General features: G+C 71.5%; 54 protein-coding genes (2 of these 54 running past the window's edge). 13 read left to right on the top strand and 41 right to left on the bottom strand.

Annotated elements, in window-relative coordinates; all coding sequences use genetic code 11:
• The 10 genes from NYE39_RS13575 to NYE39_RS13530 form a co-directional block, all read right to left on the bottom strand.
• Positions 1–622 carry the beginning of a complex I subunit 4 family protein gene (locus NYE39_RS13575; protein WP_341012981.1) on the bottom strand. The gene continues 863 nt to the left of window position 1, outside the view, so the window shows 622 of its 1,485 coding nt (coding positions 1–622); it begins with the start codon at positions 620–622; the stop codon falls past the left edge of the window.
• Positions 619–2,463, bottom strand: coding sequence for an NADH-quinone oxidoreductase subunit 5 family protein (locus NYE39_RS13570; RefSeq protein ID WP_341012980.1), 1,845 nt, complete (start codon positions 2,461–2,463; stop codon positions 619–621). Before NYE39_RS13570 ends, NYE39_RS13575 begins: the two co-directional genes overlap by 4 nt.
• Positions 2,463–2,762: an NADH-quinone oxidoreductase subunit NuoK gene (gene nuoK / locus NYE39_RS13565; RefSeq protein WP_192911454.1), complete on the bottom strand. Its 300-nt coding sequence runs from the start codon at positions 2,760–2,762 to the stop codon at positions 2,463–2,465. Before nuoK (NYE39_RS13565) ends, NYE39_RS13570 begins: the two co-directional genes overlap by 1 nt.
• Positions 2,759–3,265 (bottom strand): NADH-quinone oxidoreductase subunit J family protein, encoded by a 507-nt coding sequence (locus tag NYE39_RS13560; protein ID WP_192911453.1) that lies wholly within the window; start codon positions 3,263–3,265, stop codon positions 2,759–2,761. Before NYE39_RS13560 ends, nuoK (NYE39_RS13565) begins: the two co-directional genes overlap by 4 nt.
• On the bottom strand, positions 3,262–3,795 hold the full coding sequence (locus NYE39_RS13555; protein WP_084449965.1) for a NuoI/complex I 23 kDa subunit family protein: 534 nt from the start codon (positions 3,793–3,795) through the stop codon (positions 3,262–3,264). Before NYE39_RS13555 ends, NYE39_RS13560 begins: the two co-directional genes overlap by 4 nt.
• Positions 3,792–4,748 carry an NADH-quinone oxidoreductase subunit NuoH gene (nuoH, locus tag NYE39_RS13550; protein WP_341012979.1) on the bottom strand — a complete coding sequence of 319 codons (957 nt, stop codon included), beginning with the start codon at positions 4,746–4,748 and terminating at the stop codon, positions 3,792–3,794. Before nuoH (NYE39_RS13550) ends, NYE39_RS13555 begins: the two co-directional genes overlap by 4 nt.
• A complete protein-coding gene (locus NYE39_RS13545; RefSeq protein WP_341012978.1) occupies positions 4,745–5,905 on the bottom strand; it encodes an ATP-binding protein in 1,161 nt (386 codons plus the stop codon). Before NYE39_RS13545 ends, nuoH (NYE39_RS13550) begins: the two co-directional genes overlap by 4 nt.
• A gap of 62 nt (positions 5,906–5,967) precedes the next feature.
• A complete protein-coding gene (locus NYE39_RS13540) occupies positions 5,968–6,492 on the bottom strand; it encodes an NADH-quinone oxidoreductase subunit C (protein ID WP_341012977.1) in 525 nt (174 codons plus the stop codon).
• A 1-nt stretch (position 6,493) separates the two neighbouring features.
• The gene (locus NYE39_RS13535; protein WP_072623701.1) at positions 6,494–7,075 is read right to left on the bottom strand and encodes an NADH-quinone oxidoreductase subunit B; all 582 of its coding nucleotides are present in this window, start codon (positions 7,073–7,075) and stop codon (positions 6,494–6,496) included.
• Between the two features lie 9 nt (positions 7,076–7,084).
• A complete protein-coding gene (locus tag NYE39_RS13530) occupies positions 7,085–7,441 on the bottom strand; it encodes an NADH-quinone oxidoreductase subunit A (RefSeq protein WP_084449960.1) in 357 nt (118 codons plus the stop codon).
• A 240-nt stretch (positions 7,442–7,681) separates the two neighbouring features.
• Between NYE39_RS13530 and NYE39_RS13525 the strand changes: the two genes are divergently transcribed.
• The 5 genes from NYE39_RS13525 to NYE39_RS13505 all read left to right on the top strand — a co-directional run bounded on the left by NYE39_RS13525 (position 7,682) and on the right by NYE39_RS13505 (position 13,250).
• A complete protein-coding gene (locus NYE39_RS13525) occupies positions 7,682–9,076 on the top strand; it encodes a M20/M25/M40 family metallo-hydrolase (RefSeq protein ID WP_341012976.1) in 1,395 nt (464 codons plus the stop codon).
• Between the two features lie 169 nt (positions 9,077–9,245).
• Entirely contained in the window at positions 9,246–9,689 is a 444-nt protein-coding gene (locus tag NYE39_RS13520; RefSeq protein WP_341012975.1) for a DUF4870 domain-containing protein, read from the top strand.
• Positions 9,690–9,702: 13 nt separating this feature from the next.
• The gene (locus NYE39_RS13515; protein ID WP_341012974.1) at positions 9,703–10,152 is read left to right on the top strand and encodes a hypothetical protein; all 450 of its coding nucleotides are present in this window, start codon (positions 9,703–9,705) and stop codon (positions 10,150–10,152) included.
• A 123-nt stretch (positions 10,153–10,275) separates the two neighbouring features.
• Entirely contained in the window at positions 10,276–12,153 is a 1,878-nt protein-coding gene (locus NYE39_RS13510; RefSeq protein ID WP_341012973.1) for a 2-oxoacid:acceptor oxidoreductase subunit alpha, read from the top strand.
• A complete protein-coding gene (locus NYE39_RS13505) occupies positions 12,150–13,250 on the top strand; it encodes a 2-oxoacid:ferredoxin oxidoreductase subunit beta (protein WP_084449957.1) in 1,101 nt (366 codons plus the stop codon). The genes NYE39_RS13510 and NYE39_RS13505 overlap by 4 nt, the downstream gene beginning before the upstream one ends.
• A gap of 25 nt (positions 13,251–13,275) precedes the next feature.
• On the opposite strand, the gene NYE39_RS13500 is transcribed toward NYE39_RS13505, so the two are convergent.
• Entirely contained in the window at positions 13,276–14,586 is a 1,311-nt protein-coding gene (locus NYE39_RS13500; protein ID WP_341012972.1) for a D-arabinono-1,4-lactone oxidase, read from the bottom strand.
• On the bottom strand, positions 14,583–15,740 hold the full coding sequence (locus NYE39_RS13495; protein WP_341012971.1) for an alanine racemase: 1,158 nt from the start codon (positions 15,738–15,740) through the stop codon (positions 14,583–14,585). Before NYE39_RS13495 ends, NYE39_RS13500 begins: the two co-directional genes overlap by 4 nt.
• A 149-nt stretch (positions 15,741–15,889) precedes the next feature.
• Here NYE39_RS13495 and NYE39_RS13490 point away from each other — a divergent pair, with 149 nt between their 5' ends.
• From NYE39_RS13490 to rarD, 3 genes are all read left to right on the top strand, one after another.
• Positions 15,890–17,974 carry a PhoX family protein gene (locus NYE39_RS13490; protein WP_341012970.1) on the top strand — a complete coding sequence of 695 codons (2,085 nt, stop codon included), beginning with the start codon at positions 15,890–15,892 and terminating at the stop codon, positions 17,972–17,974.
• A gap of 78 nt (positions 17,975–18,052) precedes the next feature.
• The gene (locus NYE39_RS13485; RefSeq protein WP_072623693.1) at positions 18,053–18,751 is read left to right on the top strand and encodes a class F sortase; all 699 of its coding nucleotides are present in this window, start codon (positions 18,053–18,055) and stop codon (positions 18,749–18,751) included.
• 41 nt (positions 18,752–18,792) lie between these two features.
• Positions 18,793–19,731 carry an EamA family transporter RarD gene (rarD, locus tag NYE39_RS13480; RefSeq protein ID WP_072623692.1) on the top strand — a complete coding sequence of 313 codons (939 nt, stop codon included), beginning with the start codon at positions 18,793–18,795 and terminating at the stop codon, positions 19,729–19,731.
• 24 nt (positions 19,732–19,755) lie between these two features.
• Here the strand turns inward: rarD and NYE39_RS13475 are convergent, their stop codons facing one another.
• The 17 genes from NYE39_RS13475 to NYE39_RS13395 form a co-directional block, all read right to left on the bottom strand.
• Entirely contained in the window at positions 19,756–20,760 is a 1,005-nt protein-coding gene (locus NYE39_RS13475; protein WP_072623691.1) for a polyprenyl synthetase family protein, read from the bottom strand.
• Positions 20,761–20,762: 2 nt separating this feature from the next.
• Positions 20,763–22,328 carry an NADH-quinone oxidoreductase subunit NuoN gene (gene nuoN / locus NYE39_RS13470; protein WP_341012969.1) on the bottom strand — a complete coding sequence of 522 codons (1,566 nt, stop codon included), beginning with the start codon at positions 22,326–22,328 and terminating at the stop codon, positions 20,763–20,765.
• The gene (locus NYE39_RS13465) at positions 22,328–23,983 is read right to left on the bottom strand and encodes an NADH-quinone oxidoreductase subunit M (protein WP_341012968.1); all 1,656 of its coding nucleotides are present in this window, start codon (positions 23,981–23,983) and stop codon (positions 22,328–22,330) included. Before NYE39_RS13465 ends, nuoN begins: the two co-directional genes overlap by 1 nt.
• Positions 23,983–25,866 carry an NADH-quinone oxidoreductase subunit L gene (nuoL, locus tag NYE39_RS13460; protein WP_341012967.1) on the bottom strand — a complete coding sequence of 628 codons (1,884 nt, stop codon included), beginning with the start codon at positions 25,864–25,866 and terminating at the stop codon, positions 23,983–23,985. The genes NYE39_RS13465 and nuoL overlap by 1 nt, the downstream gene beginning before the upstream one ends.
• 9 nt (positions 25,867–25,875) lie before the next feature.
• Positions 25,876–26,175, bottom strand: coding sequence for an NADH-quinone oxidoreductase subunit NuoK (nuoK, locus tag NYE39_RS13455; RefSeq protein WP_072623687.1), 300 nt, complete (start codon positions 26,173–26,175; stop codon positions 25,876–25,878).
• Complete coding sequence (locus NYE39_RS13450) at positions 26,172–26,939, bottom strand: NADH-quinone oxidoreductase subunit J (protein WP_192911445.1); 768 nt, start codon at positions 26,937–26,939, stop codon at positions 26,172–26,174. Before NYE39_RS13450 ends, nuoK (NYE39_RS13455) begins: the two co-directional genes overlap by 4 nt.
• Entirely contained in the window at positions 26,936–27,535 is a 600-nt protein-coding gene (nuoI, locus tag NYE39_RS13445) for an NADH-quinone oxidoreductase subunit NuoI (protein WP_072623685.1), read from the bottom strand. Before nuoI ends, NYE39_RS13450 begins: the two co-directional genes overlap by 4 nt.
• A complete protein-coding gene (nuoH, locus tag NYE39_RS13440) occupies positions 27,528–28,910 on the bottom strand; it encodes an NADH-quinone oxidoreductase subunit NuoH (protein WP_341012966.1) in 1,383 nt (460 codons plus the stop codon). The genes nuoI and nuoH (NYE39_RS13440) overlap by 8 nt, the downstream gene beginning before the upstream one ends.
• Positions 28,907–31,291: an NADH-quinone oxidoreductase subunit G gene (locus NYE39_RS13435; RefSeq protein WP_341012965.1), complete on the bottom strand. Its 2,385-nt coding sequence runs from the start codon at positions 31,289–31,291 to the stop codon at positions 28,907–28,909. The genes nuoH (NYE39_RS13440) and NYE39_RS13435 overlap by 4 nt, the downstream gene beginning before the upstream one ends.
• Positions 31,288–32,607, bottom strand: a complete 1,320-nt coding sequence (nuoF, locus tag NYE39_RS13430) for an NADH-quinone oxidoreductase subunit NuoF (protein ID WP_341012964.1) — start codon at positions 32,605–32,607, stop codon at positions 31,288–31,290. Before nuoF ends, NYE39_RS13435 begins: the two co-directional genes overlap by 4 nt.
• Positions 32,604–33,461, bottom strand: a complete 858-nt coding sequence (gene nuoE / locus NYE39_RS13425; protein ID WP_341012963.1) for an NADH-quinone oxidoreductase subunit NuoE — start codon at positions 33,459–33,461, stop codon at positions 32,604–32,606. Before nuoE ends, nuoF begins: the two co-directional genes overlap by 4 nt.
• A complete protein-coding gene (locus tag NYE39_RS13420; RefSeq protein ID WP_341012962.1) occupies positions 33,461–34,813 on the bottom strand; it encodes an NADH-quinone oxidoreductase subunit D in 1,353 nt (450 codons plus the stop codon). The genes nuoE and NYE39_RS13420 overlap by 1 nt, the downstream gene beginning before the upstream one ends.
• On the bottom strand, positions 34,813–35,628 hold the full coding sequence (locus NYE39_RS13415) for an NADH-quinone oxidoreductase subunit C (RefSeq protein ID WP_341012961.1): 816 nt from the start codon (positions 35,626–35,628) through the stop codon (positions 34,813–34,815). The genes NYE39_RS13420 and NYE39_RS13415 overlap by 1 nt, the downstream gene beginning before the upstream one ends.
• Positions 35,625–36,212 carry a NuoB/complex I 20 kDa subunit family protein gene (locus tag NYE39_RS13410; RefSeq protein WP_072623679.1) on the bottom strand — a complete coding sequence of 196 codons (588 nt, stop codon included), beginning with the start codon at positions 36,210–36,212 and terminating at the stop codon, positions 35,625–35,627. Before NYE39_RS13410 ends, NYE39_RS13415 begins: the two co-directional genes overlap by 4 nt.
• A gap of 19 nt (positions 36,213–36,231) precedes the next feature.
• Entirely contained in the window at positions 36,232–36,594 is a 363-nt protein-coding gene (locus tag NYE39_RS13405) for an NADH-quinone oxidoreductase subunit A (RefSeq protein WP_185221504.1), read from the bottom strand.
• Between the two features lie 81 nt (positions 36,595–36,675).
• The gene (locus NYE39_RS13400; protein WP_341012960.1) at positions 36,676–37,986 is read right to left on the bottom strand and encodes a geranylgeranyl reductase family protein; all 1,311 of its coding nucleotides are present in this window, start codon (positions 37,984–37,986) and stop codon (positions 36,676–36,678) included.
• Positions 37,987–38,081: 95 nt separating this feature from the next.
• Positions 38,082–38,774, bottom strand: coding sequence for a demethylmenaquinone methyltransferase (locus NYE39_RS13395; protein ID WP_072623676.1), 693 nt, complete (start codon positions 38,772–38,774; stop codon positions 38,082–38,084).
• Between the two features lie 41 nt (positions 38,775–38,815).
• On the opposite strand from NYE39_RS13395, the gene NYE39_RS13390 reads away from it, so the two are divergent.
• Positions 38,816–40,117 (top strand): isochorismate synthase, encoded by a 1,302-nt coding sequence (locus NYE39_RS13390; protein ID WP_072626084.1) that lies wholly within the window; start codon positions 38,816–38,818, stop codon positions 40,115–40,117.
• Here NYE39_RS13390 and menD read toward each other — a convergent pair.
• The 7 genes from menD to NYE39_RS13355 all read right to left on the bottom strand — a co-directional run bounded on the left by menD (position 40,114) and on the right by NYE39_RS13355 (position 47,004).
• The gene (gene menD / locus NYE39_RS13385) at positions 40,114–41,835 is read right to left on the bottom strand and encodes a 2-succinyl-5-enolpyruvyl-6-hydroxy-3-cyclohexene-1-carboxylic-acid synthase (protein WP_341012959.1); all 1,722 of its coding nucleotides are present in this window, start codon (positions 41,833–41,835) and stop codon (positions 40,114–40,116) included. The two genes, NYE39_RS13390 and menD, sit on opposite strands and share 4 nt — an antisense overlap.
• A 48-nt stretch (positions 41,836–41,883) precedes the next feature.
• Complete coding sequence (locus NYE39_RS13380; RefSeq protein WP_341012958.1) at positions 41,884–43,338, bottom strand: hypothetical protein; 1,455 nt, start codon at positions 43,336–43,338, stop codon at positions 41,884–41,886.
• Positions 43,331–43,648: a hypothetical protein gene (locus tag NYE39_RS13375; RefSeq protein WP_341012957.1), complete on the bottom strand. Its 318-nt coding sequence runs from the start codon at positions 43,646–43,648 to the stop codon at positions 43,331–43,333. The genes NYE39_RS13380 and NYE39_RS13375 overlap by 8 nt, the downstream gene beginning before the upstream one ends.
• 89 nt (positions 43,649–43,737) lie before the next feature.
• Positions 43,738–44,727: an o-succinylbenzoate synthase gene (locus tag NYE39_RS13370; RefSeq protein WP_341012956.1), complete on the bottom strand. Its 990-nt coding sequence runs from the start codon at positions 44,725–44,727 to the stop codon at positions 43,738–43,740.
• A complete protein-coding gene (locus tag NYE39_RS13365; protein ID WP_341012955.1) occupies positions 44,724–45,131 on the bottom strand; it encodes a VOC family protein in 408 nt (135 codons plus the stop codon). The genes NYE39_RS13370 and NYE39_RS13365 overlap by 4 nt, the downstream gene beginning before the upstream one ends.
• Before the next feature lie 9 nt (positions 45,132–45,140).
• Complete coding sequence (locus NYE39_RS13360) at positions 45,141–46,133, bottom strand: GTP pyrophosphokinase (protein ID WP_185221500.1); 993 nt, start codon at positions 46,131–46,133, stop codon at positions 45,141–45,143.
• A gap of 37 nt (positions 46,134–46,170) precedes the next feature.
• A complete protein-coding gene (locus NYE39_RS13355; RefSeq protein WP_192911432.1) occupies positions 46,171–47,004 on the bottom strand; it encodes an oxidoreductase in 834 nt (277 codons plus the stop codon).
• Positions 47,005–47,097: 93 nt separating this feature from the next.
• Here NYE39_RS13355 and NYE39_RS13350 point away from each other — a divergent pair, with 93 nt between their 5' ends.
• Genes NYE39_RS13350 through radC form a run of 4 tightly spaced genes read left to right on the top strand, consistent with a single transcriptional unit; the run spans position 47,098 to position 50,574 of the window.
• A complete protein-coding gene (locus NYE39_RS13350; RefSeq protein ID WP_341012954.1) occupies positions 47,098–48,519 on the top strand; it encodes a GntP family permease in 1,422 nt (473 codons plus the stop codon).
• A gap of 44 nt (positions 48,520–48,563) precedes the next feature.
• Entirely contained in the window at positions 48,564–49,520 is a 957-nt protein-coding gene (locus NYE39_RS13345) for a 1,4-dihydroxy-2-naphthoyl-CoA synthase (protein WP_341012953.1), read from the top strand.
• On the top strand, positions 49,520–49,864 hold the full coding sequence (locus NYE39_RS13340) for a DUF3024 domain-containing protein (protein WP_341012952.1): 345 nt from the start codon (positions 49,520–49,522) through the stop codon (positions 49,862–49,864). The genes NYE39_RS13345 and NYE39_RS13340 overlap by 1 nt, the downstream gene beginning before the upstream one ends.
• Before the next feature lie 53 nt (positions 49,865–49,917).
• Entirely contained in the window at positions 49,918–50,574 is a 657-nt protein-coding gene (gene radC, locus NYE39_RS13335) for a RadC family protein (RefSeq protein ID WP_341012951.1), read from the top strand.
• Here radC and NYE39_RS13330 read toward each other — a convergent pair.
• The 5 genes in view from NYE39_RS13330 to hsdR are tightly spaced (at most 49 nt apart) and all read right to left on the bottom strand, a layout consistent with a single transcriptional unit that may run on beyond the window.
• Positions 50,558–51,670, bottom strand: a complete 1,113-nt coding sequence (locus NYE39_RS13330) for a restriction endonuclease subunit S (protein ID WP_341012950.1) — start codon at positions 51,668–51,670, stop codon at positions 50,558–50,560. The two genes, radC and NYE39_RS13330, sit on opposite strands and share 17 nt — an antisense overlap.
• Before the next feature lie 11 nt (positions 51,671–51,681).
• Positions 51,682–53,178 (bottom strand): class I SAM-dependent DNA methyltransferase, encoded by a 1,497-nt coding sequence (locus tag NYE39_RS13325; RefSeq protein WP_341012949.1) that lies wholly within the window; start codon positions 53,176–53,178, stop codon positions 51,682–51,684.
• On the bottom strand, positions 53,175–54,032 hold the full coding sequence (locus NYE39_RS13320; RefSeq protein WP_341012947.1) for a nucleotidyl transferase AbiEii/AbiGii toxin family protein: 858 nt from the start codon (positions 54,030–54,032) through the stop codon (positions 53,175–53,177). Before NYE39_RS13320 ends, NYE39_RS13325 begins: the two co-directional genes overlap by 4 nt.
• Positions 54,029–54,625, bottom strand: coding sequence for a type IV toxin-antitoxin system AbiEi family antitoxin domain-containing protein (locus NYE39_RS13315; RefSeq protein ID WP_072623663.1), 597 nt, complete (start codon positions 54,623–54,625; stop codon positions 54,029–54,031). Before NYE39_RS13315 ends, NYE39_RS13320 begins: the two co-directional genes overlap by 4 nt.
• A 49-nt stretch (positions 54,626–54,674) precedes the next feature.
• Positions 54,675–56,334 carry the 3' portion of an EcoAI/FtnUII family type I restriction enzme subunit R gene (hsdR, locus tag NYE39_RS13310; RefSeq protein WP_341012946.1) on the bottom strand. Its footprint extends 734 nt past the window's final position, so only the last 1,660 of its 2,394 coding nucleotides appear in the window; its start codon lies beyond the right edge, outside the window — the gene reads right to left on this strand; its stop codon occupies positions 54,675–54,677.

Below are 56,334 nucleotides of genomic sequence, written 5' to 3'. Positions count from 1 at the left end.
CGACGGTCACCTGCACCCCGGTGCCGAGCCCCTGCCCGCGACCGGCGCCGAGGGCGACGAGGTCGCCGGTGCCGGCGCGAGACACGAGGAGCAGCACCCCGAGGAGCATGAGGGTCGAGCCGAGCCCGGTGTAGAGGACGAAGCGTGCCCCGGCCTCGCGACGGGCGGCCGGGTCACGGTCGTCGCCGAAGCGGGTGATGAGCACCCACATCGGCACGAGCACGAGCTCGAAGGCGACGACGAAGAGCAGCGCGTCGCGGGCGGCGAAGGTCCCCACGGCACCGGCGAGCGTGATGAGCAGTGCACCGACGAAGGTCGCCGCGCTGCCCCCTCGTGGGGTGTCGGCGAGCACGGTCGAGCAGGCCGCGGCGGTGACGCCGGCGGCGAGGAGCGCGAGCGGGCCGCTGATGCCGTCGAGGGCGAGGTGGACCCGCAGGTCGAGGGCCGGCAGCCACGGGATGTCGATCACGGCGCCGCTGCCCCACGCGACGGCGACGAGCGCTGCGGTGACGAGCGACCCGGCGAGTCCGACGCGGGAGGCGACGCGGCCGGACAGCTCGGTGCCGGCGCCGAGGAGGACGGCACCGACGAGGAGCGGCAGGACGCAGGCGAGGCCGATCACGAGTCCCCCAGCAGGACGATGCCGGTGACGACGGCGACGAGCAGCACGCCGCCACCGAGCAGGGCCAGGCCGTTGGCCGGGCGGGCCCGGCGGTGCGCCTCGGTGCCCAGGCCGCTCGCCCCGAGGACACCCCAGGCCGCGGCGCGCACATAGGTGTCGACGACACCGCGGTCGAGGAAGGCGACGAGCTCGCCCAGCGCGGTCACCGGGCGCACGACGAGCGCGCGCTGGGCCCGGTCGACGCCGAGCCCCCTGCCGACGTGGCGCCCGGGGGCACCGGCGACGAGCCGCTGCTGCCAGCCGGTGTGGTGCAGCCCCCAGCCGATGGCGATGCCGACGAGGACGAGGAGCAGCACGACGACGAAGAGCGCGAGCGGCACGTGCCCGGCGTCGGGCAGGCGCGGGCCGAGGGCCAGTCCGCCGAGGACGCTCGCGACCGCGAGGACGACGAGGATCCCGGCGACGGCTGTCGGCATGACCGCCCGCTCGCGCACCCGCCCCGCGTCGCCGAGGGTGACGACGAGCAGGGCCCGGGTGGCGTACGCGGCGGTCACCACGGCCGTGCTGAGCAGGGAGACCAGGACCAGTCCGGCGACCGGGCCCTGCTCCCCCACGCCCTCGCCGACCGCGGCGACGACGTGCTCCTTGGTCAGGCCACCGAGGACGAGCGGGATGCCGGCGAGCGAGCCGAGACCGGCGGCCCACGCGCCGAGGGCGACCGGGTGGGCGCGGCCGCTGCCGGCGAGCGCGCTCGCGGCGGTCGAGCCGCGGGTGCTCGCGAGCCAGCCGACGGTGAGGAAGAGCAGCGCCTTGAAGATCGCGTGGCCGTAGAGGTGGCCGAGCGCGGCTCCCGAGGCGGGTCCGGACCCGGCCGCGGCGAGGGGCGCGAGCATGACGCCGACCTGGCTGATCGTCGACCAGGCGAGCAGCCGCTTGAGGTCGGGCTCGACGAGCGCGCACACCGCCGCGAGGAGCATCGTCACGGCGACCGACAGCCCGAGGAGGGTGCGGGCGGGGTCGGAGAGCAGGAGCACCGGCAGCAGCTGGGTCAGCACGACCGTGCCCGCGGCGACCATCGTCGCGGCGTGGATGAGGGCGGAGGCGGGGGTGGGGCCCTCCATCGCCTCGAGGAGCCAGTGGTGGAAGGGCAGCTGCGCGGACTTGCCGAGCACGCCGATGACGACGAGCACGAGGGCGATCGACCTGGTGCCCGGGTCGGCCGCGGCGGAGGTCCAGTGGTCGATGACCTCGGCCCGCGCGCTCGTTCCGGCACCGGCGACGAGCACCGCGGTGCCGAGGAGCAGCCCGATGTCGGCCACCCGGGTGACCATGAAGGCCGCGTGCGCCGCCCGCCGCGGCTGCGGCCGGCGGGACCAGTGCCCGATGAGCAGGTAGGAGCACCAGCCCATGACCTCCCAGCCGACGACGGTGAGCAGCAGGTCGGCGGAGAGGACGACGAGGACCATCGCCGCGCTGAAGAGCGCCACGGTCGCGTGGAAGACCCCGCGCCGGTCGTCGTCGGCGAGGTACCAGGCCGCATAGGTCTGCACGAGCGCGGTGACCAGGGCGACGACGAGGACGAGGAAGGCGCTCGTCGGTGACAGCGCGACGGCGAGCGGCAGGTCGAGATCGCCCATGACCAGCCCGGGTCCGCTCGCGAGCTCCTCGGCGAAGGGGGCGCCGCTCACCGCCGCCGGTGCGCCGGCGAGTGCGATGACCGACAGCACGAGCGTCGCGACGGCCCCGGCGACCCCGGCGAGCGCCGCGAGCGGGCCGCTGCGGGCAACGAGGAAGATCAGGACCGCCGCGGCGCAGGGCAGTGCGACAAGGGACCAGGCCATCACTCGGCGTCCTCGGCGAGGTCGATGTGGCCGCGTCGCCGGTAGGCGGCGACGATCACGGCGAGCGCCACGACGACCTCGGCCGCCGCGATGGTGATGACGAAGAGGGTGAGCACCTGCCCGGACCAGCTCGGGTCGGGGCCGAGGGCCCCGGCGGTGACGAGGAGCAGTCCGCCGCCGGCGAGGAGCAGCTCGGCGCCGACGAGGACGAGCACGGCATTGCGGCGGGCGAGCACGCCGTAGAGGCCGAGCGCGACGAGGACGCTGGCGAGCGCGTAGGGGCCGGCGGCGTGGATCATCGCTCCTCCCGCTCGGAGGTCAGCCCGGAGACGGCGAAGGCCCCGACGAGGGCGGCGAGCAGCAGCAGCGAGAGCAGCTCGAAGGGCCACACCCACGTCGAGAAGATCTGCCGGGCCAGCTCCTCGCTGCCTCCCGGGCGCACCTGCGTGCGGGTCGCGGTCGGCAGCAGCACCGCCGCGACGAGCCCGCCGGTGCCGGCGCCGACGAGGGCCGCGAGCGCCCGGTGGGCGCGGCTGGTCGAGTGCTCGGTGCGGCGCCCGATCGGGGCGCGGGTCAGCATGAGCGCGACGATGACGAGGACGACGACCGCGCCGACGTAGACGAGCACCTGCACGAGCGCGACGAGCTCGGCGCCGAGCACGAGGTAGCACCCGGCGAGACCGAGGAGGGCGACGACGAGCCACAGCGCCGCGTGGACGACCTGCCGGGTGGTCACCGCGAGCGCGGCGGCGGCCGCGGTGATCAGCCCGGTCGTGGCGAAGGCGAGGTCGAGCCCGGTCATCGGCGACCCTTGCGGGCGGGCTTGTTGGCGGCCGCCACCTCGGGGGCCTCGGCGGCGCCCGGGTCGAGCTCGGGCGGTGCCGGCACGTCGGCGGCCCACTGCCCGAGGCGCTCCTTGTCGTGGAGCAGGTCGCGGATGTCGGTCTCGGCGTACTCGAACTGCGGGCTCCAGAAGAGCGCGTCGAAGGGGCAGACCTCGATGCAGATGCCGCAGTACATGCACAGCGAAAAATCGATGTCGAAGCGGTCGAGGACATTGCGCTGACGGGCGCGCCCCCCACCACCAGGAGGGACCTCCGCGACGGTTTCTTTGTGCGAGTCGATGTGGATGCACCAGTCGGGGCACTCGCGGGCGCAGAGCATGCACGAGGTGCAGTTGCTCTCGACGAGAGCGATGACGCCCCGGGAGCGGGCCGGCAGCTCCGGTGCGACGTCGGGGTACTCGGCGGTGTGCGGCGGGCGCATCATCTGCCGGGCGGTCGTCGCCATGCCCTTGACGAGCCCGGGGACGAGGCTGCGGTCGTTGCTCATGCGGTCATCACCACTCCCACGGCGGTCAGGGCGAGCTGGGCCAGGGCCAGCGGGACGAGGACGGTCCAGGCGAGTCGCTGCAGCTGGTCCTCGCGCAGCCGCGGCCAGGACACCCGCATCCAGATGATGAGCAGGACGACGAGCCCGCCCTTGAGCAGGGTCCACAGCCAGCCGAGGTGGTCGGCGAAGGGCCCCTGCCAGCCGCCGAGGAAGAGGATGCCGAAGAGCAGCCCCATGACGACCATGCCGGCGTATTCGGCGAGCATGAAGAAGGCGAAGCGCAGCCCGGTGTACTCGGTCCACGGCCCCATGACGACCTCGCTGTCGGCGATGGGTGCGTCGAAGGGGGGACGCTGCAGCTCCGCGGTCGCGGCCACGACGAAGACGATCGCGCCGGGCAGCTGCCACAGCAGCCACCACGGGGACCAGGCCTCGACGACCCCGGCGAGGGAGAGCGTGCCGGCGGCCATCGCCACCGACGCCACGGAGAGCACGAGCGGCAGCTCGTAGGCGAGCAGCTGGGCGGCCGAGCGCATCCCGCCGACCAGGGCGTACTTGTTGGCGCTGGCCCAGCCGGCCATGAGGGTGCCGAGCACCCCGACCCCGGTGACCGCGAGGACGAGCAGGACGCTGCCGGGCACCGCGGCCCCGGCGACACCGGGGTGGATCGGCAGCAGCGCCATGGCGATGACGTAGGGCACGAGCGCGATCGCCGGGGCGAGGCGGAAGACGGCCCGGTCGGCGGCCGCGGGGGTGATGTCCTCCTTCTGAACGAACTTCACCCCGTCGGCGACCAGCTGCGCCCAGCCGTGGAAGCCGCCGGCGTACATCGGGCCGAGCCGACCCTGCATGTGGGCCATGACCTTGTGCTCGGTCTGGCCGGCGACGAGCGGGAGCACGAGCACGGCGGCGAGCGCCGCGAGCGAGCGCAGGGTGACCTCGAGCAGGCTCATCGGCTCCTCCCTTCGTCCACATCGGCACTCTCTCGCACGAAGTCGCGGAACCCGGGGACGGTGAAGCTCAGCAGGCCGTGTCCTGCGACCTCGACGAGTCCTTTGTCCATGAGGGAGCGCCGAGCCATACCAAGGGATCCGGTGGTCACGCCGAGGGTGGCGGCGATGTCCCCACGCCGGACGACGGGCTCGTCGGCACCGGCCATGGCGGTCAGGAAGCGTTGCTCCGAGGGTGATGCCTTGGACCACCGGCTGCGGTAGAGCGCGTCGAGGTCCTCGGCGATCCCGGCCCGGGCCGAGTCGACGTGGTCGACGGTGAGGACCGCGCCCGCGTCCGGCCGCCCGGCCGCCCGCCACACCCCGTCGGCGTGGAGCTGCACGAAGTAGGGATATCCCTGGGTGCGCTGGACGACCTCGGTGACCGCTGCCGTCTCCCACGAGACCCCGAGTGCTGTGGCGGGCGCGGTGACGGCCTCGCGTGTCGCTGCTTCGTCGAGCGAGCCGAGCTGCCGGTAGGCGAAGCGCTCGGCGAAGCTGGCGGCGTCGGTGACCACGTCCTCGGTGTGCCCGAGCCCCGCGCAGACCAGCGCGATCGGCACGCCCTCGGGCTCGGCCTGCAGGTGCTGCCAGGCATAGGCGAGGGCTTGGATCCCGTCTCGGTCCGCGGCCTGCAGCTCGTCGACGAAGATCACGGCGCCCGCCGCGGCGTCGTCGAGCACCTCGCGGGCGGTGGCTCGGAGCAGGTCCTCGAGCCGGCGCACGACCGTGGGGCCCTCACCCGGCGCGAAGGTGGCCTCCACCTTGGCCCCGGGGAGCCCGACGCTCACGCCGATCTCGCGCAGCCGTGAGGCCACCATGTGAGGCTGCCAGCGCAGGGGGCCGAGCCCCAGTGCCTCGACGAGCGATGCCAGCAGGTCACCGTGCCCAGCCGTCACGAAGACGGTGGCGTGACCGGCGGTCTGCGCCTGACGCTGGGCCTCGCGCAGCAGGGAGGTCTTGCCGACCCCGCGCGGCCCCACGAAGACGTGGACCCGACCGGCGAGCCGACGCCGGGCGGACATGGCAGCCAGGAGATCCGCCACCCGGTCGAGATGGTCCGCGCGCCCGGGGACGTCGTGCGCGATCTCCCCCGGGGTGTAGGGACTCGGCTGGGCCATGGCTGGACCTTACAGGTCTTTACAGTTGGGCGAACTGTAAAGACCTGTCCTCGTCAGCGTGCTCATCCCTGCCCCCACTCGGGCCCGGGCACGCCGGGCGCGGTGACCCGGCGCCGGCTCGGCGACTTGCTCGAGTGGCCCTCGCCCGGCTCCTTGCCGCCGGGCCAGGGGCGGGTGGCGCGGGAGGCCAGGACGAAGGACTTGCGCAGCGGCGTCCCCTCGAAGCCGTCGGGCAGCAGCAGCGGCCGCAGCCCCAGCCCGGTGCCGTCGACGAAACCGTCGAAGTCCTGGCCGAACATCTCGTGCGTCTCGCGCTCGTGCCACGCCGCACCGGCGAAGACGCCGGTGATGCTGTGCACGCTCTCGCCCAGCGGCACCCGGGTGCGCAGCAGCGCGGTGCGCTGGTCGCGCTCGGGCGTCGGTCGCGGGTCGATGAGGTGGCAGACGATGTCGAGACCGGGGTGGTCCTCGCGGTCGGTCTCGTCGACGGCGCTCAGCCAGTCGAAGAAGGTGTAGCCGCGGTCGCGGGCGTCGCGCACGGCCCGCAGCCACTCCGGCGGCGTCACGGCGAGGTCCTCCTGGGGCACGTCACGCTCCCTTCGTCGGGCGTCGCAGCAGGCCACGACGCACCTCACCGGCGCCGGCGGACCGGTGGCCGGCGTAGCGGGCGCGCAGACCGGGCGTCGACAAGGACTCGGCGGCGATGCGGTCCTGGAGGGTGAGGATCCCGTGGAGCAGGGCCTCGGGTCGCGGCGGGCAGCCGGGGACGTAGACGTCGACCGGGACGAGCTGGTCGACGCCCTTGGTCACCGAGTAGGAGTCCCAGTAGGGGCCGCCGGAGTTGGAGCAGGCACCGAAGGAGATGACGTACTTGGGCTCGGGCATCTGGTCGTGCAGCCGGCGGATCGCCGGCGCCATCTTGTCGGTCACCGTGCCGGAGACGACCATGAGGTCGGCCTGCCGCGGGCCGGGGGCGAAGGGGATGACCCCGAGCCGGATGAAGTCGTGCCGGGCCATCGACGCTGCGATGAACTCGATGGCGCAGCAGGCCAGCCCGAAGTTGAAGACCCACAGGGAGTAGCGCCGGCCCCAGTTGAGGACGACCTTCATCGGCTTGGGCGCGTGGGCGCCCACGGGGCCCACGCGGGGCATCGGCAGGTCGGTGGTCATCGGGTCACCTCACGTCCACCGCAGCAGCCCGCGCCGCAGCGCGTGGGCCAGGCCGAGGAGCACGACCCCGATGAAGATCGCCACCTCGAGCAGGCTCACCGGGCCGAGGTCGGTGCGCAGCACGAGTGCCCAGGGGAAGAGGTAGACCGCGTCGACGGCGAAGATCACGTAGAGGAAGGCGTAGGCGAGGTAGCGCACCCGGGTCTGCGCCCAGTCCTGCCCGACGGGGTCGACGCCGGACTCGTAGGTCGTCAGCTTGGCGCGGGTCGGGGCGGCCGGGGCGAGCAGCCGCCGGGCGGTGTAGGCCGCGACGACGAGCAGCACACCCACGACGAGGGTGCCGGCGACGACGAGGTATCCATCCACGTCCCGCACCCTATCCGCGCCGCCCGTCGAGAGAGCGGACCCCAAAGCCCCCAAAGCGTCGGCGGGCCCCCTAGGTTCACTCCCACACCGGCGGGCGACGGCGCCCGCCGGACGACCGGAGGAAACATCGTGCGCTCACGTACCGCTGCCGCTACCGCGGCCGCCGCGACCGCGGCGCTGGCACTCACCACCCTCGCCAGCAGCCCGGCCTAGGCAGACAACCCCAACAACAGCAAGAAGATGACCCAGGCGGTCACCGTGGACAACGTCCACGACCACCTCGAGGCCTTCCAGGAGATCGCCGACGCCAACGACGGCAACCGCGGTGCCGGCACGTCCGGCTACGAGGCCAGCGCGCAGTACGTCGAGAAGACCCTGCGCGACGCCGGCTACACGACCGAACGCCAGTACTTCGACTTCATCTACGAGGAGACCCACGCGGCGAGCCTCGACGAGATCTCCCCCGAGGCGCGCTCGGTCGAGCACGTGCCGATGTCCTACAGCCAACCCACCCCGGCGGGCGGCGTGACCGCCGAGCTCGTCGCGCCGAGCAACCCGCTCGGCTGCACCGCCGACGACGACGCGGGCGTCGACGTCGCCGGCAAGATCGCCGTCGTCAGCCGCGGCGAGTGCGCCTTCGGCGACAAGGCCGCGGCCGCCGATGCCGCGGGCGCCGCCGCCGTCATCGTCTACAACAACGCGCCCGGCGCCCTCAACGGCACGCTCGGCGGGGTCAACCCCGACAGCGCCCCGGCCACCGGTGTGACCCAGGAAGAGGGCCGGACGATCCTCGACAAGATGGCCGCCGGCCCGGTGACGATGAAGCTCGTCATCGACAAGACGCTGGAGGAGCGCGAGACCTTCAACGTCCTCGCCGAGACCGACACCGGCCGCGACGACAACGTCGTCATGCTCGGCGCCCACCTCGACGGCGTCCACGACGGCGCCGGCATCAACGACAACGGCTCGGGCAGCGCCGGCATCCTCGAGACGGCCGTCCAGCTGGGCAAGGTCAACAAGCTCAACAACAAGGTCCGCTTCGCCTGGTGGGGCGCCGAGGAGCTCGGTCTCATCGGCTCCGACCACTACGTCGCCGACCTGCAGGCCAACGACCCGGCCGCGCTCGACGACATCGCGACCTACCTCAACTTCGACATGATCGCCTCGCCCAACCACATCATCGGGGTCTACGACGCCGACGAGTCGACCTACGAGGCCCCGGTCGAGGTGCCCGCGGGCTCCGCCGCCACCGAAAAGGTCTTCACCGACTACTTCGACAAGGGCAACCAGGCGTGGGTCGACACGGAGTTCTCCGGTCGCAGCGACTACTCGGCCTTCATCGCCGCGGGCGTGCCCGCGTCGGGCCTCTTCACCGGCGCCGACGGGGTCAAGACCCCCGAGGAGGTCGAGAAGTTCGGTGGTGAGGCCGGCGTCATCTACGACCCGAACTACCACACCCCCGCCGACGACATCACCAACATCAACATGGATGCCCTCGACATCATGAGCGACGCGATCGCCCACGCGACGATCACCCTCGCGCAGTCGACCAAGGACATCAACGGCAAGTCCAGCCGGGGCAAGTCCGGCAAGCCGGCGCCGACCGTGCTGCCCGAGGGCGTCGACGCGGCCTGACCGCAGTCACGACCCCGACGGGGGTGCCCGGCCACGTGCCGGGCACCCCCGTCGTCGTGCACCCGGCGTCGCGCGAAGGGGGGATGACCCCCGCACCGTCTCGGCGGCGGGCCGCATTGGCTCACGGGCCGCGAACGGGCAGAGTCGGGGTGAGACCACAGGAGGACACATGAGCGAGCACCCGCAGACCCCACCCCTGCACGAGCCCCCGGCCCAGCAGACCCCGCCCCCACAGACCCCACCCCCCGGTTACGCCCCCACCCCGATGTCGCCGACCGAGGAGCGCAACCTCGGGATGATCGCCCACCTCGTGCCGGCGGTGCTGCTGCCGCTCAGCGCAGGCACGCTCGGCTTCGTCGGGTCCCTGATCATCTACCTGATCTACAAGGACCGCGGCCCCTTCGTGCGGGCCCACGCGGCCAACAGCCTCAACGTCCAGATCATGACGGCGATCGCGCTGCTCCTGTCGAGCGTGCTGATGATCGTGCTCGTCGGCTTCCTGCTCTACCCGCTCGTCATCGTCGTGGCGACCGTCATCCACGTCCTGGGTGCGGTCAAGGCCAACAACGGCGAGTGGTGGACCCCGCCGCTGACGCCGCAGCTCGTCAAGTGAGCGACGGCCCGCGGTGACCCAGCAGGCGAAGGGGGTCGTCGTCGCCGGGCACGGGGTCGCCTCCGGCCGGGCGGGCGACTCCCCCTTCGCCGCGGGAACGATCGAGCTGCAGGCGCCGCACTTCCGCGCCCGCGGGCTGGACCTGGCCCCCTTCGTCATGGCGACGGTCAACCTGGACCTCGCCCCGCACCGGCTCGCCCTGCGGCAGCCGCGGTGGACCTTCGTCGACGTCGACTGGACCGACGTGCACCCGCCGGAGACCTTCTCCTTCGTCGAGTGCACGGTGACCCGTGACGACGAGCAGGTCGACGGGCTGGTCTACCACCCGCACCCGGAGACCAAGCCCATGCACCACCAGCCCTCGACCGTCGTCGAGCTGCTCCTGCCGCGGCTGGCCGGGCTCGCCGCGGGCGAGGAGCTGTGGCTGCACCTCGACCCGCGACAGGCCGCCCTGGTCACATAACAGCGCGTTATCCATCTCATAACGTGACCGATTGGTTCGCGAGGAACCCCCCGACCTACCATGGAGGGACGTCCGGGGAGCGCCCGCGACATGACCGACCTGCGAGGGGCACGACCACCCATCATGAGCAGTACTGCGACGACCCAGGCCAAGGACCGCGTCATCATCCGCTTCGCCGGCGACTCCGGCGACGGCATGCAGCTGACCGGCGACCGGTTCACGGCCGACAGCGCGGCGCTGGGCAACGACCTGTCGACCCTGCCCAACTTCCCCGCCGAGATCCGCGCCCCCCAGGGGACGATCCCGGGCGTGAGCTCCTTCCAGCTGCACTTCGCCAGCTGGGACATCCTCACCCCCGGCGATGCCCCCGACGTCCTCGTCGCGATGAACCCCGCGGCCCTCAAGGCCAACCTCGCCGACGTCCCGCGCGGCGCGACGATCATCGTCAACACCGACGAGTTCAGCACCCGCAACCTCAAGAAGGTCGGCTGGGCGACCAGCCCCCTCGACGACGACACGCTCGAGTCCTGGCACGTGCACGCCCTGCCGCTCACCTCGATCACCGTCGAGGCCCTCGCCGAGTTCGACTCCCTGACCCGCAAGGAGAAGGAGCGGGCGAAGAACATGTTCGCCCTCGGCCTGCTGTCGTGGATGTACTCGCGGCCGATCACCGCCACCGAGGACTTCCTCACCTCGAAGTTCGGCGCCAAGCCCGACATCCTCGCCGCCAACCTCGCCGCGCTGCGCGCCGGGTGGAACTACGGCGAGACGACCGAGGACTTCGCCGTCCCCTTCACCGTGGCGCCGGCACCGACCCCGCCCGGCACCTACCGCAACATCACCGGCAACTCCGCGCTCTCGCTCGGCCTCGTCGCCGGCGCCCACCGCGCGGGCCGCCCGCTCGTGCTCGGCTCCTACCCGATCACCCCGGCGAGCGACATCCTGCACGCCCTCTCCGGCTACAAGCGCCACGGCGTGACGACGGTGCAGGCCGAGGACGAGATCGCCGGCATCGGCGTCGCGCTCGGCGCCTCCTTCGGCGGTGCGGTCGGCGTGACGACGACCTCCGGCCCGGGCGTCGCCCTGAAGTCGGAGACGATCGGCCTCGCAGTGAGCCTCGAGCTGCCGCTCGTCATCGTCGACGTGCAGCGTGGCGGGCCCTCGACCGGTCTGCCGACCAAGACCGAGCAGTCCGACCTGCTGCAGGCGATGTTCGGCCGCAACGGCGAGTCGCCGGTGCCGATCATCGCGCCGCAGACGTCGGCCGACTGCTTCGACGCGGCCCTCGAGGCCGTGCGCATCGCGACGGTCTACCGCACGCCGGTCTTCCTGCTCTCCGACGGCTACCTGGCCAACGGCTCCGAGCCGTGGCAGGTCCCGCAGGTCGCCGACCTGCCGGCCTTCCCCGTCGAGCTGGCCACCGAGCCCAACGCGACGGACGCCAAGGGCAACCCGACCTTCCACCCCTACGTCCGTGACGAGGAGACCCTCGCCCGGCCGTGGGCGGTGCCCGGCACCCCCGGCCTCGAGCACCGCATCGGCGGGATCGAGAAGGACGCCGTCACCGGCAACATCTCCTACGACCCCGACAACCACGACCTCATGGTCCGCACCCGCCAGGCCAAGGTGGACAAGATCGCCGACTCCATCGGCGACCTCGAGGTCGACGACCCGAGCGGCGACGCCCGGGTCCTCGTCCTCGGCTGGGGCTCGACCTACGGCCCCAACCTCGCCGCGGTCCGCCGCCTGCGGTCCGCCGGCAAGAGCGTCGCCCACGCGCACCTGCGCCACCTCAACCCCTTCCCGGCCAACACCGGTGAGGTCCTCGCGCGCTACGAGCGCGTCATCGTGCCCGAGATGAACCTCGGTCAGCTGGCGATGCTGCTGCGCGCGAAGTACCTCGTCGACGTCCGGTCCCACACCTCGGTCCGCGGTCTGCCCTTCAAGGTCGCCGACCTGGCCGAGGTCATCAACGCTGCCCTCCAGGAGGTCACGGCATGAGCATCGATCTCGGCATCCCCACGGTGGCGTCCGGCACGGCCGGCGTCCCGGCCCTCCCCGAGGGCGAAAAGCAGACCCGCAAGGACTTCGCCTCCGACCAGGAGGTGCGCTGGTGCCCCGGCTGCGGTGACTACGCGATCCTCGCGGCCGTCCAGGGCTTCCTGCCCGAGCTCGGCCTGCGGCGCGAGAACATCACCTTCGTCTCCGGCATCGGCTGCTCCTCGCGCTTCCCCTACTACCTCGACACCTACGGGATGCACTCGATCCACGGGCGCGCCCCGGCGATCGCGACCGGGCTGGCGACGAGCCGCCCGGACCTGTCGGTGTGGGTCGTCACCGGTGACGGCGACGCCCTGTCCATCGGCGGCAATCACCTCATCCACGCGATGCGGCGCAACGTCAACATGACGATCCTGCTCTTCAACAACCGCATCTACGGCCTGACCAAGGGCCAGTACAGCCCGACCTCGCAGCCGGGCCTGGTGACCAAGTCCTCCCCCATGGGCTCGGTCGACGCCCCCTTCAACCCCGTCTCGCTGGCGCTCGGTGCCGAGGGCACCTTCGTCGCGCGGACCATGGACTCCGACCGCAAGCACCTCACCGAGGTGCTCAAGGCGGCTGCGGCACACCGCGGCACGTCGATCGTCGAGATCTACCAGAACTGCCCGATCTTCAACGACGGCGCCTTCGAGCTGATCAAGGACGTCGAGCAGCAGAAGGCACGTCTGGTGCACCTGCGCGACGGCGAGCCGGTCGCCATCGGCGACGAGGGCGAGCGCGAGCTGCTCGTCCGAGGCGAAGGGGGGTCCGTCCGCTTCGTGCCGGAGGCCGAGGTCTCCGAGCAGGGACTGGCCGACCACGTCGTCGTCCACGACGTCACCCTCTCCGACCCGAGCCAGGCCTTCTCGATCAGCCGGCTCGACTCCGAGTCGATGACGCACGTGCCGATGGGCATCTTCCGCGCCGTCGACCGCCCGACCTACGACGACCAGACCCGCGCGCAGGTCGAGTCCGCGGTCGACCTCGCCGGCGGCCCGGCCACCGACGACGACCTGCAGGACCTGCTCCACGGCAAGGACACCTGGACCGTCGAGTGACCGCATTGCCCTACGGCAATGCAGATCAGGGGCCGAGGACCCGGTCCAGGTAGTCGTTGGCCAGGACCCGGCCGGGGTCCAGCCGGTCGCGCAGGGCGACGAAGTCGCCGTGCCGCGGGTACAGGGCCGACAGCCGCTCGGCGTCGAGGGTGTGCAGCTTGCCCCAGTGCGGGCGGCCGGCGTGCGCCGCGACGATCTCCTCGAAGGCTCCGAAGTAGGCCGTCGGGTCGGCGCCCCGCACGTGCTGGTGCACCGCGACATAGGCGTTGGCGCGCTCGTGGCCGGTCGAGAGCCAGATGTCGTCGGACGCGGCGACGCGCACCTCGACGGGGAAGCTGATCGGCTCGCGTCGCCGCTCCACCCACGCGTGCAGGTCGGTGAGCACGTCGGCGACCGCCTCGCGCGGCACGGCGTACTCCGACTCGACGAAGCGCACGGTCCGCGGCGTCACGAAGACCTCGTGCGAGACCGCGGTGTAGGAGCGCTGCGACAGCGCCCGGGCGGCCACGGCGTTGAAGGGCAGCACCGCCCGCGGCACGTGGGCCAGCACGCGGTTGACCGCGCCGAAGACGGTGTTGGACAGCAGCTCGTCGTCGAGCCGGCGACGCCACTCGGCCAGCGGCTCGTCGACCTCGTCGGGCACGAGGTCGTTGGCCTTGGTCTGCACCCGTCGCGTGCCGGGGAACCAGTACATCTCGAAGTGCCGGTGGGCGTCGAAGAGCTCCTGGATGCGCGGCAGCACCGCGTCGAGCTCGTCGGGCGACTCCACGGCGCGCAGCCGGTAGGCCGGCAGGCAGGCGAGCTCGATCTCGGTGACGACGCCGAGCGCGCCGAGGCCGACCCGCGCCGCCCCGAAGAGCTCCGGGTCGCTCTCGTCGACCCACCGCTCCTGCCCGTCGGGCGTGACGAGCTGCAGCCCGACGATGCCTGCGGCCAGCCCGGGCAGCCCGGCGCCGGTCCCGTGGGTGCCGGTCGACGTCGCACCGGCGAGCGTCTGGGCGTCGATGTCACCGAGGTTGGGCATGGCCAGTCCGAGCCAGTCGAGGGCCTGGTTGAGGACGCGAAGGGGGGTCCCCGCCAGCACCCGGACCCGCCCGGTGTGCCGGTCGGCCGAGACGATGCCCGACAGGTGGTGCAGGTCCAGGCGCAGGTCGTCGGCCTGAGCGACGGCCGTGAAGGAGTGCCCGCTGCCGACGGGGCGGATGCGCCGCCCTTCGCCCGCCGCGGAGCGGACCGCCTCGGCCACCTCCTCGGGGGTGCGCGGGGCCACCGCCTCGGCGCCGTCCGTGACGTTGCCGGCCCAGTTGGACCACGTGTCGCGGCGACGGGACCTCATCCGAAGCACCGCCCTTCGCCGCGGTAGGTCGGCACGACGTCGACGACCTCTCCCCCGCTGATGACGACGTAGTCGTCGAAGCGCTCGGCGAGCTCGCCCGCCTTGGCGTGCCGCCACCACACCCGGTCACCGATCGCCAGGTCGCGAGCGGCCTTGCCGCGCAAGGGGGTCTGCACCTCACCGGCGCCCTCGGTCCCGACGAGCGAGAGCCCGGCGGGGTGCACCGGCGTCGGCACCCGGGAGTTGCCTGCGGGCCCGGAGGCGATGTAGCCCCCGGAGAAGCAGGTGACGACGTCGCGCGTCGGCCGGCGGACGACGGGCAGCGCGAAGCCGACCGCGGGCTGCGGGGTGAAGGCGTCGTAGCCGTCGAAGAGCGTCGGCCCGACGAGGCCGGACCCGGCGGCGAGCTCGGTGAGCGCGGGGTCCGCGCCGGTCACCTCGAGCGAGCCGGTGCCGCCGCCGTTGACGATCGTCAGCGGCCCGGCGACCGCCTCGACCGCAGCCCGGACGGCACCGCGCCGGCGACGCAGCGAGGCGTCGCTGCGCCGCTTGACGAGACGCACCGCCGCGGAGCTGTCGGGCAGCCCGGCGATCTGGGCGTCGTAGAACATCAGGCCGACGACCCGCAGGCCCGCCCCCTGCGCGGCGCGCGCCACAGTGGCGGCGACCCGCGGCGAGCGAAGGGGGCTGCGACGCACCCCGAGGTGCGCCGGACCGACCCGCAGGGAGGCGTCGACGTCGACGACGACCCGCACCGGCGCGCCGTGCGGCAGCCACCGGCGCAGCGCGTCGACCTGCTCGCGCGAGTCGACGGCGATGCTCACCTGCTCCAGGGCCCGCTCGTCGGCGGCGAGCGCCTGCAGCGCCTCACGATCGGTCGTCGGGTAGGCGACGAAGAGGTCGTCGACACCGTGGCCGGCGAGCCACAGCGCCTCGGGCAGGGAGTAGGCCATGACCCCGGCGAAGCCGGGCGTCGCCAGGGCCCGCTCGAGCAGGTGGCGCACCCGGATCGACTTGCTCGCCACCCGGATCGGGCGGCCACCGGCCCGTCGCACGAGGTCGGCGGCATTGGCGTCGTAGGCATCGAGGTCGACCACGGCGAAGGGGGCGGACCTCCCCTTCGTCGCACGGTCCCAGGTCGCAAAGTTGGTCACCTGACCCACATTACTCACGGGAGCGACCGTTCGACTGCGCGTCACCTTCCCGTCACGTCGAGGCCGCCCGACGTGACCCGGGCCTCCCTAGGTTGCTGAGGTCCCTGACATGTCACCCCGCCCCTCGGCGGGATCCTCGGAGGAAATCGATGACGCCCCCTCGCAACGACCGCACCCTGCTGCCCCTGGCCGCCGGCCACCGGGACGGCGGCCGCTCCGCGGCCACCTGCATCTGGAAGTGCAACGACGCGTGCAGCAAGCCGGTCCCCAACACCTCGGACAACGAGTACTTCGGCGACGTGGTGGCCGCGTCCCGTCGCTCGGTGCTCAAGGCCGGCGGCGCCGCCGCGGCCCTCGCCGGCCTGACGACCATCGCCACGGGCGCGGCCACGCCCGCCGCGGCCGCCGGCCCGGGCAAGAAGGCCCCCTTCGGCTTCACGCCCATCGACCCCGTGCCCGCCGGCACCGACGAGGTCGTCGTCCCCGAGGGCTTCCAGTGGGCCCCGATCATCGCCTGGGGCGACCCGGTCCTCGCCGGCGCCCCCGCCTTCGACTTCGACCGCCAGAGCGCCGCCGCGCAGGCCGGCCAGATGGGCTACAACTGCGACTACGTCGGTGTCGTGCGCACCCGGGGTCAGAACAACGCCGTGCTCGTCGTCAACAACGAGTACACCAACAACAACCTGATGTTCCACGACTACACGACCGCGGCCGCGATGACGGACGACCAGGTCCAGATCACGATGAACGCCCACGGCATGACCGTCGTGGAGATGTCGCGCAAGAACCCCCACAGCAAGTGGGTCTACACCAAGGGCGCCCCGCTCAACCGGCGGATCACGGCCGAGACCCCCTTCGAGCTCGTCGGTCCGGTCCGCGGCCACGACCTCGTCAAGACCTCCGCCGACCCGGCCGGCACGACCCCGCTCGGCACCTTCGGCAACTGCGCCGGCGGCACCACCCCGTGGGGCACGATCCTGTCCGGCGAGGAGAACTTCAACGGCTACTTCACCCAGCCGGCCGCCCCGAGCGACGACCTCGCCGGGCAGGGCGCCAAGCGCTACGGTCTCGCGGGTGGCTCCAAGAGCCAGCACAACTGGGACCGCCTCGACCAGCGCTTCGACCTGACCAAGGAGCCCAACGAGGCGCACCGCCACGGCTGGATCATCGAGGTCGACCCGAGCGACCCGACGAGCACCCCCCGCAAGCTCACCGCCCTCGGGCGGATGAAGCACGAGGGCGCCAACGTCGTCATCGCGCGGGACGGCCGCGTCGTCGCCTACATGGGTGACGACGAGCGCTTTGACTACATGTACAAGTTCGTGTCGAAGGCGAAGTACCGCAAGAACGACCGCGCCCACAACCTCACGCTCCTGCACGAGGGCGACCTCTACGTCGCGAAGTTCGTCGGCGACGGCTCCGCCGACGGCGAGCACGACGGCACCGGGCAGTGGCTGCCGCTCGTCGTCGACGGCAAGTCCAAGGTCGACGGCATGAGCGTCGAGGAGGTGCTCACCTTCGTGCGGGTCGCCGCCGACAAGGTCGGCCCGACGAAGATGGACCGCCCCGAGGACGTCGAGGTCAACCCGGTCAACGGCCGCGTCTACGCCGCCCTGACCAACAACTCCGCCCGCACCCCCGCGCAGGTCGACGAGGCCAACCCCCGGGCCAACAACAAGCACGGCCAGGTCCTCGAGATCACCGAGGACCGTGGCGACCACACCCGCACGACCTTCACGTGGAAGCTCGTACTCGTCTGCGGCGACCCGAACGACCCGCAGACCTACTTCAACGGCTACGACAAGTCGCAGGTCAGCCCGATCTCCTGCCCCGACAACGTCGCCTTCGACGGCGATGGCAACCTCTGGGTCGCCACCGACGGCAACGCGCTCGGCCACTGCGACGGCATGTACCTCATGCCGCTCGAGGGCAAGCACAAGGGCCACCTGCAGCAGTTCCTCTCGGTGCCGGCCTACGGCGAGTGCTGCGGCCCGCTCATCGAGTGGGACGACCGGGTGGTCTTCGCGGCCGTGCAGCACCCGGGCGAGTCGGACGGCGCCACCACCGCCGCCCCGACGAGCACCTTCCCCTACCGCGGCAACACCCAGCCGCGCCCCTCGGTCATCATGATCTGGCCGGAGGCGAAGGGGGGACACGGCAAGGGCCACGGCAAGGGCCACGGCAAGGGCCACGGCAAGGGCCACGGCAAGGGCCACGGCAAGGGCAAGAACTGAGCCCGGTCATCCCTTCCCGGTGGGCCGTCCGCGAGGACTCGCGGGCGGCCCACCGCCGTCCCGTGACAAGGTGAGCCCATGACCCTCCCCCGCCGCAGCGCCCTCGCCGCCGGCACGCTGCTCGCGCTCGCCGTGGCCGCCTGCTCCGACGAGGAGTCGTCGGGGTCAGGGTCGAGCACGTCGAGGACGCCGTCGACCACCTCGGGCACGACACCGAGCGCGTCGAGCACGTCGACATCGGCCGACCCGACGGTGGACGTCACCGCGAGCCCCGACCCGACCCAGCCGGCCGACGCTCGCGACGCGGCGCTCGCCGACGTCGACGGCGGCGCCGAGGCGATCAGCCTGGCCATCCCCGCCGTCGGCCTGCGCACCCCGCTCGAGGCCCAGGGCCTGCGCGGTGGCGTGGTCAACCCCCGCCCCGGTCAGGTCATCTGGTTCACCGGCTACGAGCGGGTGCGCCCCGGCGCAACCGGCACGAGCGTCCTGGCCGGGCACGTCGTCTCCGGCGGCGCACCGGACCGCTTCGCGGCGCTCGAGCAGCTCGAGGTCGGCGACGGTGTCGTTTTGGGCTACCCCAGCGGGACCGAGGTGCGCTTCGAGGTGACGAGCACCGACATCGTCGACAAGCAGGAGCTGACGAGCGACCCGTCCGTCTGGGGCCGCAACGACGACACCCGCCGGATCGTGCTCATCACCTGCGACGACCGGTTGGGTTTCCGCGAGGACGGGCACCGCACCGCCAACTTCGTCGCCGTCGCCGAGCTGCCCGACTGACCGCTGCCGAGGCCACCGACGCCCGGGAGTAGCCTCGCCGGGTGACACCCTCTCGCGATGGCCGCGGCGTCCTCGCCGCCTGGCTCGCCTACGGCATCTGGGGCCTCTTCCCGCTCTACTTCCATGCGCTGCGCCCCTCCGGGGCCGTGGAGATCCTCGCCCACCGGATCGTGTGGACCTTCGTGCTGTGCGTCGTCGTGCTGCTGCTGCGCCACGAGCTCGTCGCGCTCGCCCGACGGCTGCGCGGCCGGTTGGCGCTCGGCGTGGGCATCGCCGCCCACCTCATCGGGATCAACTGGTTCGTCTACGTCTACGCCGTCGGGACCGGGCGCACGAGCGAGGCCGCGCTCGGCTACTTCCTCAACCCCATCGTCACCGTGGCACTCGGTGTGCTCGTGCTGGGCGAGCGGCTGCGGGTGCTCCAGTGGATCGCCGTCGGCGTCGGTGCCGTCGCAGCGCTCTACCTCACTCTCGCGGGCGGCGGGCTGCCCTGGATCTCCCTCGTCCTGGCCCTGTCCTTCGGCGGCTACGGGCTGACCAAGAAGCGCCTGGGCGCCAGCCTGCCCGCCCTGCACTCCCTCTCGGCCGAGACCGTCTTCCTCATGCCGGCGGCGCTCGGCCTGCTGTGGTGGCTCACCGCAGCGGGCGACTCGACCTTCACGGTCGACGCCCCGTGGCACCCGCTCCTGCTCGTCGCCGCGGGCGCGATCACGGCCGTCCCGCTGCTGCTCTTCGCCGAGGCCGCACGCCGGATCCCCCTCGTGACGATCGGGCTGATCCAGTTCATCACGCCGGTGCTCCAGCTCGTCGTGAGCGTCACCGTGCTCGGCGAGCACCTCGAGCCGGCCCGCTGGGTCGGCTTCGCGATCGTCTGGGTGGCGCTGGCCTTCCTCACCGTCGACTCGGTGGCCTCCGCCCGCAGGCGGCGGCGTCCCGCCGACGACGAGTGCGAGTCCCTGGAGCCCGTCGAGCCGGTCTGAGGCCCGGCGAAGGGAGCGGACGCGTCAGCCGACGCGGTGGATGACGCCGTCCATGAGCGCGATGAGCGCGGTCTTGGCGTCGCTGTCGGGCAGCGCGTCGAGGGAGGCGGTCGCCCGACGGCCCACCTCGAGGGTCTCCTCGCGGGCGGCGGCCATGCCCGGGTGCACCCGCAGCAGCTCCAGCGCCCGCTCGAGCCGCTCGGGCTCCTTGAGCTCGGAGCGCAGCAGCTCCTGCAGCTCGGCATCGGCGGGGTCGGTGGAGGCCAGGGCGTTGAGCACCGGCAGGGTGCGCTTGCCCTCGCGCAGGTCGGTGCCGGGCGTCTTGCCCGTCTCGCCGGACTCGCTGGCGATGTCGATGAGGTCGTCGGCCAGCTGGAAGGCGATGCCCAGCTGCTCGCCGTAGTCGGTGACGAGCTCGACGACCTCGGGGCTGCAGCCGCCGTACATGGCGCCGTAGCGGGCCGCGGTCGCGACGAGGACACCGGTCTTGTCGGCGAGCACCCCGCGGTAGTACTCGCGCGGGTCGGCACCCTCGGGGCAGGGCCGGTCGTCGCGGATCTGCCCGGAGCACAGCCGGATGAAGGTCTGCGCCTGGATCTTGACCGCATCGGCCCCGAGGTCGGCGATGATGTCGGACGCGGTGCCGAAGAGCAGGTCGCCGACGAGGATCGCCGTCGAGTTGTCGTAGCGGGCGTTGGCGCTGGGGGCGCCCCGGCGCAGGTCGGCCTCGTCCATGACGTCGTCGTGGTAGAGGCTGGCCAGGTGGGTCAGCTCGACCCCCGCCGCCGCGGCGACGACCCGGTCGTCGATGCCCTCGCCGAGCTCGGCGACGAGCATCGTGAGCACCGGCCGGAAGCGCTTGCCCCCGGCGCGCGCCAGGTGGAGGTTGGCCTCGGTGATGAAGTCGTCCTCGTTGCGGGTGCGCTCGACGATCAGCGCCTCGACCCGCTCCAGCCCCTCGGCCAGCCGGGAGCTCAACGCGTCGCTGGCCTCCGGCAGTGCGAGGACAGGGGGCGTTGCGCTGGTCATGGTCACCTCGGGATGAAGACGCTGGACTGCTCGGCCAGCTCGAGGAGCGGGCCGGGGAAGACACCGAGCACGATGGTGGCGATGACGCCGATGCCGATGACGACGAGGGACAGCGTAGCCGGGGCCGCGACGGTGACCTCACCCGCCGGTTCGGTGAAGAACATCAGCACGATCAGCCGCACGTAGACGAAGGCGGTGATGGCCGACATGAGCACGCCGATGACCACGAGGACGACCCCCGCGAGACCGCCGTGCTCGATGGCCGGCATGAAGGCGGCGACCTTGGCCGTGAAGCCCGAGGTCAGCGGGATGCCGGCGAAGCCGAGCATGAAGAGCGCGAAGGCGCCCGCCAGGTAGGGGTGCGTGCGCCCGAGCCCCGCCCACTGGGACAGGTGGGTGGCCTCGGCCCCGCGCTCGCGCACGAGGTTGACGACGGCGAAGGCGGCGATCGTCGTGATGCCGTAGGCGACGACGTAGAAGAGCACTCCCTCGATGCCGCTGCGGTCGAAGGCGATGAGCGCGACGAGGATGAAGCCGGCGTGGGCGATCGAGCTGTAGGCGAGCAGCCGCTTGACGTCGGTCTGGGTCACCGAGAGCACCGCGCCGACGACCATCGTCAGGGCCGCGACGACGATGACACCCATCCGCCACTCCCAGCGGGTGGTCTCGAGGCCCACGTAGACCAGACGCAGCAGCGCACCGAAGGCGGCGGCCTTGGTGCACGCGGCCATGAAGCCGGTCACCGGGGTCGGGGCGCCCTGGTAGACGTCGGGGGTCCAGGAGTGGAAGGGGGCGGCGCCCACCTTGAAGAGCAGGCCCACGAGCACCATGACGACACCCGGCAGGAGCAGCCCCTCGAGGTCACCGGTCGAGGTGGTCGCGGCCGCCGCGATCTCGGCCAGACCGATCGACCCGGCGTAGCCGTAGAGCAGCGCTGCGCCGAAGAGGAAGAAGCCGGACGAGAAGGCCCCGAGGAGGAAGTACTTCAGCGCCGCCTCCTGCGAGAGCAGGCGCCGACGCCGGGCCAGCCCGGACATGAGGTAGAGCGGCAGCGACAGCAGCTCGAGCGCGACGAACATCGTCAGCAGGTCGTTGGACGCGGGGAAGAGCAGCATGCCGGCGAGCGCGAAGAGCGCGAGCGGGAAGACCTCGGTCGTCGACCAGCCCTTGCGGGCGGCCTGCGCCTCGAGGTTGGAGCCCGGGCTCGCGGCACCCATCGGGGTGAAGGCATCAGCGGTCTCGCCGCCGAGGCGGTCGGCCATGACGAAGAGGCCGAGCAGCCCGAGGAGGAGCAGGGCGCCCTGCATGAAGCGGGTCGGCTCGTCGACGGCGACGGTGCCGCCCACGCTGACCCCGGTCTCGTCGCCGGTCATGAAGACCAGCGCGGCGAAGGAGAGCACGAGGGTCGAGACCGAGACGACGACCTGGGTGACGTGTCGGGCGGGCCGCGGCGCGAAGGCCTCGACGAGCACGCCGACGAAGCCGCCGACGAGGAGCACGATCATCGGCGAGAGGGCCCAGTAGCTGAACTCGACGGCCTCGAAGGCCGCGGGGACGGTCAGGGTCATCAGTGGTCACTCCCGGAGGTCGAACCGGCGTCGGCGGGGACGGACGGGGCCGGGTCGCTGACGCCGACGATCTGCAGGGTCCGCTCGACCGCGGGGTCGAGGGTGTCGAGGACGGGTCCCGGGAAGAAGCCGAGCACGACGAGGGCGATGACCACCGGGGCCACGACGGCCTTCTCTCGCCAGCCGAGGTCTCGCAGGGGTGCCGTCAGGCGAGCCGGCGTGACGCCCTCGTCGAGGTCGGCACGCACGTAGGGCAGCTCGGCGGTCGCGGGGGCCTCCCCTTCGCCCCGGTCCGTGCCGGCGCCCTCGGGGTCGACGACCGGGGGCGGCCCGGTGAAGATCCGCTTGTACATGAGCAGCACGTAGATCGCGGCGAGGACGACGCCCCACACGGCGAAGGCGGTGGCCACCGGCTGCGTCGACCAGGACCCGGCGATGACGAGGAACTCCGAGACGAAGGTCGACAGGCCCGGCAGCGACAGGGTCGCGAGGCCGGCGACGAGGAAGGCCCCGGCGAGCCACGGGGTGGCCCGCTGCCAGCCGCCGTAGTCGTCGATCCGCTGGCTGCCGCGGCGGGCGATGAGCATGCCCGCGACGAGGAAGAGGCCGGCGGTCGCGAAGCCGTGGTTGACCATGTAGAAGTTGGCGCCCGACTGGGCGACCGAGGTGAAGGCGAAGATGCCCAGGACGATGAAGCCGAAGTGGCTCACCGAGGTGAAGGCGATGAGGCGCATGATGTCCGGCTCGCCGATCGCGAGGATCGCGCCGTAGAGGATCGAGAAGACCGCAAGGGTGACGACGACCGGCGTCGCCCACTGGCTCGCCTCGGGGAAGAGCTGGAGGCAGAAGCGGATCATCCCGTAGGTGCCGACCTTGTCGAGCACGCCGACGAGCAGGGTCGCGACGGCCGGACGGGAGGCGGCGGCCGCGTCGGGCAGCCAGGTGTGCACCGGCCACATCGGCGCCTTGACGGCGAAGGCGATGAAGAAGGCGATGAAGATCCAGCGCTCGGTGGCGCCGCCGATCTCCAGCCCGGTGAGCCGCTCGACGAGGAAGCCGTCGTCGCCACCGGGGCCCTGCAGGTAGAGGGCGATGACGCCGACGAGCATGATCAGCCCGCCCGCGAGGGAGAAGAGGAGGAACTTCATCGCCGCGGCCTGGCGGCGGGCACCGCCGTACATCCCGATGAGGAAGTAGACCGGGATGAGCATCGCCTCGAAGAAGACGTAGAAGAGGAAGACGTCGATCGCCGCGAAGACGCCGACCATGAAGGGCAGCAGCGACAGCAGCAGCGCGAAGTAGCCCTTGTGCCAGGTGCCGCCCTCGGGGACGTCGTCCCACGCGGCGAGGATGCACACGGGCACGAGGACGAGTGCCATGAGGATCAGGGCGAGCGAGATGCCGTCCACCCCGAGGGCGTAGCTGACGCCCAGCTGCGGGATCCACTCGTGGCGCTCGACCATCTGGAACTGCTCGCTGCTGCCCCGGGTGAAGCTCGTCGCCGTCGCGGCGATGCCGATCACGAGGGTCAGCAGGGCGACGCCGAGGGCGATGGGCCGGGCGAGCAGCGCACTGCGCGAAGGGAGGACGGCCACCACGAGCGCGCCGACGGCCGGCACGGCCATGAGCAGGGTGAGCCAGGGCAGGTTGTCCATCAGTTGATCACCCACAGGGCTGCGAGGAAGGCGACGACGCCGGTGAACATCGTCAGGGCGTAGGAGCGCGCGTAGCCGTTCTGAGCCGTGCGCAGCCAGGAGGAGACGCTCTCGATCGACCGGCTCAGGCCGCCGACACCGGCACCGTCGACGCCCTCGACGTCGGCGGAGACCAGGCCGCGGGTGAGCGAGATGCCGGGCCACTGGAGCAGGGTCGCGTTGAGCTCGTCCTGGTAGAGGTCGGCGCGGGCGGCGCGGGTGAGCGCGTTGCCCTCCGGCGCGACCTGCGGGACGTCGCCGCGACCGTAGACCAGCCAGGCCCACACGGCGCCGACGGCGACGACGACGAGAGTGGCGCCCATGAGGACCGGGATCGGCAGGACCGGCTCGTGGTGCTCGACGTGGCCGAGGACCGGTTCGAGCCAGGTCGTGATCGGGGCGACCGTCGCGAGGACGAGACCCAGCAGGGCCGAGCCCACGGCCAGGACCATCATCGGGATCGTCATCGTGAGCGGCGACTCGTGCGGGTGGACATCATCGGTCCAGCGCTTCTTGCCGTGGAAGGTCATGAAGAACAGCCGCGACATGTAGAAGGCGGTGATGCCGGCACCGAGGAGCGCGGTCAGGCCGAAGACCCACGGGCGCCAGCCCTCGCCGACGAAGGCGGCCTCGATGATCTTGTCCTTGCTCCAGAAGCCGGCGAAGGGGGGAACCCCGAGGATCGCCAGCCAGCCGAGGCCGAAGGTCACCCAGGTGATCTTCATGACCGTCGACAGCCCGCCGAAGCGGCGCATGTCGACCTGGTCGCCCATGCCGTGCATGACCGAGCCGGCCCCGAGGAACATCCCGGCCTTGAAGAAGCCGTGCGTCACGAGGTGGAAGATCGCGAAGGCGTAGCCGACCGGGCCCAGGCCCGCGGCGAGCATCATGTAGCCGATCTGGCTCATCGTCGAGGCGGCGAGCGCCTTCTTCATGTCGTCCTTGGCGCAGCCGACGATCGCCCCGTAGACGAGGGTGATCGCGCCGACGACGACGACCGCGAGCTGGGCGTCGGGTGCGGCGTCGAAGATGTGGTGGCTGCGCACGACGAGGTAGACGCCGGCGGTGACCATGGTCGCGGCGTGGATGAGCGCCGAGACGGGGGTCGGGCCGGCCATGGCGTCACCGAGCCAGGACTGCAACGGGAACTGCGCGGACTTGCCGCACGCGCCGAGCAGGAGCAGCAGGCCGATCGCCGTGAGGGTCCCCTCTCCGGCACCGCCGACTGCGGCGTCGACCGCAGCGAAGTCCACCGTGCCGAAGGTCGCGAGCATGATCGACATCGCGAGGATCAGGCCGACATCACCGATGCGGTTGGCGATGAAGGCCTTGTTGGCCGCGGTCGCGTAGGCGGGGTTGTGGTTCCAGAAGCCGATGAGCAGCCACGACGCCAGGCCCACACCCTCCCAGCCGACGAAGAGCAGCAGGTAGGAGTCGGCGAGGACGAGCAGCAGCATCGACGCGACGAAGAGGTTGAGGTAGGCGAAGAAGCGCCGCTTGTCGGGGTCGTGCTCCATGTAGCCGAGCGAGTAGACGTGGATCAGCGAGCCGACGAAGGTGATGAGCAGGACGAAGGCCATCGACAGCGGGTCGACGAGCAGCCCGGCGGTGACGTCGATGGTGCCCGCCGGCACCCAGTCCCACAGGTGGATCGAGTGGGCGCGGTCGTGCGGTTCGGCGCCGAGCATCGAGACGAAGACCGCCGCGCCGACGAGAAAGCTGCCCCACGACAGGAGGGTCGCGAGCAGCGGGCCGAAGGAGTCGGTGAGGCGTCCGCCGAGCAGGAGCAGGGTCGCGCCGAGGAGCGGCAGGGCGACGAGGAGCCAGGCATATTCGGTGATCACGAGGGCCCCTTACAGCTTCAGCAGGTTGGCGTCGTCGACGGAGGCCGACCGGCGGGCACGGAAGACGGCCATGATGATGGCCAGTCCGACGACGACCTCGGCGGCGGCCACGACCATGACGAACATGGCGATGACCTGGCCCTCCACGGAGCCGTGCATCCGGGCGAAGGTGACGAAGGCGAGCGATGCGGCGTTGAGCATGAGCTCGACGCCCATGAAGACGATGATCGCGTTGCGGCGCAGCAGGACCGTCGCGCTGCCGATCACGAAGAGGATCGTCGCGAGGTAGATGTAGTTCATCGGGCTCACGGCTGCTCACCTCCCTCGGTCGTGGTCTCGGAGTCCTCGAGCTGGCGGTAGCGCGTCGGAGTGGTCACCTGGTCACGGGCGACGAGGACGCGGTTGAGCGAGAGCTCGGAGATGCTGCCGTCGGGCAGCAGCGCCGGAGTGTCGACGGCGTTGTGGCGGGCGTAGACACCCGGCACCGGGAGACCGGCGAGGTGCTTGCCCTCGCGGAAGCGCCGCTCCATCCACTCGCGCTGGGTCGGCTTGGCGATGATCCGCTCGCGGTGGGCGAAGACCATGGCGCCGATCGCGGCGACGGTGAGCAGACCGGCCGCCACCTCGAAGAGCCAGACGTACTTGCCGAAGACGAGGTAGGCGATGGCCTCGACGTTGCCGGGGTCGGCGTTGACCTCGGCAAGCGTCGGGTCACCCTCGTAGACGACCCGACCGATGGCCGAGAAGAGCACGGCGAGCGCCACGACCGAGACGAGCAGCGTGAGGAGGCGCTGGCCGCGCAGGGTCTCCACGAGCGAGGAGGAGTGGTCGACGCCGACGAGCATGACGACGAAGAGGAAGAGCATCATCACCGCGCCGGTGTACACGAAGATGTGCACGACGCCGAGGAAGTGCGCCTCCTGCAGCAGGTAGAACACGCCGAGGACGATCATCGTCGTCACCATGCCGATGGCGGCGTGCACGGCCTTGCGGGCGAAGAGCAGGGCGAGGGCTCCGGGGACGGCGATGCAGCTGAGCACCCAGAAGACGACTGCCTCACCGGTGCCGGTCATCGGGTCTCCTCCGTGCTCGCGTGCTGCTCGACCCACTCACGCTGCTCGGGCGTCGCCGTGGCGACCTTGCCCAGGTAGTAGTCGCGCTCCTCCATGCCCTCGACCATCGGGTGGGGCGCGGGCAGCATGCCCTCCTGGAGGGGGGCGAGCAGCTGCTCCTTGGTGAAGATCAGGTCGGCGCGGTTGTTGTCGGCGAGCTCGTACTCGTTGGTCATCGTCAGGGCGCGCGTCGGGCAGGCCTCGATGCACAGCCCGCAGAAGATACAGCGCAGGTAGTTGATCTGGTAGATGTGCCCGTAGCGCTCGCCGGGGCTGAAGCGCAGTCCCCGCTCGTCGTCGTTGCCACGGCCCTCGACGAGGATCGCGTCGGCAGGGCAGGCCCACGCACACAGCTCGCAGCCGACACACTTCTCCAGCCCGTCGGGGTGACGGTTGAGCTGGTGGCGGCCGTGGAAGCGCGGCTGGGTGGGCCACTTGACCTCGGGGTACTCCTGGGTGGCGACCTTGCGAAACATCGTCGCGAAGGTCACGCCGAACCCGGCCACGGGGGCGAAGAGCTCGGAGAAGAACCCTCCCTGGGCGTCGTCGTCAGCCACGGTGCTCCTCCTCGGAGGTGGGGGTGGACGCAGGCTTGGTGTCGATCGCGGTGCCGCCGCGCGGCGCCTCGACGAGTCGCTGGCCGGGCAGCGGGGGCACGGGGTAGCCCTCGGCCCACGGGTCGATCTCGTCGGGGACCTCGGCGGCGGCCTCGGCCTCCTTGGCCCGCTGCTCGACCTTGGTCTCCCAGATCCACGTCGAGCCCAGGACGAGGACCGCGAGGACCCCGACGATGATCAGCGACGAGACGGGGAACTCGCGGCCGAAGAGGCCCACGGTGCCGTCACCGAAGAAGCCGGCGTCGGCGCCGCGAATGAAGGCCACGGCGATGACCCAGGCGACGGTCACCGGGATGAGGAACTTCCAGCCGAAGCGCATGAACTGGTCGTAGCGGGTGCGGGGCAGGGTGCCGCGCAGCCAGACGAAGAAGAACATGAACATCCACAGCTTGAGCGAGAACCACAGCAGACCCCACCAGCCGGTGTTGAGCATGCCATCGCCGATCGCGGCGATGCCGGGAGGCGCCTGCCAGCCGCCGAGGAAGAGCGTCGTCGCCAGGGCCGAGACGGTGAACATGTTGATGTACTCGCCGAGGAAGAACATCGCGAAGCGCATACCCGAGTACTCGGTGAAGTAGCCACCGACGATCTCACCCTCGCCCTCGGCGAGGTCGAAGGGCAGGCGGTTGGTCTCGCCGACCATCGTGATGACGTAGATGACGAAGGAGACGCACGCCGGGACGATGTACCAGAGGTCGCTCTGGGCGGCGACGATCTCGCTCGTGCTCATCGAGCCCGCGTACATGAAGACGGCGACGAGGGCCAGGCCCATGGCGATCTCGTAGGAGATCAGCTGGGCGGTGGCTCGCAGGCCGCCGAGGAGCGGGTAGGTCGAGCCGGCCGACCAGCCGCCGAGGACGATGCCGTAGGCGGCGACGCCCGCGACCGCGAGGACGAGCAGGGCGGCGACCGGCAGGTCGGTCAGCTGCAGCGGGGTGTGGTGACCGAACATCCACACCATGCCGCCGAGCGGCATGACCGAGAAGGCGACGAAGGCCATCGACGCGAAGATCACCGGCGCGATGGTGAAGATCAGGGCGTCGGCCCCCTTGGGGCGCACGTCCTCCTTGAACATCGACTTCATGCCGTCGGCGAGGGTCTGCAGCAGGCCGAAGGGGCCGTTGCGGTTGGGGCCGGGGCGCTGCTGCATCCGGCCGATGACGCGCCGCTCGAACCAGATGACGAGCAGCACCGACAGGAGCAGGTAGACGAAGAGGAAGAGCGCCTTGACGAGCGAGAGCCACAGCGGGGTGTCGCTGAAGTCCGCCGGCACGGGCTTGTCCGCCGCCGCGGCGAGCAGGGTCAGGCCGGTCATGCCGCACCTCCCTTGGTCACGGAGACGATCGCTCCGGCTCGACCGGAGAGGCTGCGCAGGTCGCAGCTCTCGGAGTTGGTCGGGAGCCAGATGACGTGGTCGACCATGTCGTGCACGAGGACGGGCACGGTGACCCGCACATCGTCGGAGCTGACGGTCACGAGGTCTCCCTCGACCACGCCCAGGCCCTCGGCCGTCGCCGGCGACACCAGGGCGCGCGGAGCGCGGGCGGTGCCGGCGAGGAAGGGTTCGCCGTCCTGCAGCGACCCCTTGTCGAGCATGAGGTGCCACGTGGCCAGGACCAGCTCACCGGGCCCGGGCTGCGGCACCGGCGAACGGCGCACGCGGGGCGGGTAGCCGGTGGCGCGCGGCGCCGCCGAGCCCTCCATGGAGCGTCGGGCCTCGGCCGTGGTGCGGGTGCCGAGGAACTCGCCCATCTCGTCGGCGAGCATGTGCAGCACCCGGTGGTCGGGCAGGGCCGTGGTCGACAGGGACGCCTCGAAGGGCCGCACCCGCCCCTCCCAGTTGATGAAGGCGCCCTCCCGCTCGGCGTGCGGCGCCACGGGGAGGACGACGTCGGCGTGCTCGGTGACGCTGCTCGGGCGGATCTCCAGCGACACGACGAAGGCGCGCTCCAGGGCGCGCGAGGTCAGCTCCTCGGGCAGGCCGGTGTCGCGGACGTCCACGCCACCGACGACGAGGCCGCCGATGGTGCCCTCCGCGGCGGCGTGGATGATGCCGGCGGTGTCCTTGCCCCCTTCGCCCGGAAGGCAGCCGGCCTCGATCGCGCCGCGCTCGCCCGCCCGGCGCGGGATCCACGCGAGCCGGGCGCCGGTCGTCCCGGCGAGCTCGGCGGCCGCGGCGAGGGCCCCGGGGACGGTCGCCAGGCGCTCGCCGACGAGGATGCTCGGCCGCTCGCCACGCAGCGCGGCGTGGGCTGCGGTGAGGGCGTCACCGTCGGAGCCGGGACCCACCTCGCCGGTGAGCGCGGTGAGCACCTCGGTCTCGGTGCCGGGCGCGGAGGGGATGAGCCTCCCGCCGAGCTTGTCGAGGCCGCGGGTGGCCAGCGGCGCGACGGAGTAGACGGTGGTCCCGGCCTTGCGGTGGGCCTTGCGCAGGCGGAGAAAGAGGATCGGGCTCTCCTCCTCGGGCTCGAGCCCGACGAGCAGGACCGACGAGGCCCGCTCGAGGTCGGTGAAGGTCACCCCGCCCGTGTCGGGGGTGGTGCCGACGACGTGCCGGAGCAGGAAGTCACGCTCCTCGTCGGAGTGCGGCCGGGAGCGGTGGTCGATGCTCTCGGTCCGCAGGACCGAGCGGGCGAGGGCGGCGTAGGCATGGGCGTCCTCGGCCGTGCCCCGGCCGCCGACGAGCACGCCGTGCCCCTGCGCGGCCCGCAGGCCGTCGGACGCGGCGGCCAGGGCCTCCCGCCAGGAGACGACCTGCAGCTCGCCCTCGGCGTCGCGCACCATCGGCAGCTCGAAGCGGTCACCCAGGCTCGCGTAGGCGAAGGCCCAGCGGCCCTTGTCGCAGTTCCACTCCTCGTTGACCTGCGGGTCGTTGCCGGCCAGGCGACGCAGCACCGCGCCGCGACGGTGGTCGGTGCGAAGGGAGCAGCCGTCGGCGCAGTGCTCGCAGACGTCGGGTGTGGAGACGAGGTCGAAGGGCCGCGCCCGGAAGCGGTAGGCGGCGCCGGTGAGCGCGCCGACCGGGCAGATCTGGACCGTGTTGCCCGAGAAGTAGGACTCGAAGGGCTGCTCCTCGTAGATGCCGACCTGCTGCAGCGCCCCGCGCTCGACGAGCGCGATGAAGGGGTCGCCGGCGACCTGGTCCGAAAAGCGGGTGCACCGCGCGCACAGCACGCACCGCTCGCGGTCGAGGAGGACCTGCGAGGAGATGTTGATCGGCTTGGGGTAGGTGCGCTTGACGTCCTCGAAGCGCGAGGTGGCCCGGCCGTTGCTCATCGCCTGGTTCTGCAGCGGGCACTCGCCGCCCTTGTCGCAGACCGGGCAGTCGAGCGGGTGGTTGATGAGGAGCAGCTCCATGACGCCCTGCTGCGCCTTGTCGGCGACCGGCGAGGTGTGCTGGGTGCGCACCTGCATGCCCTCGCTCACGGTCATCGTGCAGCTGGCCTGCGGCTTGGGCATCGGCTTGACGTTGCCCTCGCGGTCGGGGGTCGCCACCTCGACGAGGCACTGGCGGCAGGCGCCGACGGGCTCGAGGAGCGGGTGGTCGCAGAAGCGCGGGATCTCGATCCCGGCCTCCTCGGCCGCCCGGATGACGAGGGTGTCCTTGGGCACGGCGACCGCGATGCCGTCGATGCTGAGGTGGGTCAGCTCGGGGGCCTCGGGTGCCTGCTTGTCGGTGGCGTCTGTGACGGTCATGCGGTCACCTGTGCGGTCTCGTGGTGGAAGAGCGTCGAGGCGGCCGGCGGGAAGAGCTCGCTCGCCGGGGTGTGGCACCCGGCCTCGAACTCCTCCCGGAAGTACTTGACCGCCGAGGTGATCGGGCTGGTCGCACCGTCACCGAGGGCGCAGAAGGAGCGGCCGAGGATGTTGTCGCAGATGTCGACGAGCTTGTCGATGTCCTCGGGGGTGCCGTGACCGTGCTCGATCCGCTCCAGGATCTGGGCGAGCCACCACGTGCCCTCACGGCAGGGGGTGCACTTGCCGCACGACTCGTGCTTGTAGAAGTCGGTCCAGCGGCTCACGCAGCGCACGACCGAGACGGTGTCGTCGAAGATCTGCAGCGCCCGGGTGCCGAGCATCGAGCCGTGGGCGGCCACAGACTCGAAGTCGAGCGGCACGTCGAGGTGCTCGCTCGTGAAGATCGGCGTGGACGAGCCACCCGGCGTCCAGAACTTCAGCGGGTGGTTGGGGTCGCGCATGCCGCCGGCCATGTCGATGAGCTCGCGCAGGGTGATGCCGAGCGGCGCCTCGTACTGGCCGGGCCGCTTGACGTGGCCGGAGAGGGAGAAGATGCCGAAGCCCTGGGACTTCTCGGTGCCCATGTCGGCGAACCACTCGGCGCCCTTGCGCATGATGATCGGCACCGAGGCGATCGACTCGACGTTGTTGACCACGGTCGGGCGGGCGTAGAGGCCGGCGACCGCCGGGAAGGGGGGCTTGAGCCTCGGCTGGCCGCGGCGCCCCTCGAGGGAGTCGAGCAGGGCCGTCTCCTCGCCGCAGATGTAGGCACCGGCACCGGCGTGCACGGTGACGTCGAGGTCGAAGCCGGTCCCGAGGACGTCCTTGCCGAGGTAGCCGGCCGCGTAGGCCTCCTCGACCGCGCGCATGAGGCGGCGGTAGACGTGGACGACCTCGCCGCGCAGGTAGATGAAGGCGTGGTTGCAGCCGATGGCAAAGGAGGTGATCGCCACCCCCTCGACGAGGAAGTGCGGCGCCGCCATGAGCAGCGGGATGTCCTTGCACGTGCCGGGCTCGGACTCGTCGGCGTTGACGACGAGGTAGCGCGGGCCGCCGTCCGGCGGGGGCAGGAAGCCCCACTTCATGCCGGTCGGGAAGCCGGCGCCGCCGCGGCCGCGCAGGCCGGAGTCCTTGGCCGCCTGGACGAGGTCGGCCGGGTCGCTCTCGAGCGCCTGCCGCAGGGCGGCGTAGCCGTCGTGCTCCTCGTAGGTCGCGAGGGTCCAGGACTGCGGGTGGTCCCAGAACTTCGTGAGGATCGGGGTCAGCGTCGTCACTTGTCGGCCTCCGTACCATCGCTCGTCGGCCGCTCGTCCGGCGCATTGGCCGGGGTGTCGACGGATGTCTGCTCGCCGGCGGCCATGCCCTCGGTCGTCGTGCCGGTCGCCACCGTCGCGGTCTGGGCGTCGCCCCCTTCGCCCGGTGCGGTCCAGCCCTCGCGTCGGGCCACCTCGAGGCCACGAAGGGAGGCCGCCCCGGCTCCCACGCCCTCGTCGGCGAGCCCGTCGGGGAAGCCGGCGAGCACCCGGGAGACCTGCGTGAAGGTGCACACGCGGCTGGGGCCGCGGGTCGGTGCGACCGGGACGCCGGAGCGCAGGTCGTCGACGAGACGCACGGTCGACTCCGGGGTCTGGTTGTCGAAGAACTCCCAGTTGGTCATGACCACCGGGGCGTAGTCGCAGGCGGCATTGCACTCGATGCGCTCGAGGGTGATCTTGCCGTCCTCGGTCGTCTCGTCGTGGCCGATGCCCAGGTGCTCACTGACGGTCTCCCAGATCTGGTCGCCGCCCATGACCGCGCACAGCGTGTTGGTGCAGACCCCGACGGTGTAGTCGCCGTTGGGGTGGCGCTTGTACTGGGTGTAGAAGGTCGCCACACCGGAGACCTCGGCGGTCGTCAGGCCCAGCGTCTGGGCGCAGAAATCGATGCCGCGTCCGGTGACGTAGCCGTCGACGCTCTGCACGAGGTGCAGGAGCGGCAGCAGCGCCGAGCGCGGTTGGGGGTAGCGCGCCACGACCTGCTCGGCCTCGGCGGACAGCCGCTCGAGCACCTCCGCGGGGTAGGGCTCCTTGCTCTCCGAGGGCACGTGCAGGTGCCCGGACGCCGTCTGCTCTCCGTAGTGGTTGACCATCAGCGGTCCACCCCTCCCATCACCGGGTCGATCGAGGCGACCGCGACGATGACGTCGGCGAGGTTGCCCCCTTCGCACATGGCCGCGACGGCCTGCAGGTTGTTGAAGCTCGGGTCCCGGAAGTGCGCCCGGTAGGGGCGGGTGCCACCGTCGGAGACGACGTGGCAGCCCAGCTCTCCCTTGGGCGACTCGACGGCGACGTAGGCCTGCCCCGGCGGGACGCGGAAGCCCTCGGTGACGAGCTTGAAGTGGTGGATGAGGGCCTCCATCGAGGTGCCCATGATCTCGCGGATGTGGTCGAGGCTGTTGCCCATGCCGTCACCGCCCACCGCCAGCTGCGAGGGCCAGGCGACGCGCTTGTCGGCGACCATGACCGGCCCGGGGTTGCGCTGCAGCTCGTCGGTGACCTGCTCGACGATCTTCAGGCTCTCACGCATCTCGGCCAGGCGGATGGCCAGCCGGTCGTAGGCGTCGGCGCCGGTGCGGGTGATGACCTCGAAGTCGTACTTGTCGTAGCCGCAGTAGGGCGTGAGCTTGCGCAGGTCGTGCGGCAGCCCGGTCGAGCGCAGCACCGGTCCGGTGATGCCCAGGGCGGTGCACCCGGTGAGCGAGAGCTCGCCGACGCGCTTGGTCCGGCCCTTGAGGATGGGGTTCTCCAAGAGCAGCTTCTCCAGCTCGCCGATGCCCTTGCGCACCTGCGGGACCATCTCGCGGATCTTGTCGATGGCGCCGTGCGGCAGGTCCTGGGCGACGCCACCGGGGCGGATGTAGGCGTTGTTCATGCGCAGGCCGGTGATGTTCTCGATCACGGACAGGATCCGCTCGCGCTCGCGGAAGCTGATCGTCATGATCGTCGTCGCGCCCATCTCCATGCCGCCCGTGCCGAGGCAGATGAGGTGGCTGGAGATGCGGGTCAGCTCCATCATGAGCACCCGGATCGCGCTGGCCCGCTCGGGGATGTCGTCGGTGATCCCCAGGACCTTCTCGACGGCGAGGCAGTAGGCGGCCTCTTGGAACATCGGCGTCAGGTAGTCCATGCGCGTGCAGAAGGTCACCCCCTGCGTCCACGTGCGGAACTCCATGTTCTTCTCGATGCCCGTGTGGAGGTAGCCGATGCCGGCCCGGGCCTCGGTCACCGTCTCGCCGTCGAGCTCGAGGATGAGGCGGAGCACCCCGTGCGTCGACGGGTGCTGCGGGCCCATGTTGAGGACGATGCGCTCCTCGGGGTTCATCCCGAGCTCGCCCATCTCCTGGTCCCAGTCGCCGCCCTGGACGTTGACGATCCGGCCCTCGGCGAGGTCGTCGGCTACCGGCGTCGCGTGGACCCGGCCGCCCTGCGTGTGCGTAGCCATCAGGTGTACGACCTCCGCTCATCGGGCGGCGGGACGGTGCCGCCCTTGTACTCCACCGGGATGCCGCCCAGCGGGTAGTCCTTGCGCTGCGGGTGCCCGGCCCAGTCGTCGGGCATGAGGATCCGGGTGAGCGACGGGTGCCCGTCGAAGACCACGCCGAACATGTCCCACGTCTCGCGCTCGTGCCAGTCGGCGGCGGGGTAGGTCTCGACGATGCTCGGGATGTGCGGGTCGGCGTCGGGGGCGGTGACCTCGACGCGCAGTCGGCGACCCCCGTGGGTGATCGACAGCAGGTGGTAGGCGACGTGCAGCTCGCGGCCGCTCTCCTGCGGGAAGTGCACACCGGAGACCGACATGCACATCTCGAAGCGCAGGTCGGGGCGGTCGCGCAGGGCTCGCATGACGACCGGCAGGTCCTCACGGGCGACGTGCAGGGTCAGCTCGCCACGGTGGACGACGACCCGCTCGAGCAGGTCGCCCCCGGTCGCATCGGCGAGGGTGTCGACGACCTCGTCGAACCAGCCGCCGTAGGGGCGCTCGCTCGCGCCGGGGAAGGCGACGGTCGTCTTGAGCCCGCCGTAGCCGGAGGTGTCCTGGCCCTGGCGGGCACCGAACATGCCGCGTCGCTCGTCGCGCACCACGGGGGCGTGCGCGGGGTCGACCTCACCGGCACCCTCCCCTTCGACATTGCTGTACTCGACCGGCTGGTTGCCGCCGGTGAGCGCCTGGGTCGAGGGGAAGCCCTTGTTGGCGGTGCCGCTCAGGCCGACGCCGTCCGGGTGGACGCCCTCGGCGGGCTTGTCGATCTCGCTCATGCCAGGAGGTTCCTTCCGAGCAGGCCCTCGTGGTCGTGCGTCGGGGGCTGCAGCTCCGTCGGGGTGGCGCCCAGGGCCGCCTGCTCGGCGGCGCGGGCGGCGGCGACCCGGTTGACCCCGAGCGGGGTGCTCTGGATCTGCTGGTGCAGCTCGATGATGGCGTTGAGCAGCATCTCGGGGCGGGGCGGGCAGCCGGGCAGGTAGATGTCGACCGGGATGATGTGGTCGACGCCCTGGACGATCGCGTAGTTGTTGAACATGCCGCCGGAGCTGGCGCACACACCCATCGAGATGACCCACTTGGGGTTGGCCATCTGGTCGTAGACCTGACGCACGACCGGGGCCATCTTGTTGCTCACCCGACCGGCGACGATCATCAGGTCGGCCTGACGCGGCGTCGCCGCGAAGCGCTCCATGCCGAAGCGCGCCAGGTCGTAGTGCGGCGTGCCGACGGCCATCATCTCGATGGCGCAGCAGGCCAGGCCGAAGGTGGCCGGCCAGATCGACGCCTTGCGCATGTAGCCGGCGAGCTTTTCGACCGTCGTCAGGGCGATGCCCGACGGCAGCTTCTCCTCGATCCCCATTGATCCGTCTCCGTCCTCGTCAGTCCCACTCGAACCCGCCGCGGCGCCATACGTAGGCATCCGCGATGAAGAACGCGTTGAACAGGAAAAGCACCACGGCAGCGAGGGTGAAGGCCCCGAGCTCGTCGAAGGCGACGGCGAAGGGGTAGAGGAAGAGCGCCTCGATGTCGAAGATGATGAACAGCATCGCGGTCAGGTAGTACTTGACCGGGAAGCGGCCGCCCTCGGCGGCCTGCGGCGTCGGCTGGATGCCGCACTCGTAGGCCTGGGCCTTGGCGGCGTTGTAGCGCGCCGGGCCGACGACCAGGCTCGTCCCGACGGACACCAGCGCGAAGCCGAGCCCGAGGGCGAAGAGGATGAGCAGCGGGATGTACGGGTTCATCACTGCCCCTGCCTTTCTGACGTCATGTGATGCAGGCCATGTCCAATCCTAGGGGTGACCTGCGCCACGCCAGCAGCCGACCTACGCATTGGGGGCCACCCGGGTCATGAGCTGGACGAGACGGTCGTCGAGACCGCCCCCCTTCTCCTCCGGAAGGTTGGCCATGAGCTTGAGCATGAACTTCATCAGGGTCTGGCGCGGCAGCCCGTACTTCGTCGCCAGACGCATGATCTCCGGCTTGCCGATGAGCTTGGCGAACTGCGCGCCCAGGGTGAAGTAGCCGCCGTGCATGGCCTTCATCCGGTCGACGTAGGAGAGCAGGACGCGCTCGCGGTCGGCGGCCGTCGGGCGGGCCAGGGCCTGCACGATCGTCTCGGCGGCCGCGTGCCCGGCCTCGAGCGCGTAGTCGATGCCCTCGCCGTTGAAGGGGTTGACCATGCCGCCGGAGTCACCGACGAGCATGAGCCCGTCGGCGTAGAGCGGCTGCCGGTTGAAGGCCATCGGCAGGGCCGCCGCGGTGATCTCACCGCTGATCGTGCCCTCGTTGATGCCCCACTCGGCCGGCATCGTCTCGACCCAACGGCGCATGACGTCCTTGTAGTCGGTGCGCCCGAAGGCCTCGGAGGTGTTGAGCACGCCGAGGCCGATGTTGGAGCGTCCGTCACCCAGGCCGAAGAGCCAGCCGTAGCCCGGCATGAGGATGCGCCCCCCTTCGGGCGTCGTCGACCACAGCTCGAGGTGGCTCTCGAGGTACTCGTCGTCGTGGCGGGGGGTCTCGTAGTAGGCCCGCACGGCCACGGCCATCGGCCGGTCCTCGCGCTTCTCGCGGCCCATCTTCACCGACAGGCGGGAGGAGACACCGTCGGCGGCGACGACCACCGGGGCCCGGTAGGTCTCGGTCTCGCCCGTGGCGCGACCGCGCTCGTCGACGACCTTGGCGACCACGCCGACGATGCGGCCGCTCTCGTCACGGACCGGCTCGGAGACGTTGCGGCCCTCGAGCAGCTCGGCGCCGGAGGAGGCGGCGTGCCGGGCGAGGACCTCGTCGAGGTCCTGCCGCGCCCGGACCATGCCGTAGCCCGGGAAGGAGGTCACGTCGGGCCAGTCCAGCTGCAGACGCATGCCGCCGCCGATGATCCGCAGGCCCTTGTTGTGCGCCCAGCCGTCGGTCTCCGACAGCGGGATGCCGAGGTTGATCAGCTGGCGGACCGCGCGGGGGGTCAGCCCGTCACCGCAGATCTTGTCGCGCGGGAAGCGCGACTTCTCCAGCAGGACGACGTCCTTGCCGGCCTTCGCCAGCCAGGCCGCGGTGGCGCTGCCCCCCGGGCCGGCTCCGACGACGATGACGTCGACACTGCGGTCTCCGTCGGCCGCAGGCAGTTCACTGGTCACGAAACTTCCTCAGCTGCTTGTGAAGCATTTCACGATCGCGGGTGACACTACCCGGCAGGAACTTCACGGGTCACACAGGTAGACCTAACCCGACGTCAGCTCTTGGTGGCTCGGTGCAGCGCGACGATGCCCCCGGTGAGGTTGCGCCACTCGACCCCGCCCCAGCCGGCGCCGGAGATCATCTGCGCCAGCGGCTCCTGCGCCGGCCAAGTCTGGATCGACTCGGCGAGGTAGACGTAGGACTCGGGGTTGGAGCTCAGCCGCCGCGCCACGGGCGGGAAGGCGGCCATGAGGTACTCGGAGTAGATCGTGCGGAAGGCCCGGTTGACCGGCTGGCTGAATTCGCAGATGAGCAGGCGCCCGCCCGGCGTGGCGACCCGGAGGAACTCGCGCAGGGCCACCTCCGGCTCGACGACGTTGCGGAAGCCGAAGGACATCGTCACCACGTCGAAGGACGCGTCGGCGAAGGGCAGCCGGGTCGCGTCGGCCGCGGTGAACTCCAGCTCGGGGCTCTGCTTGCGGCCCTGGCGCAACATGCCGAGGGAGAAGTCGGCCGAGGCGACCTGCGCGCCGGCCTCGCGCAGCGGGATCGACGAGGAGCCGGGGCCGGCCGCGATGTCGAGGATCCGCTCCCCCGGTTGCGGGTCGATGGACTGCACGACCGCCCGACGCCACAGCCGCGTCTGACCCAGCGACATCACGTCGTTCATCAGGTCGTACTTCGCGGCGGTCTCGTCGAACATCGCGGCGACGTCCTTGGGGTCCTTCTGCAGGGTGGCGCGGCTCATGTCCTCATCCTCGCACCCGCCGCCGTAGGCTGATGCCCGACATGTCTTCCCCTTCGCCTGCCGACGCCCCCACCCCGCGCGGCGTCCCCCACCCCGCTCTCGTCGTCCGCACCATCGCCCTCCCCACGGCACGCGTCGCGGACCTGCTCTCGCTCCTCCCCGAGCCCGAGGACGCCGGCGACGTCGTCTCGTGGGTGCGCAAGGGCGAGGGCTTCGTCGGCTGGGGCCGGGTGGCCACCTTCACCGCGAGCGGGCCGGAGCGCTTCGAGCAGGCCCAGGAGTGGTGGCGCCAGGTGACGGCGGAGGCGATCGTCCGCGACGACGTCGACGAGCCGGGCACCGGTCCGATCGCCTTCGGCTCGATGGCCTACTCGCGTCGGTCGGGCACCGAGTCGGTCCTCGTCGTCCCCGAGGTCGTCGTCGGCCGCCGCGGCGACCTGGCCTGGGTCACGACGATCACGACCGACGCGACCGTCCCAGCCGCCGACGAGCCGCTCGACCGGCAGCCCGCGCCGCAGGGACCGGGTGCGGTCGAGTTCGCCGACCTCGACCTCGCCGCCGACCGCTGGGCCGAGGCCGTCGACGAGGCAGTCTCCCGGATCAACGCCGGCGACCTCGACAAGGTCGTGCTCGCCCGGTCCGTGCGCGCCACCGCCACCCGGCGCATCGACCCGCGTTGGGTGCTCGCCCGGCTCGCCTACGACTACGACACGACGTGGGTCTTCGCCGTCGACGGTCTCGTCGGCGCCACCCCCGAGATGCTCGTGCGCCTCGAGCGGGGCCTCGTGACCTCGCGGGTGCTCGCTGGCACGATCCGGCGCACCGGCGACGACAGCCACGACCTGGCCCTCGCCGGGTCCCTCGCCCGCAGCAGCAAGGACCTCGAGGAGCACGAGTACGCCGTGCGTTCGGTCGCCGACGCCCTCGCCGCGCACACCTCGTCGATCAACGTGCCGGACTCCCCCTTCGTCCTGCACCTCAACAACGTCATGCACCTGGCGACCGATGTCGCGGGCGTCGTCGACGACGACTCCACGTCGCTCGCGCTGGCCGCGTCGCTGCACCCCAGCGCCGCCGTGTGCGGCACGCCCACCCTCCTCGCCGACGACGTCATCGGCGAGCTCGAGCAGATGGACCGGGGCCGCTACGCCGGCCCCGTGGGCTGGATGGACGCCTCCGGTGACGGCGAGTGGGGCATCGCCCTGCGCTGCGGCGCCTACGAGAGCGCCCGGTCGCTGCGGCTCTACGCCGGCTGCGGCATCGTCGCCGGCTCGGTCGCCGCCGACGAGGTCGCCGAGTCGGTGGCCAAACTGCTGCCGATGCGCACCGCCCTGGGCGGTTAGTCCCGCCCGCCCAGCGCCGCCACGACCGTCTCGCGGGCCAGCCGCCCCGCCTCGCGGCGCGCGGCCCCGTCGACCGGCACCCGCACGACCCGGATCCCCTCGCTCGGGCGCGCGACGAGCGCGGAGAGCTGCTCCGCCGACGTCGCCGTCGTCGCCGGCACCCCGTGGGCGGCGCAGAGCACCTCGATGTCGGTGCCCGTCGGCGTCGTGAAGAGCCGGCGCATCGGTCCGGCGAGCTCGTCGGCGCCGTACTCGAGCGTCGTGAAGATGCTCCCCCCGTCGTCGTCGACGACGACGATCGTCAGGTCCGGGCGTGGTTCGTCGGGGCCGACGAGCAGGCCGTTGGCGTCGTGGAGGAAGGTCAGGTCACCGAGCACGGCCACCGTCGGGCCGCTGCGGGAGAGCGCCAGACCGACCGCGGTCGAGACGCAGCCGTCGATGCCGGCGAGCCCGCGGCTGGTCACCACCTCGACCGCGTCGCGCACGCGCGCGACCCCGTGGCCGAGGTCGCGGGCGACGCTGCTGCTGCCGAGGAAGAGTGCCGCACCGTCGGGCACCGCCTCGTGCACGGCACGGGCCACGGCGGGCCCGTCGAGGTGGTCGCCGGTGGGCGCGAGCGCGGCGGCGACGGCCTCTCCGGCGGCCAGCCACTCGCGGGCGAAGGGGGTCGGCTCCTGGCCCTCGCCGTCGGTCCGCAGCGCCGCGAAGGGATGGACGGCCGCAGCAGCGTGGGTGGCGTCGGCCCACCCGTCGGCGCCGGGCTCGCCGCTCGTGACGACCTCGACCCGCAGACCGGGGGTGCGGGTCAGCGCGGGGACGGCCCGGCCGAGGGTGGGGCGGCCGACGACGACGACGCGCGAAGGGAGGTGCTCGCCCACCCAGTCGGTCGCGGCGAGCAGCCGGTCACCGTGTGGGAGCACCAGCCGGCCCGTGCCGGGGCCCGGCTCGGCGATGACGGGGGCTGCGTGGTGGTCGGCCCACGCCAGGGCCGCTGCCCGGTGCTCGACGGTCGGGAGCTCACCGACCACGACGAGGGTGCGGGCGTCGTGCACGAGCGGGGCCCCGGGTCCGTCGAGGACCGCCGGGGGCGCGGCCAGCGTGACCCACGGCGCGTCGTCCGGGCGGCCCGCGAGCGCCGGGTGCGGGTCGACGGCGAGAGCACCGGGCGCGAGCGGGTCGCGGTAGGGCAGGTCGAGGTGGACCGGCCCGGCCGTGCCCGCACCGCCGAGCGCCCCGGTGGCGGCGGCGACGGCCCGGGCGGCTGCCGTGCGCCACGCCGGCGCCTGCCGGTCGGGGTCCGCGGGCGTCTCGAGCTCGAGAGCGAGGCGCACCGTGTCACCGAAGACCCCTGGCTGGACGGTCGCCTGGTTGGCCCCGACACCGCGCAGCTCGGGCGGGCGGTCGGCCGTGAGCAGCAGCAGCGGGACGGCACCGTGGTGCGCCTCGAGGACGGCCGGGTGGAGGTTGGCGACCGCGGTTCCGCTCGTCGTGACGACGGCTGCGGGGCGGCGCGAGGTCTTGGCCAGGCCGAGCGCGAGGAAGGCCGCGCTGCGCTCGTCGACCCGCACGTGCAGCCGCAGCCGCCCGGCCGCGTCGAGGTCATGGGCGGCGTAGGCCAGCGGCGCCGAGCGGGACCCCGGGCACAGGACGAGCTCGCGCACCCCGAGGCGGACGAGCTCGTCGAGGAGCACGCGGGCACCGGCGGTCGAGGGGTTCACGCGCCCGATCCTGCCACTGGAGCCCGCAGGGCCCGACGACGACGGCGCTCATCGGCGCACGACGTCGTAGTCGGTGGTGACCGTCGTGGCCAGTGGCGACCCGACGAAGGGGGCCGCCCCGTCACGCCAGGCCTGCACCGACGGGTCGTCGCTCGCGTCGACCTGGCGGGCCGTGTCGACGTATGCCGCGTTGTCGTGCGCCTGCGACGACCGAGCGTCGGCCCTGAGGTCGTCGGCGAGCGACCTCTCGACGGTGACCCAGTCGCGGCGGTCGGGGTTGTCATCGCCCTCGAGACCGGGCACGAGGTCCTCGTCGTGCTCGAGGCTGAGCACGCTGACCCCCTCGGGCACGGCGAGCGCCGCGACGGGCGCCCCCGAGGTGACGACGTGGGTGACCCGGTGGCGGGAGCGGAAGGTCGGGTCGGCGGCGAGCGCCGCCGCCGTGAGCCCGCCCTGGCTGTGCCCGGTGAGCATCACCCGGCTCGCGCTGCTCGTGTCGCCCGCGCGGCGCCGGGCGTCGTCGAGGGCACGGGCGACCGCCTGCATGATGAGCGGGTGCCGGCCGGCGACGAGCAGCGCATTGCTCGTCATGTCCCAGGGGTTGTCGCCCGCCCGGGGGTCGAAGGTCTGCGTGCCCGGGACGTCGACGACCCAGCTCCAGCTGCCGTCGGGCCCCTGGATACCGGTGACCCGCACGCGTCGGCCACCCGAGGTCGGGCCGTGGTTGGAGACCAGGTCGGCGACACCGGTGGGCGGCCGGCCCGCGGCCGACGGCCGTGCGCTCACGGTGACCGACCGGCCCGACTCGTCGAGGGCGATGCCGCGGGAGGCGGCGAGCACGACACCCAGCGCGTCGCGCTGGTCGCGCGGCGGGTAGGGCACCCCCGCGGCACCGCTGCGCCACGCGAGCAGCACGCCGAGCGCGGGCAGACCCTCGCCGAGACCGATGAGCAGTCCGTCGAGACCGTCGGCGGCCGCCGGGACGAGCCACGGGTGGTCGAAGAGGATCTCGTCGACCTCCTGCCCCAGCCCGAGGCCGATCGCGACGGCCGCGTCGCGCCCGGCGGGGGTCGACAGCACGACGGCCGCCACGGGCGCGACGGCAACCGCGGCCCCGAGGACGGTCGGCGCGACGGACCGGCCGACCCAGCGACCCACCTCGGTCGCGACGCCGTCGGCGAGGGCCTCGACGGCCTGCTCGCCCTCGCGGTAGGCCCGGACCGCGGCCCGTGTCGCCACACCCGTGGCGGCGACGTCGACCGCCAGACCCGCGGCTCCGGTGGGCCCGACGCAGGTCAGGACGGCGCGCTGCACGGCGAGGTACTCCAGCGGCGCCGTGAGCGCCGCGAGCTGCAGTCTCGGGTCGAGTCCGACGAGGCCCACGGCGACGGCGACCTCACCGACCTCCGTCGCGACCCGACCCAGCCCGTCGGCCGCGGCCTCGAGCTCGTCGAGCGCCACCGACAGTCCTCCGACGCCACCGCTGACCCGGATCTCAGCCACGACCGATCGCCCCGACCGGCCAGTCACCGACGGTGATGTCGACGTCGCCGAGCAGGTCGATCCGCCGTCGCGCGGCCGCCTCGAGATCGCGGACCAGACCGGCTGCCTCACGCAGGCGGCGAGCGAGCGCCTGCAGGTCGCTCGCGTGCTCGCCGACCCGGTCGCGGTGCAGCGTGGCCGCCTCGCCGCGCCAGGTCGTCGACGTGGCAACGCGCGCCTGGGTGGCGCACACGTCGACACGCCCCGCCGCCCGCTCGAGACGGGCCGCGACGTCGGTGAGGTCGACGGGGGTGAGGGTCGAGATCTCCATGCCCGAAGCCAACCGGCTGACGGGGCGGGAGGGGCCCCCTTCGTCGTGGCTGTGGACCGTGGGACCCAGGCCACCGGGTGTGTGGACCGTCAGCCCCGCGCTGCGTGGGTGGCCCGGACCCGCTCGCGCCACCACGCCACCCGCTCCGGAGGCGCCGCGTGCGCCGCCAGCCGGTCGGGGTCGACGACGACGTCACGCACCCCCAGCGCACCGGCGACCGGCACCATGGGGTCGGCGGTGACGTCGGCCGTGAGCAGGGCGCCCGTGCCCAGTCCGCAGGCGTGCTCGAGCCGTGGGAGGGCCGCGGCGAGGGCGACGCCCGCGCGCAGCCCGATGCTGGAGTCGATGGCCGAGGAGACGACCGCGGGCAGCCCGCAGTCCTCGACGATGCGCAGGGCGGAGCGGACCCCGCCGAGCGGCGCGACCTTGACGACCACGACGTCGGCGGCGCCGAGCCGGGCGACCTCGAGGGGGTCCTCCGCCTTGCGGATCGACTCGTCGGCCGCGACCGGCACCGCCAGCCCGCGGCGGGCCAGCTCGACCCGCAGCCGGGCGAGGTCGCGGACGTCGGCGCACGGCTGCTCGACGTACTCCAGACCGAAGGGGGCGAGCGCCGCCACCGCGTCGACGGCCTCGGTGAGCGACCAGCCGCCGTTGGCGTCGACGCGCACCCGGGCGTCGGCGCCCATGACGTCGCGCACGGCCGCGACCCGGTCGAGGTCGTCGGCGAGCGGCTGCCCGCGCTCGGCGACCTTGACCTTGGCGGTCGTGCAGCCGTCGTAGCGGGCGAGCACCCCGGCCACCTGCTCAGCGGCCACCGCGGGGACCGTTGCGTTGACCGGCACCTCGGTCCGCAACGGGGTCGGCCACCCGTCCCACGCCGCCTCGATCGTGGCGTCGAGCCAGCGGGCGGCCTCGGGCGGGGCGTACTCGACGAAGGGGGCGAACTCCCCCCAGCCGGCCGGTCCCTCCACGAGGGCGACCTCGCGCTCGGCCACCCCACGAAACCGGGTGGCGAGCGGCAGGACGACGACGTGCAGCCCGTCGAGCAGCTCGTCGACGGTGACGGCCGTGGTCATCGGTCGCGGCTGGAGAGCACGCAGAACTCATTGCCCTCCGGGTCGGCGAGCACCGTCCACGTCACCTCGTCGTCGTCCTGACCGACGGCGGCGCGGGTGGCTCCCTTCGCCAGCAGTGCCTCGATCTCCGCGTCACGGTCCTGGCCGATGTGCGGGGCGAGGTCGATGTGCAGCCGGTTCTTGACGGTCTTGCCCTCGGGGACCGGGACGAAGCTGAGCATCGTGCGGCGGGCCAGCCAGCTAGCGGTCTCGTCGACGGGGTCGGGGCTCGCCTCCGGCGGGAGCACCTCGCACTCGTGCTCGTCCTCGTAGCCGATCCGCCACCCGAGGACGTCGGCCCACCACCGGGCCAGGGCCCGGTGGTCGCGGGCGTCGACGGTCAGCGAGTACAGGTGCAGGGCCATGCCCCGACGTTAGTCCGCGAGGCGAGCCAGCCGGGCGCGCAGGAGGGCGAGCCGGTGGGCATTGCCGTGGAGCGCGATGTAGCGCTCGCCGTAGACCGACAGCAGGGCGTCGTCGAGGCGGCGCACCGCACCGGGCGGGTAGCGGTAGCCCATGTGGTGGTCGATGGCGGGGACGTCGACCTCGCGCAGCACCTCGCGCAGCTCGGACAGCGAGCTGATGCCGAGCTCGAGGAGCAGGCCGCTGATCCACGCGTAGTGGTCGGTGCGCGACCAGCCGGCATCGGTGAACTGCCCGGCGAGGAAGGCCGCGAGGTCGGTCGGGCTGATCCGCGGGTCGTCGTCGTCGCCGTCGGCCGGCGAGGTCAGCTCGTCGCGGTGGCGGTCACGGATCGCGGAGAACTGCTGGTCGGCCAGCTCGAGCAGGCCGGCGGCGAGGGTGAAGCGACGGTCGAAGTCGGGTGCGTGCTCGGCCGAGACCGAGCCCTTGTAGCGCACGTCGTGCTCGAACTCGGCCCACGCGTGCTGGAGCACGGTGCGGATCTGCACCGACGCCGGCCGCGCGGGCGGGATGCCCGGCTCGTCCCGGTCCTCGCCCAGCCCCACGAGCAGGTGCCGGCTGGAGTAGCCGAAGCGTCCGGCCGCCGCCGTCTCCTGGCCCATGTCGCGGTCCTCGTGGACCTCGAGCTGCGAGGAGAGCAGTTGCGCGACCGCGTCGACGTCGGCGAGGACATAGGTGACGACCCGCACCCCGACCTGGTCGGTGATGTCGGTGAGCGGCTTGGGGTGGGCCATCCGACCACCCGGCAGGCGGCGGGCGGCCTTGCCGGCGAAGGACTCGACCGACTTCGTCCGACCGGTGACGGTCAGGTAGTTGATACCGGCGTCGTCGAGCAGCCGGGTGACGAGCGTGACGTAGGCGTCGGTGACGCCGCGCAGCTCGTCGAAGCTCGCGGCGTACCGCTGGACTGCCCGGCGCACCCGGGTCGACTGCGTGGTCGCCATGGGGGACAGCCTGCCTCAGTCGGGCCCGCGCGCGACGTCAGCGACGGTGCGTGCCGAACATGCGCCCCATCACCGCGTCCATCACCGGGCTGGGCACGACCTTGGTCGCCGCGACCATCGCCCGGGCGGAGGCGGGCACCTGGTAGCGGCTGCGCGGGCGGCGCGCCGTCGCCGCGTGGACGATCGCGTCGACGACGACGTCGACCTCGGCGGCATCGGCGCCGAACATCCGCTCGTGCGCCCGGGCCATCCGACGCGCCTGCGCGGCGTAGGCACCCGAGCCGGAGTACTCGGCGAGCGAGTCCGCCGCGATGTCGCCGAACTCGGTGCGGATCGCTCCCGGCTCGATGATCGCCACGCGCACGCCGTGCGGCGCCAGCTCCATCCGCATCGCGTCGCTGAGGGCCTCGACCGCGTACTTGCTCGCGTGGTACCAGCCGCCGAGCGGCTCGCTCACGTGGCCGGCGACGGATGCGATGTTGATGATCCGTCCGGCGCCGGCAGCGCGCATGTGCGGCAGCACGAGCTGGCTCATCCGCGACAGCCCGAGCACGTTGACCTCGAGCTGGCGCCGGGCCACCTCGACGGGGACGTCCTCGACCGCACCGAAGACCGAGTAGCCGGCGTTGTTGACGAGGACGTCGATGCGGCCGTGCTCGGCGACGACATCGTCGACGAGGGTCACCATCGAGTCGTCGTCGCTCACGTCGACGACGTGCGGGGTCACCCCCTTCGCGCGGAGGGACTCGAGGCGCTCGAGGCGCCGGGCGGCCCCGACGACGGCCCACCCCGCCTCGGCGAGGGCGACGGCGGCGGCCTCGCCGATGCCCGAGGAGGCACCGGTGACCAGGGCGACGTGGGATTCGGTCATGGCTCCATCAGACGCGAAGGGGGGTCGACGGCGCCACCTCGGGTCGCGGACCGGAGGTGTGACCGTGCTCACGGACGCGTAGGGTCGACTGCCGTGGACATCGCACTGACGCTCGTCGCGATCGCCCTGGCGATCGTGCTCATCCTCCGCTTCAAGGTCGACCCGGTGATCTCGTTGATCATCTCGTCGGTCTTCCTCGGCCTGTCGGCGGGGGTGGGGCCGGCTGACACCGTCGCGGCGATCACGACCGGCTTCGGCGAGATCATGGGCGAGGTCGGTCTGCTCATCGGCTTCGGCGTGCTCATCGGCTCGCTCCTGCAGGCGACGGGCACCTTCCGGGCGCTCGTGGAGATCATCGCTCGCCGGGTCGGCCGCAAGCTCCCCTATGCGATGACCGCCGCCCTGTCGGCGATCTTCCCCTCGATCTACGTCGATGTGCAGGTCGTCCTCGCCTCGCCGATGGCCCGGCAGGCGGCACCGGTCGTCGACCGTCGCAAGGGTCTGCCGTGGCTCGCCGGCGCCATCGGCATCGGCATCTTCGCCGGCTACGTCTTCGTCGTGCCGGGTCTGGCCGCGGTCGCCGTCGCCGGGCAGCTGAAGCTCCCGCTCGGCGAGTACCTGATCTTCGGTGCGCCGATCGGCATCGCCACCGCGCTGCTCACCACCTTCCTCTTCCGACTGCTGCTGCAGACCCGCTTCTGGGACGAGCGCACCGACGTCGACCCCGACGAGGAGGAGCACCCCGACAACCCGGGCCACGCCGCCTACCTCGCCCGCGGGGACCTCGGGCACGAGGGCACGGGCAGCTCCGCCGACGCCGACCTGGACGACCCGGACGCCGTGCCCGAGCAGGCGCTTCGTCTGCCGCTGCTGCTGCGCCTCACCCCGATCCTCGTGCCGCTCGTGCTCATCGCCTTCGGCGCCTTCATGGACCTCTTCGGGGCGAGCAATGCGGCCATCGCCTTCGTCGGCGATGCCAACATCGCGCTCTTCATCGGCCTGCTCATCGCCTTCGTCATCGGCCGCTCGACGCTCGGCTCCGAGGGCACCGAGCACGCCCTCTCGAGCGGCTTCCGCACGACCGGCGAGATCCTGCTCATCACCGGCATCGGCGGCTCGCTCGGCGCGGTCATCACCGAAACCGGCCTCGACAAGACGCTCGAGGGCCTCTTCGCCGCCGACGCCGGCGCACCCGTGCTCATCACCGTGCTGCTCGCGTGGTTCATCGCGGCCCTGCTGCACTTCGCCATCGGCTCGGTGTCGGTGGGGGCGATCACCGCCTCCGGCATCATCGGCCCGGTCGTCGCCTCGACCGGCGTCGCGCCGGTCGTCGTCGCGCTCGCCATCGCCTCGGGCGCGATGTTTGCCCTGCACGTCAACAGCAACTTCTTCTGGATGTTCAAGAGCCTGCTCGGCCTGTCGACCAAGGGCGCGCTCAAGACGCTCACCCTGGCGACCTCGCTCGGCGCCGTCGTCTCGCTGCCGATGGTCCTGCTCGTCAGCCTCGTCGCCTGACGGGGGCGGCCCCCTTCGTCCTCGCGGTGGTTAGGCTCGCCCCCGTGAGCGCACTGGACAACGTCAGCGAGACCTTCGACCCGCAGGCCTGGGAGGTGGTCCCCGGCTTCGAGGACCTCACCGACCTGACCTACCACCGCGCCAAGGACGTCGGTTGCGTGCGCATCGCCTTCGACCGTCCGGAGATCCTCAACGCCTTCCGGCCGCACACCGTCGACGAGCTCTACCGCACCCTCGACCACGCCCGCCGCACCCCCGACGTCGGCGTCGTCCTGCTCACGGGCAACGGCCCGACCCCGCGCGAGGGCAGCAGCGCGACGACCGAGGGCTGGTCCTTCTGCACCGGCGGCGACCAGCGCATCCGCGGCCGCTCGGGCTACCAGTACGCCGCCGACCCCGGTGGCGACGACTCCGCGGCCGGCATCGACGAGCGTCGGGTCAAGGCCGAAGGGGGGCGCCTCCACATCCTCGAGGTCCAGCGCCTCATCCGCACCATGCCCAAGGTCGTCATCGCGCTCGTCGGCGGCTGGGCCGCCGGCGGCGGGCACTCGCTGCACGTCGTGTGCGACATGACCCTCGCCAGCCAGCACGCCCGCTTCAAGCAGACCGACGCCGACGTCGGCTCCTTCGACGGCGGCTACGGCAGCGCCTACCTCGCAAAGATGGTGGGGCAGAAGCGCGCTCGCGAGATCTTCTTCCTCGGCCGCGCCTACACCGGCCAGGAGATGTACGAGATGGGCGCGGTCAACGCCGTCGTCGACCACGCCGAGCTCGAGACCGAGGCGCTGCAGATGGCCCGCGAGATCATGGCGAAGTCCCCCACCGCGATCCGGATGCTCAAGTTCGCCTTCAACCTCACCGACGACGGGCTCATGGGCCAGCAGGTCTTCGCGGGCGAGGCGACCCGTCTGGCGTACATGACCGACGAGGCGGTCGAGGGTCGCGACCAGTTCCTCGAGAAGCGTGACCCGGACTGGTCGCCCTTCCCCTGGTACTTCTGATGGGCGGAGTACTGCTGCCCGAGACCGACCTGCTCCGGATCGCGGCGTACTGCGGGGAGAAGTGGCCGGTGCGGTTCGCCGACGAGGTCCGGGCCGAGCACCACGTGCGGGGCCGCCACGTCACCATCTGCGAGACGCGCGCTCCCTGGGACGGCGAAGGGGACTGGACCCACCAACCCCTGGCTCAGCTGCGGTACGTCCCCGAAGAGCGGCGGTGGACGCTGCACTGGCCTGATCGCAACAGTCGCTGGCACGAGTACCGCGAGGGCACGGTCTTCAGCGGCTCGGCAGCCGAGCTGTTGGCGGAGATCGACGAGGACCCCACCAGCATCTTCTGGGGCTGAGGCCCTGTGGATGGCGCGGGGCGCGTCGTCGCCGACTGCTCTAGCGTCGACGGGTGCCCGATGACCGCCTGACCTCCGACCAACCGCGCGAGCGGCTCATGGCACTCGGGGCGGGCGCGCTGTCGGATGCGGAGCTCGTCGCGGTCCACCTCGGCACGGGGCGGCAGGGCGAAGGGGTGATGGCCCTGGCTCGGTCGCTGCTGACCGAGTGGGGCGGCGTCGGCGGGCTGGCGCGGGCAGACGTCGACGAGCTGTCACGGACGCCCGGCGTAGGACCCGCCAAGGCCTGCCGACTCGTGGCGGCCTTCGCCTTGGCCGATCGGATCACCTCTCACGAAGGCGCGGCGGTGACCACCTCGGCAGACATCGCCGCGATCGCGGCGCGCCGGATTGGGCGAGCGCGAACCGAACGAGTGCTGTTGGTGCTGCTCGACGGGCGCAACCGGGTCCGTCGCATCGAGACCGTCGCGAGCGGCGGAGCCACCAGCAGCTTCGTGCCGGTCCGCGAGGTGCTGTCGATCGCCCTGCGCCACGACGCTGCGGCGATCGCAGTGGCACACAACCACCCCGGCGGCGGGGTCGAACCCAGCGCCGAGGACGTCGCCGTCACGCGGCGGCTGCGGCAGGCATGCGGCGAGGTCGGACTGCGTTTCCTCGACCACGTCATCATCGCGGGCGATGAGTGGTGCAGCGTCACCGCATCGCGGTGAAGATCTCGTTGCGTGCCGCGGGGAGGAGCGCCTGGATGAGCGCCGATTTCCGATGCGCCAGTTTCGCGAATCGACGACCGATTTCCCGCAGTTCCGCAACATGACCTTGAACCGCCGCGGAGGGAACAGGCATCTCTAATGATTCAAACGACCGGATACTCAAAGTACGGTTCCTGTCAGCTGACCCCGGAGATGCCGCGCTCATGGCGGCGGTCCCCTCTGGGCTAGAGAGGTAGGCCAGCACCCAGTCCAACGAAACGTGGGGAGACGAAACCTCATACTGCAGGAATCTATTGCTCCCCACGAGGGCAAGATCATCGGCAGTGGTCTGCGCGACAGCCCCCTCCCACGCCTTGATGTTGCTGACAAGGAGGCGGAAGGGCTTCACATCGAAGTACCGCAATTTTGACAACTGCTCCCGCGGCACAGCGGGATACCTAATCAGCCCCCTCCCGAAGCCGCGGATACCAATTGCTCGGTAACTCTCCCGCTCATCCAACTCGATGAACTGACGGTCCATAACCATCACGTCGCCAAGCCGAGCGCGTGGAGCGTCAATTGCAGACCGGACCAAAGCATGAATCACGGCCTCGACCGATAGATCGGTTGAACCCTGCTGGGTGACAGCGGCCACACCGTCAAGGTGGGCGGCGATGCTGCGCTGCTCGTCGATGGGCGGCAGTGGCATTCGAAGGTCCAAGAAGTCCGACACGTTCACACGCTGGCGTCGCTGGCCCAGGCCAGTCGTTGCAGACGCCATCTGCGAAACGAACCCATCCCAAGCGACCACGTGGCCCACGTAACTGGGGTCAACCTTGTGGCTCAAATCGAAGACGGGAAACTCTGGGGACACTACGAATCCCTCGAGCCCGTCTTGGATAACCGCGATCGATCCTTCCCACCCGAAAAGCTTGCTGTACACGAGTTGTCCTGGACGCACTCGGGTGAAGCGCGGGTACTTGGTCTCAGCGCCGCGGGTAGGAGTTCGCTCAAAGATTCCCCGCCCTCGGTTCAGTACACCCAACGTCTTGTAGGTCTGGTCCAGCTCGACCGTTACGACATCCTTGCTCTGCGCAGCTACGTCTCCGACGCGCACCCACTCAACACTCACTGCGCGAAGTCCTTGATCTCCCGCTCCAGCTGCTTGAGCAGGCTGAGCATCTCGCGCTCGGTCTCGATGAGCTCGGCGATCAGCTCCGCCGGCGGACGGTGCGTCAGGTCATCGGGCCGGTTCGGGTTGCGCAGGTCGAGGTTGTAGCCGGACTCGAAGATCTCCGCGACGGGCACCTGCCAGGCCCGCTCGGTCTCCCTTCGCCCCTCACGCTCACGTCCACCCCACCACGCGGCGCATTCGGCGAACTCGTCATACGCAAGCGGCTTGGTCTTCGTGTAGTTCTTGCGCCCCTCGGGCAACGGGTGTTCGTAGAACCAGACGTGGTCCTGCTGCATGCCGCGGTCGAAGAAGAGCACATTGCTCGGGATGAGCGTGTACGGCGCAAAAACACCGTTCGGCAGGCGCAGCACGGTGTGGAGGTTGTAGTCCTTCATCAGCGCCTTCTTCACCCGGGCGCCGATGCCCTGGTCGAAGAGCACCGAGTTCGGCACGACGATGGCGCACCGCCCCTTCTTCTTGTCCAGGCGCGCCAGCACGGCCTGCAGGAAGAGCCACACGGTCTCCGCGGTCCGCATCCCGCTCGGGAAGTTGCCCTGGACCCCCTTTTCTTCCTCCCCGCCGAAGGGCGGGTTGGTGAGGACGACGTCCACCCCGTGGTTGCGCATCTCGGCGACGGTGACGTCCAGGGCATTGGTCTGCACCACCAAAGGGCGGTCGATGCCGTGGAGCAGGAAGTTCATCTGCGCGAGCAGGTACGGCATCGACTTCTTCTCCGTGCCGCGGATTCCCTCCTGGACTGCCTCGAGCTGACGCGTGGTGGTTGCCTGCCGGCTCATGTGGTCGAAGGCCTCCACGAGGAACCCCCCGGTGCCCATGGCCGGGTCCAAGACCACCTCGCCCGGTTGCGGGTCGACCATCTCGGTCATGAAGCGCACGAGCGGGCGCGGCGTGTAGAACTCGCCCGAATCACCGGCGGCATCCCGCATCTCCTTGAGCATCGACTCGTAGAGATGGGCCATGGTGTGGATGTCGTCCGCGTTGGCGAAGTCGATCTTGTCGAGCTGGGCGACGAGATCTGCCAGCAGATACCCGCTGTGCATCCGGTTGGCGATGTACTGGAAGATCTGCGCCACGGTGTCCTTGGGGTCACCGGCGCGGCCCGAACCCCGCAGCTCGCGCAGATGCGGAAGCAGCTGCTCGTCGACGAAGGTGAGCAGGGCCGGTCCAGTCAGGTCTCCCTGCGTCCACTCGCACCACCGGTACCGGCCCACCACTGCCGGGACGTATTCGGGGTCCTTCATCTGGCGCTCCACCTCGACCTCGTCGAGGGCCCGCAGGAAGAGCAGCCACGCCAGTTGTGGCAACCGGTCGAGCTCACCGTTGAGACCGGCGTCCTTGCGCATGATGTTGCGCGACTCCTTGATCACCGACTGGAGTCGCGCACGGGTCGTCGGCGGCTGGCTGGACTTCTTGGTCCGGGGAGGGGTCACGCGGAGGTTCCTTCGTCGTCGATGGCAGAGGCATAAAGAGTGGCCACCAGATCATGCGCGGCCGACAGGGAGAGGTCGGGCGGCCCGTGGCCCCCGAGGAGCCGGGCCATGTCGTCGGCCCAGGTGGGCGGTGGCGAAGGGAGCGACGCCGGCGGCTGGGTCCGATCGCGAACGCTCCACACGACTGCCAACCACGTGCCGAGACGCCGGGCGTCGACCAGCAGTCCCGCATCGATGAGCAGGACGAGGTCGACGAGATCCTTGACCCGGGAAGATGGGCGGCCGCCGGCGTACAGCCGCGAGTATGCGTGCAGCTTCTCTGCTGCGTGCTGATAGACGTCAACTGCCGTGACGGAGACGGCCCCGCACGTCGGCGCCGCGATCGGGGCGCGGACCTCGATCAGCTCGGTCGCTCCCTCGACCTCGTCGAGCTGACCGACAAGGTCGAGCTTGATGTGAGCGAAGTGGGCACCGTCAACCAGCGCCTCGACGGGAACACGCCACGCCGGGCTGGTCGCCTCCTCGCCACGCAGCCTGCGTGGCGCTGCGACACGGAAAGAGAACCCGTCATCGAAGTCACCGAGCATGGCGCCCTCGAGCGCATCGAGCAGGTCATCGGGGTCGGACGCGAGAGCCAGCCAGCCCACGAGATCGATGTCCTGTGTGGTGCGCGCGATCTGCCCCAGACGCACCTCCAGGCAGTACCCGCCCTTGAGGACCAGGCCATGGGGAGCCAAGCGGGCGAGGAGTCGCTGGAAGACCAGTCCACGGCGCAGACGCTGCGCGTCCTGGGCGCGATCCTGAGCAGCGATGCGGATCCGATCGCCCAGGCCCTGGGCGCGTGGCGAGGTCACCCGGCCCCGATCCGGGCAAGGACGTCCGGGAGGCGCTCCGCGGCCCGTCCGCCGCGGGACGTCGCACCCGAGGTCAGGCGCCTCGGGGTCACCAGCCCGCGCTCGAGTGCGTCGGCGACGGCGTCCTCGACGAACTCGAGCGGAGTGTCTGATCCGGCGACGTCGATCAGGGTGCGCAGGGGCGCGGTCACCCGCCACCCGGGGCGCTGCTCGATGTCATCGCTCGGCACCTCACCCCGATGCAGCACCACGGCGCTGTCGGACGCACGGAAGTCCGCCGGGACCGTCAGGTGGACCTGGGCGGGGTTGACGTCGGACAGGTCGTGGGCAGTCAGGGCCGACTCGTGGGACACCACCCCGCACCCACGGGACCAGACCGACCAACGGGCGTAGGCGTCGGTCGCCTCGCTGGGCCACCCCGGCAGCCGGAAAAGGGCCCGCTGCACACGCACCCAGTTGCCGTGGTCGGCGTGGTACTTCTGCGCTTGGTAGGAGTACCCGACCTCGAGGGCCTGAGCAGCCGTGAAGTAGCCAGCCTGCTGGAAGGCGAGCGCGCTCAGCTGCTGACGCAGATCCTGTCGAGAGCCGGGCATTGACGCAGCCTATCACCGACGAAACTCAACGAAATCTTTAGTTTTGCGCTCACGCCGACTCGTCCGTGTACAGCCACTCCTGCAGCTCGTCGATCGCAGCATGCATGTCCGCCGGGTCGCCAAAGGCCCCGGCGATCTCGCGCACCGTCCCCAAGGGGACGATCTCGGGCAGGCGCAGTCGCTCCGGCGAGACCTCGTCGATGCCTCGCTCCGCGTAGACGTCGAGCAGGCGCGTCAGCACCTCTCGCGCCAGCTGGGAGCGCCGCTCGAGATCGGCGTGGTGACGCTCTCGCACCCGCCGCGCCCTCTCGGCTCGCGTCCGCGAGGGCAGGCCCCACGCGAGCTGGACGAGGAAGTCGAACGGATCCACGTCCCCTTCGCCGACCGGCAGCAGCGCGTCGACCTCGATGCCCTCGTCCTCGAGGAGGGTCAGCACTTCATCGCGCGACGGCCTCCGTGACCACTGGCGCGCCAGGTCGCTGGGCGTCGGCGCCACCCGGCGGACCACGCCCGCGACGAACTCGCCGTACTCGGTCAACCGCAGCTTTCCGCTGGAGTGGTCGACCACATGGAGCGACTCGGAGACCACCGAGAAGCCCCCCTCGTCGACGACGAAGGTCGGCCTGCCCTGATGCTCAGGGTCGTGGTCGGGCGACGGCGGACCTCCAACGTCCGGGTCGCCCGGGTTGTGCACGACGAATGGAGGCTCGGGCTCGTGCACGGCGGCATCGCCCCCTTCGTCGCTACCGCCGCCCTCCAGCGGCGGGTCGCAGATGATTCGCACGGGATAACCATCGAAGTCAGGGTCCTCGAAGTGCCGCGTCGCCCCGACGAAGTCGACGATCTCGAAGGACGTCTTGTCCTTGTCCGGGTACAGGCGAGTGCCACGCCCCACGATCTGCTTGAACTCCACGATCGACCCGACGGCGCGAAAGATCACGACGTACTTGAGATCGGGCACGTCGATGCCCGTCGACAGCAGCCGGGACGTCGTCGCCACGACCGGCGAGTCCTGCCGCGGGTCGCAGAAGGCCTCCAGGAGGCGGGTCTTCTCCCCTTCGACACCGACGATGCGTACTGCCCACTCCGGGTCGGCCGCCACCAGATCCGGGTTGGCGTTGACCAACGCCTGACGCATGTCGTCGGCGTGCTGGGCGTCGACGCAGAAGATCATCGTCCGGGCCGTGGGGTCAGCGCGCAGCAGGTCGGAGATGTAGGCCGCCGCCAGATCCGTGCGCGCCAGCAGGCGGAGCAGCCGCTCGAAGTCCCGGGTGGTGTAGACGCCCTGCGGGATCTCGCGGCCGAAGCGGTCCACCTGCCCGGGCGTCGGCTCCCAACCGTCAGCATCGGGACTCAGCGTGACCCGTCGCACGCGGTAGGGGGCGAGATAGCCCTCCTCGATGCCCTGCCGCAGCGAGTACGTGAAGACGGGATCGCCGAAGTACCGGTAGGTGTCGACCGTGTCGTCCTGCTTCGGCGTGGCCGTCAGGCCGAGCTGGATCGCCCCGCCGAAGTGGTCGAGGATCCGGCGCCACGACGAGTTCTCCGAGGCGCTCCCACGGTGGCACTCGTCGACGATGACGAGATCGAAGAAGTCCGACCGGTACTCGTCGAGTCGGTCTTCGTCACCCTGCACCAGGGACTGATAGGTCGCGAAGTAGACCTCGCGATTGAGGTTGGCCGTGCCCCCCACCCGGAAGAGCGGCTCC

The organism is Janibacter sp. FSL W8-0316 (assembly GCF_038004165.1).
GTDB lineage: Bacteria > Actinomycetota > Actinomycetes > Actinomycetales > Dermatophilaceae > Janibacter > Janibacter indicus.
This window is presented reverse-complemented; position numbering and strand designations above follow the sequence as displayed.

Excerpts from the sequence above, each read along its gene's own strand:
- NYE39_RS13435 (WP_341012965.1), bottom strand. The coding sequence starts at position 31,291 with ATGACCGTCACAGACGCCACCGACAAGCAGGCACCCGAGGCCCCCGAG.
- NYE39_RS13340 (WP_341012952.1), top strand. The coding sequence starts at position 49,520 with ATGGGCGGAGTACTGCTGCCCGAGACCGACCTGCTCCGGATCGCGGCG.
- NYE39_RS13510 (WP_341012973.1), top strand. The coding sequence starts at position 10,276 with ATGAGCAGTACTGCGACGACCCAGGCCAAGGACCGCGTCATCATCCGC.
- NYE39_RS13485 (WP_072623693.1), top strand. The coding sequence starts at position 18,053 with ATGACCCTCCCCCGCCGCAGCGCCCTCGCCGCCGGCACGCTGCTCGCG.
- NYE39_RS13395 (WP_072623676.1), bottom strand. The coding sequence starts at position 38,774 with ATGAGCCGCGCCACCCTGCAGAAGGACCCCAAGGACGTCGCCGCGATG.
- nuoN (WP_341012969.1), bottom strand. The coding sequence starts at position 22,328 with ATGACCCTGACCGTCCCCGCGGCCTTCGAGGCCGTCGAGTTCAGCTAC.
- NYE39_RS13410 (WP_072623679.1), bottom strand. The coding sequence starts at position 36,212 with ATGGGGATCGAGGAGAAGCTGCCGTCGGGCATCGCCCTGACGACGGTC.
- NYE39_RS13370 (WP_341012956.1), bottom strand. The coding sequence starts at position 44,727 with ATGACCACGGCCGTCACCGTCGACGAGCTGCTCGACGGGCTGCACGTC.
- NYE39_RS13545 (WP_341012978.1), bottom strand. The coding sequence starts at position 5,905 with ATGGCCCAGCCGAGTCCCTACACCCCGGGGGAGATCGCGCACGACGTC.
- NYE39_RS13570 (WP_341012980.1), bottom strand. The coding sequence starts at position 2,463 with ATGGCCTGGTCCCTTGTCGCACTGCCCTGCGCCGCGGCGGTCCTGATC.
- nuoH (WP_341012979.1), bottom strand. The coding sequence starts at position 4,748 with ATGAGCCTGCTCGAGGTCACCCTGCGCTCGCTCGCGGCGCTCGCCGCC.
- NYE39_RS13525 (WP_341012976.1), top strand. The coding sequence starts at position 7,682 with ATGACCCAGGCGGTCACCGTGGACAACGTCCACGACCACCTCGAGGCC.
- NYE39_RS13360 (WP_185221500.1), bottom strand. The coding sequence starts at position 46,133 with ATGGCGACCACGCAGTCGACCCGGGTGCGCCGGGCAGTCCAGCGGTAC.
- NYE39_RS13405 (WP_185221504.1), bottom strand. The coding sequence starts at position 36,594 with ATGAACCCGTACATCCCGCTGCTCATCCTCTTCGCCCTCGGGCTCGGC.
- NYE39_RS13390 (WP_072626084.1), top strand. The coding sequence starts at position 38,816 with ATGTCTTCCCCTTCGCCTGCCGACGCCCCCACCCCGCGCGGCGTCCCC.
- nuoH (WP_341012966.1), bottom strand. The coding sequence starts at position 28,910 with ATGACCGGCCTGACCCTGCTCGCCGCGGCGGCGGACAAGCCCGTGCCG.
- NYE39_RS13500 (WP_341012972.1), bottom strand. The coding sequence starts at position 14,586 with ATGAGGTCCCGTCGCCGCGACACGTGGTCCAACTGGGCCGGCAACGTC.
- NYE39_RS13560 (WP_192911453.1), bottom strand. The coding sequence starts at position 3,265 with ATGACCGGGCTCGACCTCGCCTTCGCCACGACCGGGCTGATCACCGCG.
- nuoK (WP_192911454.1), bottom strand. The coding sequence starts at position 2,762 with ATGATCCACGCCGCCGGCCCCTACGCGCTCGCCAGCGTCCTCGTCGCG.
- NYE39_RS13505 (WP_084449957.1), top strand. The coding sequence starts at position 12,150 with ATGAGCATCGATCTCGGCATCCCCACGGTGGCGTCCGGCACGGCCGGC.
- NYE39_RS13420 (WP_341012962.1), bottom strand. The coding sequence starts at position 34,813 with ATGGCTACGCACACGCAGGGCGGCCGGGTCCACGCGACGCCGGTAGCC.
- NYE39_RS13555 (WP_084449965.1), bottom strand. The coding sequence starts at position 3,795 with ATGAGCAACGACCGCAGCCTCGTCCCCGGGCTCGTCAAGGGCATGGCG.
- NYE39_RS13415 (WP_341012961.1), bottom strand. The coding sequence starts at position 35,628 with ATGAGCGAGATCGACAAGCCCGCCGAGGGCGTCCACCCGGACGGCGTC.
- NYE39_RS13490 (WP_341012970.1), top strand. The coding sequence starts at position 15,890 with ATGACGCCCCCTCGCAACGACCGCACCCTGCTGCCCCTGGCCGCCGGC.
- nuoE (WP_341012963.1), bottom strand. The coding sequence starts at position 33,461 with ATGGTCAACCACTACGGAGAGCAGACGGCGTCCGGGCACCTGCACGTG.
- NYE39_RS13315 (WP_072623663.1), bottom strand. The coding sequence starts at position 54,625 with ATGCCCGGCTCTCGACAGGATCTGCGTCAGCAGCTGAGCGCGCTCGCC.
- NYE39_RS13450 (WP_192911445.1), bottom strand. The coding sequence starts at position 26,939 with ATGACCGGCACCGGTGAGGCAGTCGTCTTCTGGGTGCTCAGCTGCATC.
- NYE39_RS13475 (WP_072623691.1), bottom strand. The coding sequence starts at position 20,760 with ATGACCAGCGCAACGCCCCCTGTCCTCGCACTGCCGGAGGCCAGCGAC.
- NYE39_RS13465 (WP_341012968.1), bottom strand. The coding sequence starts at position 23,983 with ATGGACAACCTGCCCTGGCTCACCCTGCTCATGGCCGTGCCGGCCGTC.
- NYE39_RS13520 (WP_341012975.1), top strand. The coding sequence starts at position 9,246 with ATGAGCGAGCACCCGCAGACCCCACCCCTGCACGAGCCCCCGGCCCAG.
- NYE39_RS13375 (WP_341012957.1), bottom strand. The coding sequence starts at position 43,648 with ATGGAGATCTCGACCCTCACCCCCGTCGACCTCACCGACGTCGCGGCC.
- NYE39_RS13365 (WP_341012955.1), bottom strand. The coding sequence starts at position 45,131 with ATGGCCCTGCACCTGTACTCGCTGACCGTCGACGCCCGCGACCACCGG.
- NYE39_RS13355 (WP_192911432.1), bottom strand. The coding sequence starts at position 47,004 with ATGACCGAATCCCACGTCGCCCTGGTCACCGGTGCCTCCTCGGGCATC.
- NYE39_RS13535 (WP_072623701.1), bottom strand. The coding sequence starts at position 7,075 with ATGACCACCGACCTGCCGATGCCCCGCGTGGGCCCCGTGGGCGCCCAC.